The 55,027-nt window shown below is 39.2% G+C and carries 65 protein-coding genes (1 of these 65 cut by a window edge); 22 read left to right on the top strand and 43 right to left on the bottom strand.

All coding sequences use genetic code 11. The features are described 5' to 3' along the window. The 4 genes from ASE74_RS04700 to ASE74_RS04685 all read left to right on the top strand — a co-directional run. Positions 1-1,070: the 3' portion of a hypothetical protein gene (locus ASE74_RS04700; protein ID WP_055904924.1), read on the top strand. The gene continues 760 nt to the left of window position 1, outside the view; only the last 1,070 of its 1,830 coding nucleotides appear in the window; its start codon lies off the left edge, out of view; its stop codon occupies positions 1,068-1,070. A gap of 4 nt (positions 1,071-1,074) precedes the next feature. Continuing rightward, positions 1,075-1,413 carry a hypothetical protein gene (locus ASE74_RS04695; RefSeq protein WP_157255346.1) on the top strand — a complete coding sequence of 113 codons (339 nt, stop codon included), beginning with the start codon at positions 1,075-1,077 and terminating at the stop codon, positions 1,411-1,413. Between the two features lie 56 nt (positions 1,414-1,469). Further along, positions 1,470-1,661, top strand: a complete 192-nt coding sequence (locus tag ASE74_RS04690; protein ID WP_055904918.1) for a hypothetical protein — start codon at positions 1,470-1,472, stop codon at positions 1,659-1,661. A gap of 208 nt (positions 1,662-1,869) precedes the next feature. After that, on the top strand, positions 1,870-2,667 hold the full coding sequence (locus ASE74_RS04685) for a Cthe_2314 family HEPN domain-containing protein (RefSeq protein WP_055904915.1): 798 nt from the start codon (positions 1,870-1,872) through the stop codon (positions 2,665-2,667). 155 nt (positions 2,668-2,822) lie between these two features. On the opposite strand, the gene ASE74_RS04680 is transcribed toward ASE74_RS04685, so the two are convergent. The 3 genes from ASE74_RS04680 to ASE74_RS04670 all read right to left on the bottom strand — a co-directional run bounded on the left by ASE74_RS04680 (position 2,823) and on the right by ASE74_RS04670 (position 5,731). Next, positions 2,823-3,914, bottom strand: coding sequence for a DUF2971 domain-containing protein (locus ASE74_RS04680; RefSeq protein WP_055904912.1), 1,092 nt, complete (start codon positions 3,912-3,914; stop codon positions 2,823-2,825). A 12-nt stretch (positions 3,915-3,926) separates the two neighbouring features. After that, positions 3,927-4,802: a hypothetical protein gene (locus ASE74_RS04675; protein WP_055904909.1), complete on the bottom strand. Its 876-nt coding sequence runs from the start codon at positions 4,800-4,802 to the stop codon at positions 3,927-3,929. A gap of 155 nt (positions 4,803-4,957) precedes the next feature. Next, the gene (locus ASE74_RS04670; protein ID WP_055904906.1) at positions 4,958-5,731 is read right to left on the bottom strand and encodes a hypothetical protein; all 774 of its coding nucleotides are present in this window, start codon (positions 5,729-5,731) and stop codon (positions 4,958-4,960) included. A gap of 191 nt (positions 5,732-5,922) precedes the next feature. Here ASE74_RS04670 and ASE74_RS04665 point away from each other — a divergent pair, with 191 nt between their 5' ends. Then, positions 5,923-6,657: a Cthe_2314 family HEPN domain-containing protein gene (locus tag ASE74_RS04665; RefSeq protein ID WP_055904903.1), complete on the top strand. Its 735-nt coding sequence runs from the start codon at positions 5,923-5,925 to the stop codon at positions 6,655-6,657. A 169-nt stretch (positions 6,658-6,826) separates the two neighbouring features. Here the strand turns inward: ASE74_RS04665 and ASE74_RS04660 are convergent, their stop codons facing one another. The 5 genes from ASE74_RS04660 to ASE74_RS04640 form a co-directional block, all read right to left on the bottom strand. Further along, on the bottom strand, positions 6,827-7,948 hold the full coding sequence (locus ASE74_RS04660) for a DUF4238 domain-containing protein (protein WP_055904901.1): 1,122 nt from the start codon (positions 7,946-7,948) through the stop codon (positions 6,827-6,829). Positions 7,949-8,102: 154 nt separating this feature from the next. Further along, a complete protein-coding gene (locus ASE74_RS04655; protein ID WP_055904898.1) occupies positions 8,103-11,093 on the bottom strand; it encodes a hypothetical protein in 2,991 nt (996 codons plus the stop codon). A 769-nt stretch (positions 11,094-11,862) separates the two neighbouring features. Beyond that, positions 11,863-12,504, bottom strand: a complete 642-nt coding sequence (locus ASE74_RS04650; RefSeq protein ID WP_055904895.1) for a hypothetical protein — start codon at positions 12,502-12,504, stop codon at positions 11,863-11,865. A 433-nt stretch (positions 12,505-12,937) separates the two neighbouring features. Next, a complete protein-coding gene (locus ASE74_RS04645; RefSeq protein WP_055904892.1) occupies positions 12,938-13,411 on the bottom strand; it encodes a DinB family protein in 474 nt (157 codons plus the stop codon). Positions 13,412-13,518: 107 nt separating this feature from the next. Beyond that, positions 13,519-15,057 carry a PAS domain-containing sensor histidine kinase gene (locus tag ASE74_RS04640; protein ID WP_055904890.1) on the bottom strand — a complete coding sequence of 513 codons (1,539 nt, stop codon included), beginning with the start codon at positions 15,055-15,057 and terminating at the stop codon, positions 13,519-13,521. 269 nt (positions 15,058-15,326) lie between these two features. On the opposite strand from ASE74_RS04640, the gene ASE74_RS04635 reads away from it, so the two are divergent. From ASE74_RS04635 to ASE74_RS04610, 6 genes are all read left to right on the top strand, one after another. Further along, a complete protein-coding gene (locus ASE74_RS04635) occupies positions 15,327-15,644 on the top strand; it encodes a hypothetical protein (protein ID WP_055904885.1) in 318 nt (105 codons plus the stop codon). Between the two features lie 132 nt (positions 15,645-15,776). Further along, positions 15,777-15,971: a hypothetical protein gene (locus ASE74_RS04630; RefSeq protein ID WP_055904882.1), complete on the top strand. Its 195-nt coding sequence runs from the start codon at positions 15,777-15,779 to the stop codon at positions 15,969-15,971. 20 nt (positions 15,972-15,991) lie between these two features. Continuing rightward, a complete protein-coding gene (locus ASE74_RS04625; protein WP_055904879.1) occupies positions 15,992-16,183 on the top strand; it encodes a hypothetical protein in 192 nt (63 codons plus the stop codon). Position 16,184: 1 nt separating this feature from the next. Further along, positions 16,185-16,457, top strand: a complete 273-nt coding sequence (locus tag ASE74_RS04620) for a DUF3606 domain-containing protein (protein ID WP_055904876.1) — start codon at positions 16,185-16,187, stop codon at positions 16,455-16,457. Between the two features lie 2 nt (positions 16,458-16,459). Next, on the top strand, positions 16,460-17,233 hold the full coding sequence (locus ASE74_RS04615; protein WP_055904873.1) for a DNA-formamidopyrimidine glycosylase family protein: 774 nt from the start codon (positions 16,460-16,462) through the stop codon (positions 17,231-17,233). A 450-nt stretch (positions 17,234-17,683) separates the two neighbouring features. Next, positions 17,684-18,124, top strand: coding sequence for a response regulator (locus ASE74_RS04610; protein WP_082458647.1), 441 nt, complete (start codon positions 17,684-17,686; stop codon positions 18,122-18,124). A gap of 46 nt (positions 18,125-18,170) precedes the next feature. Here the strand turns inward: ASE74_RS04610 and ASE74_RS04605 are convergent, their stop codons facing one another. The 8 genes from ASE74_RS04605 to ASE74_RS04570 form a co-directional block, all read right to left on the bottom strand. Next, on the bottom strand, positions 18,171-18,680 hold the full coding sequence (locus ASE74_RS04605; protein ID WP_055904866.1) for a response regulator: 510 nt from the start codon (positions 18,678-18,680) through the stop codon (positions 18,171-18,173). Between the two features lie 35 nt (positions 18,681-18,715). Then, on the bottom strand, positions 18,716-19,024 hold the full coding sequence (locus ASE74_RS04600; protein ID WP_055904862.1) for a hypothetical protein: 309 nt from the start codon (positions 19,022-19,024) through the stop codon (positions 18,716-18,718). Positions 19,025-19,106: 82 nt separating this feature from the next. Next, positions 19,107-19,547, bottom strand: a complete 441-nt coding sequence (locus tag ASE74_RS04595) for an Hsp20/alpha crystallin family protein (RefSeq protein ID WP_055904857.1) — start codon at positions 19,545-19,547, stop codon at positions 19,107-19,109. 425 nt (positions 19,548-19,972) lie between these two features. Continuing rightward, positions 19,973-20,335 carry a response regulator transcription factor gene (locus tag ASE74_RS04590; protein WP_055904854.1) on the bottom strand — a complete coding sequence of 121 codons (363 nt, stop codon included), beginning with the start codon at positions 20,333-20,335 and terminating at the stop codon, positions 19,973-19,975. A 103-nt stretch (positions 20,336-20,438) separates the two neighbouring features. After that, positions 20,439-20,765, bottom strand: a complete 327-nt coding sequence (locus ASE74_RS04585; RefSeq protein ID WP_055904851.1) for a hypothetical protein — start codon at positions 20,763-20,765, stop codon at positions 20,439-20,441. Between the two features lie 231 nt (positions 20,766-20,996). Then, a complete protein-coding gene (locus tag ASE74_RS04580; RefSeq protein WP_055904848.1) occupies positions 20,997-21,251 on the bottom strand; it encodes a hypothetical protein in 255 nt (84 codons plus the stop codon). Positions 21,252-21,499: 248 nt separating this feature from the next. Further along, positions 21,500-21,856, bottom strand: coding sequence for a PleD family two-component system response regulator (locus ASE74_RS04575; protein ID WP_055904846.1), 357 nt, complete (start codon positions 21,854-21,856; stop codon positions 21,500-21,502). A gap of 354 nt (positions 21,857-22,210) precedes the next feature. Next, positions 22,211-22,429 carry a hypothetical protein gene (locus ASE74_RS04570; RefSeq protein ID WP_157255345.1) on the bottom strand — a complete coding sequence of 73 codons (219 nt, stop codon included), beginning with the start codon at positions 22,427-22,429 and terminating at the stop codon, positions 22,211-22,213. 267 nt (positions 22,430-22,696) lie between these two features. Between ASE74_RS04570 and ASE74_RS04565 the strand changes: the two genes are divergently transcribed. After that, the gene (locus ASE74_RS04565) at positions 22,697-23,569 is read left to right on the top strand and encodes an AraC family transcriptional regulator (RefSeq protein ID WP_055904840.1); all 873 of its coding nucleotides are present in this window, start codon (positions 22,697-22,699) and stop codon (positions 23,567-23,569) included. Between the two features lie 139 nt (positions 23,570-23,708). Then, positions 23,709-24,650 carry an alpha/beta fold hydrolase gene (locus ASE74_RS04560; RefSeq protein WP_082458646.1) on the top strand — a complete coding sequence of 314 codons (942 nt, stop codon included), beginning with the start codon at positions 23,709-23,711 and terminating at the stop codon, positions 24,648-24,650. 201 nt (positions 24,651-24,851) lie between these two features. Here the strand turns inward: ASE74_RS04560 and ASE74_RS04555 are convergent, their stop codons facing one another. From ASE74_RS04555 to ASE74_RS04545, 3 genes are all read right to left on the bottom strand, one after another. Further along, positions 24,852-25,589 carry an SDR family oxidoreductase gene (locus ASE74_RS04555; RefSeq protein ID WP_055904835.1) on the bottom strand — a complete coding sequence of 246 codons (738 nt, stop codon included), beginning with the start codon at positions 25,587-25,589 and terminating at the stop codon, positions 24,852-24,854. A 66-nt stretch (positions 25,590-25,655) separates the two neighbouring features. Then, on the bottom strand, positions 25,656-26,546 hold the full coding sequence (locus tag ASE74_RS04550) for a helix-turn-helix transcriptional regulator (RefSeq protein WP_055904832.1): 891 nt from the start codon (positions 26,544-26,546) through the stop codon (positions 25,656-25,658). Positions 26,547-26,746: 200 nt separating this feature from the next. Continuing rightward, on the bottom strand, positions 26,747-27,517 hold the full coding sequence (locus ASE74_RS04545; protein ID WP_162235789.1) for a DUF4142 domain-containing protein: 771 nt from the start codon (positions 27,515-27,517) through the stop codon (positions 26,747-26,749). A gap of 353 nt (positions 27,518-27,870) precedes the next feature. Here ASE74_RS04545 and ASE74_RS04540 point away from each other — a divergent pair, with 353 nt between their 5' ends. Further along, positions 27,871-28,200, top strand: coding sequence for a hypothetical protein (locus ASE74_RS04540; protein WP_157255344.1), 330 nt, complete (start codon positions 27,871-27,873; stop codon positions 28,198-28,200). Between the two features lie 510 nt (positions 28,201-28,710). Here the strand turns inward: ASE74_RS04540 and ASE74_RS04535 are convergent. From ASE74_RS04535 to ASE74_RS24885, 9 genes are all read right to left on the bottom strand, one after another. Next, the gene (locus tag ASE74_RS04535; RefSeq protein ID WP_055904822.1) at positions 28,711-29,052 is read right to left on the bottom strand and encodes a hypothetical protein; all 342 of its coding nucleotides are present in this window, start codon (positions 29,050-29,052) and stop codon (positions 28,711-28,713) included. A gap of 10 nt (positions 29,053-29,062) precedes the next feature. Then, entirely contained in the window at positions 29,063-29,530 is a 468-nt protein-coding gene (locus ASE74_RS04530) for a hypothetical protein (protein ID WP_055904819.1), read from the bottom strand. Further along, a complete protein-coding gene (locus ASE74_RS04525) occupies positions 29,527-29,970 on the bottom strand; it encodes a hypothetical protein (protein WP_055904816.1) in 444 nt (147 codons plus the stop codon). Before ASE74_RS04525 ends, ASE74_RS04530 begins: the two co-directional genes overlap by 4 nt. Before the next feature lie 5 nt (positions 29,971-29,975). Next, positions 29,976-30,722 carry a PoNe immunity protein domain-containing protein gene (locus ASE74_RS04520; RefSeq protein ID WP_055904814.1) on the bottom strand — a complete coding sequence of 249 codons (747 nt, stop codon included), beginning with the start codon at positions 30,720-30,722 and terminating at the stop codon, positions 29,976-29,978. A gap of 1 nt (position 30,723) precedes the next feature. Further along, positions 30,724-32,376 (bottom strand): PAAR-like protein, encoded by a 1,653-nt coding sequence (locus ASE74_RS04515; RefSeq protein WP_055904811.1) that lies wholly within the window; start codon positions 32,374-32,376, stop codon positions 30,724-30,726. 2 nt (positions 32,377-32,378) lie between these two features. Continuing rightward, positions 32,379-33,239, bottom strand: coding sequence for a hypothetical protein (locus tag ASE74_RS04510; RefSeq protein ID WP_055904808.1), 861 nt, complete (start codon positions 33,237-33,239; stop codon positions 32,379-32,381). Between the two features lie 2 nt (positions 33,240-33,241). Further along, positions 33,242-35,125 (bottom strand): type VI secretion system Vgr family protein, encoded by a 1,884-nt coding sequence (locus ASE74_RS04505; RefSeq protein ID WP_055904805.1) that lies wholly within the window; start codon positions 35,123-35,125, stop codon positions 33,242-33,244. A gap of 495 nt (positions 35,126-35,620) precedes the next feature. After that, positions 35,621-37,597 carry an ATP-binding protein gene (locus ASE74_RS04500; protein ID WP_055904802.1) on the bottom strand — a complete coding sequence of 659 codons (1,977 nt, stop codon included), beginning with the start codon at positions 37,595-37,597 and terminating at the stop codon, positions 35,621-35,623. A 191-nt stretch (positions 37,598-37,788) separates the two neighbouring features. Beyond that, complete coding sequence (locus ASE74_RS24885) at positions 37,789-38,166, bottom strand: hypothetical protein (RefSeq protein WP_055904800.1); 378 nt, start codon at positions 38,164-38,166, stop codon at positions 37,789-37,791. Between the two features lie 241 nt (positions 38,167-38,407). Between ASE74_RS24885 and ASE74_RS04490 the strand changes: the two genes are divergently transcribed. Together ASE74_RS04490 and ASE74_RS04485 are read left to right on the top strand one after the other, a co-directional pair. After that, positions 38,408-38,767: a PleD family two-component system response regulator gene (locus ASE74_RS04490; protein ID WP_055904797.1), complete on the top strand. Its 360-nt coding sequence runs from the start codon at positions 38,408-38,410 to the stop codon at positions 38,765-38,767. Between the two features lie 775 nt (positions 38,768-39,542). Further along, entirely contained in the window at positions 39,543-39,857 is a 315-nt protein-coding gene (locus ASE74_RS04485; RefSeq protein ID WP_055904794.1) for a hypothetical protein, read from the top strand. A gap of 16 nt (positions 39,858-39,873) precedes the next feature. Here ASE74_RS04485 and ASE74_RS04480 read toward each other — a convergent pair whose 3' ends face one another. Genes ASE74_RS04480 through ASE74_RS25435 form a run of 4 tightly spaced genes read right to left on the bottom strand, consistent with a single transcriptional unit; the run spans position 39,874 to position 41,941 of the window. Next, the gene (locus ASE74_RS04480) at positions 39,874-40,368 is read right to left on the bottom strand and encodes a hypothetical protein (protein WP_055904792.1); all 495 of its coding nucleotides are present in this window, start codon (positions 40,366-40,368) and stop codon (positions 39,874-39,876) included. After that, a complete protein-coding gene (locus ASE74_RS04475; RefSeq protein WP_055904789.1) occupies positions 40,365-40,961 on the bottom strand; it encodes an arylesterase in 597 nt (198 codons plus the stop codon). The genes ASE74_RS04480 and ASE74_RS04475 overlap by 4 nt, the downstream gene beginning before the upstream one ends. Positions 40,962-40,964: 3 nt before the next feature. Continuing rightward, on the bottom strand, positions 40,965-41,681 hold the full coding sequence (locus tag ASE74_RS04470; RefSeq protein ID WP_369800130.1) for an SDR family NAD(P)-dependent oxidoreductase: 717 nt from the start codon (positions 41,679-41,681) through the stop codon (positions 40,965-40,967). An 8-nt stretch (positions 41,682-41,689) separates the two neighbouring features. After that, positions 41,690-41,941 carry an SDR family NAD(P)-dependent oxidoreductase gene (locus ASE74_RS25435; RefSeq protein WP_082458644.1) on the bottom strand — a complete coding sequence of 84 codons (252 nt, stop codon included), beginning with the start codon at positions 41,939-41,941 and terminating at the stop codon, positions 41,690-41,692. 207 nt (positions 41,942-42,148) lie between these two features. Between ASE74_RS25435 and ASE74_RS04465 the strand changes: the two genes are divergently transcribed. Both ASE74_RS04465 and ASE74_RS04460 read left to right on the top strand, forming a co-directional pair. After that, positions 42,149-42,634, top strand: coding sequence for a hypothetical protein (locus ASE74_RS04465; RefSeq protein ID WP_055904787.1), 486 nt, complete (start codon positions 42,149-42,151; stop codon positions 42,632-42,634). Continuing rightward, positions 42,631-43,143, top strand: a complete 513-nt coding sequence (locus tag ASE74_RS04460) for an HAD domain-containing protein (protein ID WP_162235788.1) — start codon at positions 42,631-42,633, stop codon at positions 43,141-43,143. Before ASE74_RS04465 ends, ASE74_RS04460 begins: the two co-directional genes overlap by 4 nt. A 90-nt stretch (positions 43,144-43,233) precedes the next feature. On the opposite strand, the gene ASE74_RS04455 is transcribed toward ASE74_RS04460, so the two are convergent. From ASE74_RS04455 to ASE74_RS04425, 7 genes are all read right to left on the bottom strand, one after another. After that, positions 43,234-45,471, bottom strand: coding sequence for a xanthine dehydrogenase family protein molybdopterin-binding subunit (locus ASE74_RS04455; RefSeq protein WP_055904784.1), 2,238 nt, complete (start codon positions 45,469-45,471; stop codon positions 43,234-43,236). Positions 45,472-45,498: 27 nt separating this feature from the next. Continuing rightward, the gene (locus tag ASE74_RS04450) at positions 45,499-46,518 is read right to left on the bottom strand and encodes a xanthine dehydrogenase family protein subunit M (RefSeq protein WP_055904781.1); all 1,020 of its coding nucleotides are present in this window, start codon (positions 46,516-46,518) and stop codon (positions 45,499-45,501) included. Beyond that, entirely contained in the window at positions 46,511-46,981 is a 471-nt protein-coding gene (locus ASE74_RS04445; RefSeq protein WP_055904779.1) for a (2Fe-2S)-binding protein, read from the bottom strand. The genes ASE74_RS04450 and ASE74_RS04445 overlap by 8 nt, the downstream gene beginning before the upstream one ends. Positions 46,982-47,243: 262 nt before the next feature. Beyond that, complete coding sequence (locus tag ASE74_RS04440; protein ID WP_055904776.1) at positions 47,244-47,756, bottom strand: RNA polymerase sigma factor; 513 nt, start codon at positions 47,754-47,756, stop codon at positions 47,244-47,246. 382 nt (positions 47,757-48,138) lie between these two features. Further along, complete coding sequence (locus tag ASE74_RS04435; protein ID WP_055904773.1) at positions 48,139-48,420, bottom strand: hypothetical protein; 282 nt, start codon at positions 48,418-48,420, stop codon at positions 48,139-48,141. A 63-nt stretch (positions 48,421-48,483) separates the two neighbouring features. Next, entirely contained in the window at positions 48,484-48,912 is a 429-nt protein-coding gene (locus tag ASE74_RS04430) for a hypothetical protein (protein WP_055904770.1), read from the bottom strand. Positions 48,913-48,940: 28 nt separating this feature from the next. Further along, positions 48,941-49,180, bottom strand: a complete 240-nt coding sequence (locus tag ASE74_RS04425; protein ID WP_055904767.1) for a hypothetical protein — start codon at positions 49,178-49,180, stop codon at positions 48,941-48,943. 172 nt (positions 49,181-49,352) lie between these two features. Between ASE74_RS04425 and ASE74_RS04420 the strand changes: the two genes are divergently transcribed. Next, on the top strand, positions 49,353-49,781 hold the full coding sequence (locus ASE74_RS04420) for a LexA family transcriptional regulator (protein ID WP_055904764.1): 429 nt from the start codon (positions 49,353-49,355) through the stop codon (positions 49,779-49,781). Continuing rightward, a complete protein-coding gene (locus tag ASE74_RS04415) occupies positions 49,765-51,009 on the top strand; it encodes a Y-family DNA polymerase (protein ID WP_055904761.1) in 1,245 nt (414 codons plus the stop codon). Before ASE74_RS04420 ends, ASE74_RS04415 begins: the two co-directional genes overlap by 17 nt. A 1,043-nt stretch (positions 51,010-52,052) precedes the next feature. On the opposite strand, the gene ASE74_RS04405 is transcribed toward ASE74_RS04415, so the two are convergent. From ASE74_RS04405 to ASE74_RS25310, 4 genes are read right to left on the bottom strand one after another with little or no spacing between them, the layout of a single operon-like run. Continuing rightward, a complete protein-coding gene (locus ASE74_RS04405) occupies positions 52,053-52,865 on the bottom strand; it encodes an inorganic diphosphatase (protein ID WP_055904755.1) in 813 nt (270 codons plus the stop codon). A gap of 58 nt (positions 52,866-52,923) precedes the next feature. After that, positions 52,924-53,121, bottom strand: a complete 198-nt coding sequence (locus tag ASE74_RS04400; protein WP_055904752.1) for a hypothetical protein — start codon at positions 53,119-53,121, stop codon at positions 52,924-52,926. 23 nt (positions 53,122-53,144) lie between these two features. Further along, complete coding sequence (locus tag ASE74_RS04395; protein WP_200912262.1) at positions 53,145-53,891, bottom strand: type 1 glutamine amidotransferase domain-containing protein; 747 nt, start codon at positions 53,889-53,891, stop codon at positions 53,145-53,147. A gap of 7 nt (positions 53,892-53,898) precedes the next feature. Then, positions 53,899-54,030: a hypothetical protein gene (locus ASE74_RS25310; RefSeq protein ID WP_255352021.1), complete on the bottom strand. Its 132-nt coding sequence runs from the start codon at positions 54,028-54,030 to the stop codon at positions 53,899-53,901. 196 nt (positions 54,031-54,226) lie between these two features. On the opposite strand from ASE74_RS25310, the gene ASE74_RS04390 reads away from it, so the two are divergent. Continuing rightward, positions 54,227-54,409 carry a hypothetical protein gene (locus ASE74_RS04390; protein WP_055904749.1) on the top strand — a complete coding sequence of 61 codons (183 nt, stop codon included), beginning with the start codon at positions 54,227-54,229 and terminating at the stop codon, positions 54,407-54,409. Between the two features lie 72 nt (positions 54,410-54,481). Beyond that, a complete protein-coding gene (locus ASE74_RS04385; RefSeq protein WP_055904746.1) occupies positions 54,482-54,769 on the top strand; it encodes a hypothetical protein in 288 nt (95 codons plus the stop codon). Positions 54,770-55,027: the final 258 nt, after the last annotated feature.

The following is a 55,027-nucleotide window of genomic DNA, read 5'->3' as shown; positions in this document are numbered from 1 at the left end:
GGACTAAATCTGAGGTGAATCTAATGGGGTGTAGGGTGAATTTGTTGAAGTTGGAGCGTGTTGTGATTTCTAAGGAAACTATTTTCACGGCTATTAATTGCTCGTTTGCGGCTATATCGATTGTAGATGCTTTTGTTGCAGGGCAGTTGCTCTTTAAAAATGTTTGTATTGATGGAAAACGTCCATCCTGGAATAGGCAGGTTTTATCGTGGCCAAATAAAAAACAAAAGAAATCTGAAATTGGTCATTATGATGCTTTGAGGTCTGCACGTGAGGCTTTGGTTTCAGGTATTTCTTCTTTATATGATAAGCGTTGTTCGGACCAAAATATATTGTTCGGTATGCTAGGTTGCTTGAGGATGATTGGAAGTTCTATGGGTAAAACGGAGATCATTGGTAGTGATTTGACTCATACAAGGGTGGAATACAAAAATACGAATTTGTTGGATATTTTTGTTGCGGGCACGAAGTTTCCTTCACAAGTTTTTATTGATGGTTGTAATTTGGATTCGGTTGATTATTATCATCAGCGGATCGATTATTTTAGTCAGATGAGGAAAATTTATGAAAAGCAGGGGGATATGGTTAAAGCGCTTGGTTATAGTTCGGAGATGATGGATAATCAGCAAAAATTCTTTGCAACGCAGCTTAAAAGCTTTGGGTTTTTAAAGAGGTATTTTAGTGAACGGAGTTTTTTGAATTATACCTTGTTTTTAAATAATGTATCTAATCGTCATGGTAATAGTTGGATGCGGGCGTTAGTTTTTGTGCTTTTGGGCGGTGGCTTTCTTTTTATTCCTACTGTTTGGAGCATGAGATATGATTTGGCGTTTGGTGAGTTTTTTAATGCCAGGGGTTATAGTTTTCTCGCTGATGTGGATATAATCAAAGGTAATCTTCGGTATTATTCCGTGTTTTTAAATCCTGCTAGGCCTTTTGATTATATCTCCAAGCAACAGGGGTTTGTAATGGGTAATTGTTATTTTTTTTGGGATTTATTTAGCCGGGTTATTATTGGTTTTGGTATTTATCAGTTTATTGTTGCTTTTCGAAGGCCTGGTAAAATTTAAACTTGTGGTTTTATTTGCATGGAGGATAGTGTGCTATTTTGACGTCTATAGTAATAAGGTAAACGCCTATTGTCTTTTTGCGTCTTTCTTTTCTCTGCTGGTTTTTGTTTTTGTTTACGGTTTTTCAGCCAAGGCACAACAGTCAAACCCGACACATATTTCTCCTAAAGTGACAGGCTATTTTAGCGTGCTTCATCCTATTGGAACCTGGAACAATGATGGATTTCACGATAATTTTTCGGGCGTCTATACACTGGTATTTCCTTTTGGAATGAATATTATAAAAAGCGATAAGTTTGGGATCAGCTTTGAAGTTGCCCCCGGCCATCCGTACCGAACATAATATTTCAAAAGTAAGTTCGTTACTTTTTCTCCCAGGAGCGATGTTCCGTTTTAAGCATGGCTTTACGTTTATCGGCAGGGTTGCATTTTGAGACCAATGGAAGATATGGCTTTACTCCAGTATTTAACCAGGAGATCAAAAAGGGAAACGATGTTAGTTTTTACTTAGCCTTGCCTATACCTGTAAGATTTGGCGATGACCAGGCTGCTTCGCTATCAACTGGAGTACAGGTCGGTGTTAGTTTCTAATCTTTAGGAAAGCTATTAAAGAAGCCCCGCAAATTTCATTTTGAGTACAGAATTAAATGGGCATGTTAAAGACAAGCAGATCTAGAATAGTACAGCTTGTTAATAAACGTAGTATTGTGCACTAAATTCAACGTTTTAGGTTATGCAAATGGATAAATTGATCTGATGTTCTATATTGTAGCAAGTTTCAAACCCTAGAATAGGATAAATGGAAGTAACATTCAAATATACAAAAACCAATTTTTTAATGAACCCCTTCTCGCTGAGCCTGCAGCGAGAGGTAATGGAAAGTATCAAAAGACTTGAGCAAACCGAGGACTTTACACAGGGCCAGAATAACCACGACCTGCTCACTGAAAGGGATAAATACACATCGAGGATATTCCGTATCCAATCTGCATTGAGAAATACAAGTGAACAGCTGTTCCATATCAAGATCTTTCTCAACCGTTACCCTTTCAGGAAGCATTATCTTGAGCAGGGGATATCGCAGCTGGAATACATACAGTACCATACTGAGGCATTATACCACAAGGTGCACACCGTTTTGGAAATCATGCGTTTAATGGTCAACGAAGTCTACCAGCTCAATATTCCGCTGAAAGACTGCTCGTGGCTCAAACTGAAGAAAAAACTATCCGTCACTGAAAGACCGATGGAGTGTCTGACCCAATATTTTGATGTGTTCAGAAATCTGATCGACCTCCGCCATCTCAACAGCCACCGTGGCTATTATGAGGACGAGGAAAAAGATAAGATCGATCTCAATTTCGGACTGTTCTTTTATAAGGAAGAGCATAATGGCTACAGGATTGACGAAGATTTGAAAAGGCATATTCCATTGCCTTTGATTAATTATATGCTCAAAGAACATAAAAGCAAAAGGGTTAAACTTGTTGAAGAGATTATTTGGCTGAACGAGAAATACCTTACTGAGTTTCTCTCCTCATTGGCAATAGAATACGAACGCCAACGACTGTCATTAAGTGACAGGCCTAGAAAGTAGGCTAGATCAGCTGTAATCTAGGGGAGATACGCTGCGCGCTGGCAGTTCGAAGCATAGAGCGTCAACCATGCTTATGATTTTCCGTTCGGCCGGACCATAAAATGCTTATTTTGCCATAGAATCAATTGAGAAAGTGAGCGGTTTGGCAAGATAATCTATTTCCATTCAGGAGCCTCCCAGGGTTGGGAAATCAGTTTTTGGCCGTTTGAAAGCTTACATTCCCAGTAGTTTAATTGATGCCCCTTGTTTTCCATTAATTTGTAGATCCGTTTTTTATCCGTCTCAGGGGTGCTTGTGCCGAAATAAATACCAGTCAGTGCTTCAATAGGGTAATGTCTAATGCGCTCTTCAGGCTGTTTTTCCCCAGCAAAATTAACCTCAATAATCCGCCATTCTTTCTCATATTCCCAAGCCGTTTTCTTGGTGGCAAAAATTCGCTGTAAATGATCGGCGAAGCCGTGCCACCGCGATTTTGACAACTGCTGTAGATCAATATCGTCAGGATTGAGAAATACAGGGGCAAAATCAAAGAAGTTGATACACCTCTCTTCGTCCTGGTAGTTGACAGGCCAGATGTTGTCCCCATATGAAATGGTTTCAATCTGTCCTTTTGCGAGATCTTGACCGTATTTATCATCCAGGAATTTTCTTCTGCCCATTTCCTCAAATGAAAATTTCCCGTTTTTCGTGAGTGTAAATTCCAGACAGATACCCCGGTGGCTTCCAGCATAGTGGGACCACATCAAAAAATTAAGGGGGTCGGCCGAAAAGCAACTGGTATAACTGTTGAGCAGAAATTTTTTTATCAATTGACTGATACGCTCAAAGCAGGCATTGACATCAAGGTGAAAATCGAACCGCTGTTCTTTTACCATGTCCATGGTTAAGTCATGCGCCTGGGTTTCGTAAATAAACGCTCCATTTTTGCAGGCCTTGGATAATCTTTCCGCTAATTCTTTTTCAAATGCATCTATCTTGGGCTTGTTCTGGCAGAAGGCAACAACTTTCCTGGTGTTAGTTAGGATAGCCTCACTTCCGCTCGCCGGTAGAACAATAGATTCCCGGAAAAGAAAATGCGTAAGTGCAGAAATGTGTTTTTTATTTACCAGTGAAAATTCCACCTGGGTGCGGAGATCCAGGGGGTCATTCAGCTCGCTGCAGGATGCAAAATAAAGTTCCTGATAGTCTAGTTCCTTATAAAGAAATGGGGATAGTGACCTATATTTATATAATTTTTGCGTTGGCATCAGGGGGTGACATTAGTTATTATTTGATTTTCTTTGGGCATAACCAAGGATTTTTCCGAGATCTTTTCCCTGTACCTCATTTCGTTTTTCGTCGGAGAACTTTTGGGTCTTTTCCCTTTGGCCCGGTGACATACCGCTGAACATTTTCTCGACCATTTTTGCCCGGCCCAGAAAGAAGCCGGCAACATCGGTGTCCGCAATTTTTGCTGAACCCCGGTCATAGTAGCCACCTTCTGGGCGGATACAAGTACTGATAAAGTCTGCCCCGTCGAAACCAAAGAGTTGATAAATAAACAAGAAACGTGGTATCTTTAGGAACAACATACATTTTGTATCTGAATCTGCAATTCCGGCATCAACCATTCTGCCCATATATTGTATCATTTTGTCAGGGACTTCGACAGGATCTTCCGCCACAACTGTTACGATATCCACTCCGGATAAGAGGTGTAGCCTATTATCTTCCCTATTCCAACCTTGACTTAGTAATCCTAACCTCCATTCCTTTTCAAGGGCACACAATGCCGGATAGAAGGCCTGGTCTTTTTCTTCCGCTAAGATCGTATATTTTAGCACACGCCAGAATATGGAAACCACACAGCCATAAAAACGGTGATCGTATTCCAGCACTGCAACATCGCGGTTTACAACAGGCAGAAAGATATTTTTGGCAAAATAGTTCTCATCCTCACAGAACAGATCTTCGCAATCTGCACAAAGAAAGTAGTCCTTAAAACCATCTTGGATCCTTTTGTTGAAGTTATCGCTTGTGCGCATATAACCGGTTCCGGTCTCCTTGATCCACCTGAAAATAAATTTGGGTATCAGATGGCTCAATTCCAGCACCGTTTCCTTTTTACATAGCTGACATGTTCCTGTTTTGCCCATTGATTAATGTATTGGTTAGTGCACTGTATATAATAGTTATTTTGCTGTTGCCTGCGGCCCGGGCTCTTGCTGCGATCTGCTGCGCAGGATCTTCACGACGATTCCTAACAGGGCCGCTTTATGGCAGATGTCAGTTTACTGGTTAATAGAATGGTTTAGCCGATGCCGAGTAATGGCTTGATGCTGTCGTAGATCGGTGCGGATATAAGGCTGGTAAAAAGGTTAACGCCCACATTCTTCATCAATCCGCCAAGATTGGTTAGTTGCGGTTGGATATCTCTTTCCCTTTGCAGCTGCGTGGCAGCATAGGTGAGTTCCATGTCGAAATCTTTGCGGATCTGCTCATCCATGTTTTTGATGTCAAGCTTGATCAGTTCAAGCGCCTGTAATAATTCCTCTTTTTTAGGCGCATCGTGCTGGGTCTGATTGGAATGAACCGAATCCTGCTGTAATTGCGTTGGAGCGTTGATGTTCCCCACCGTGATGTTGTTGTTGGTAATATTTTGTGGCATAGTTTGATGTGTTTCTTTGGGTTTGGTACCGTCCAACCATTCCTCAAAAAGATCAAGGTAAGAGTCGGATGGATTTCTTTTTTGTAGCAGGTCTTTTACCTCAAAGCGCATGTGTCTGATGAAAAGTTCACCGGCAGTCCCGGTTTTTTGGCGATAATGATCAAAGTGGTGATTCAGTAGCTTTTCGATATTGTAGGAAGGCCTGGTGTAAATGATTCTGGTAACAAATTCCCTGTCATAGTTCTCTGCTGTGACCGGAGTATAATACCGTGTACTGCTATAACTATCGCTTTCACCCCAACCTCCCCGGGTTCTTTTTCCAGTAATCATTGATACCTGCTCGGTGCCAAGGTTTTTTAGTTGTAGAGAGCCATCAGGAATTTCAGTGTTCTCACTAATATCATAAAAAGGGTTCATAAAATAAATTTAGATTCCCAAAGATAGCAAAGGAGGTTTTGATACTCAAAAAAGGTTTTGCACCATTAGTGCAAACATGATGCAGTAAATCAAAACCAAGAAAGTCTGTTTGTTTTAAATATACGGGGGATATTTTATAATGCGGTTTTTAATGGAATGATACTATATTTAAACACTAAAACGCGATCATAGTGCCAAAAAAGACCATCATTATAAAAGCGTCTGATTACCGGTATCCAAGTAGGGATGAGCTGAGGGAGGTCTACAAAACTAACCCTGACCTTCATGCTTTCGGTTACATGTCGGCCTATCCGATGATCGCTCTGATATCGATGAAAAAGGGTATCAAGGAGGTTCACCGGGATGACCATCTACAATATTGGGACCGTGTGTTGCTGAACAGGAACGGCATGCTTTCCCGTACTTACTACAATGCCATGGTACATTATATGCGCGGCTTTCCGGATGATGAAAGTGCCTTCGAACATGAACATTATATTAACAGGATACAGTTTGATCAATATGCTGAAATATTTTATTATCATTTTTCAACGGTAAAAGATACCCTTGGGCAGCTTTTAAATGTGTATTATTCGATGGGGTTCGACGTGGCAAAAATGTTTTTTAAAAACGTTTTGGCCAAAATTCCTGATCAGGCCGTTTCGAAAGCCATAATGGATTTCAATGTGCTGACGGAGATAACTACAGAATACCGCAACAGCTTTACTCACCGTACACCAATTAATTACCCTGACTCGCGTAGCACGATTGACCATACCGGTGACAGCCTGATTTATGGCTCTGCAAACCATAATTTTGTGAAATCATCTGTTATCAGGGATAACATGGAATCTACCTTTATTGCCCTTGCGGGATTGCTCGACACATTGAAAATGTTATTGCCTCAAAAGATCGGGGGGATTTAGGCTCTATTCTATTCGGTTGGGCCATTTTGCTTCTGCGCCACTCAGCTGGATAAACCGGAGTAGGCTGACCCCGTCTCACCGGAAATAGATTTGATATAAATCTATGACTGTCTGCACATTGTTAAATTAGCGAGAAGCGGTCAACTGGCATAGTTTGTCCACCGATGGGCTAAATGGTCAGAAATCCTTTTTTGGCAAGTTCAAGGATTATATCCTTAAACAATGGATCCTCATCCATTACCTTTGCTTTCCTCATTTCACGGACCTTATCGGCAACCTGTTGGTTAAAGATAGAACCTCCGTTCTCCGCAATAATTTTTTGTAGTTCCAGAGCTTGCTCCAGGTCTTTGAAATTATCCATAAATGCCCTAACATCCTCTGGTTTTCCTAAATTGATTTCGTCTTGGCTGGTGAAATGGGTTTTCAGATCTCCTGGGTAAGCAATCAAGCGCCTGTCACTATTCTCCGCTGTTTTATGGTTTACACCAGCAGCGAAGTACTTATCCCTCTTGCTTCTATGGATCCGGTGATAGCCAGTGTCCGAAGTTGCATTTGGATGTATGACCAGATAATGTCTCCGGTCAAGTGGCACTTCTAGCATGTTTTCTGGGTGAAATGGATTTTCTGTGTTTAATTTTCTGGTCAATCCGAAGATAGAAACAGGATTGTCTGAGGTGATAATAGGAATATCTTCCGGTACTTCTATTACGTCCAATCCGCAGGCCATTTTGTACTCGACAAATTCCTGCCACTGCCCAAAATGCTTGATGAGCCAATCTTCCTTAAGCTCTCTGCGAAGTTTTTCAAGTTCCTTTTCAATATCCCCCGATAAAAATGAACCTTTCTTTCCACGAAATGAATAGGTGATCGTTGAATCTTCAGGAGATGGGTGGGCATAAAATCTCGCGAACATTGCTTCCAGATCACGGATTGTGGACTGCAATGCCTCTGGTCTCCTAAACTTTAAGCTCAGCACTGTGTTGAGAATTTCCCTTTTCACATCGGGTGTTATATGCATTACCTCTGAATTCACCAGTCTGTCATATACTTTTGGGTAAATTGAGTCAACTTCTTTGGCATAGAATTTTTCCAGTGCATATGGATCACCTTCCTTGGTAGTGTCAAATGTATATATGTTTTTTTCGGCACAGATTGCCTGGGTCGGCAACTCCTTGATTTCTTCATCTTCTCCACGCATTATTGTATCCACAATAAAGACTTTCTTTTTGGAAATTCCGAAATTCTTAAGGTAAGATCTGGGGATATAGTGCTGGTAAACTGGATTATTCATATATTAAAATTAAAGGCGACAAAAAGGTGAGGCAGATATCTGTTTTATATCGCCGCTTATTAGTCAGTGATCATTTATATCAAATCTCCCGTTTTGCAAAATATTGTCAGTAAATATGTCGTAGACATAGTATTGTTAATCGGGCATAAGCAGTTTATGAGTTGATCATGCTGATTACCCTTAAAGCATCCCTATTGGTTATCTTGTAATTAACCATTGCGCCAACAGAGATATGGACATGGGACCTAATTGCCTGGATTTTTTTCGCTTTTTCTTCCTCTGATAACGGCTGCCCCGAAGATCTCTGATTAAGGATTTCCTCTGCTTCTTCTTCCCCAATCGCACGCACGTCTACCTCCAAAATTTTCTCAAACCTGTCTTCTTTAAATAGGTATTCCATTTCAAAAGCAGAATCGAGATCCACTAGAATAACCTGACCATCCAACTGATCGGGTTGAAAACGGAAAGTAGGGACTTTATCATAAAAGCCGAAGTGGTTGGGTGAAAGCTTGTCCGCGTTTGTATTTTCAATGGACTCGAATTTTTCGTGGCTCCATATGGATAATCCTGGCCTGGCCAGGTTTGTAGGAATAAATATTGCGTCCACCTTATATCCTTCTTCTATCATCTCAAACAGCTGTTTGTCCACCGCTTCAGTAAGATTTTGTGAAAAATATCGATCGGGCTGCGAGTCATCAATTTGCTGGAATAACCTGGTATCTAGATTCCGTCCCGCCTGCGAACCGATATCGCTTAACCAGGTCACGTCGGTTGATGTATTGTCAAGAAATAACTTTTTATAATTTGCCAGTCCTTCCCTTCTTCCAGCGAAATTTAAACCCGTTTCCGATTCTTGACCCTTTATTTTGCCACGCGATGATAACAGATGAAAGATATGGGCACGCTCTTTCCATGTTTTTTCGACGGCTGTTTTAAATAAAGCCACCTTCGCAGCATCTAGGTTTGTGAGCGATAATTGCACAAGTTCGCTTTGTAAAACAGTGGCCTGTAGTTTGCCAAAAAAAGAAATAACGAGGTCAGCCTTATACTTCAACTCTATCACGTCGGCTGTTTTTAGTACTTCCTTCCAGTCTTCGAATTCGGCAACTAGTTTATCTTTGATCTTTGTTAAACTGTCAATCAAAATTGGGATGTAGTCACTTTCTGTTGCTACGATCCTTAAGGTAGACATTGGTAGGTTATTGCTGATGATCTGCTCTATCAAAAATCCTTGGGTTAGCCATTCCAATGGATTGAAAAGTTCCTTGTTTTTATCATCGTATTGCCAGGTAAGCCATCCCATGTAACCAAATGCAACTTCTTTTTTGCGGAAGAAAAAAATATCGTAAACAGTATCTTCCGGTTCGTTCCAGTCCATTTTATGCTCGTCGAGGAATTTTATGACTTCTTCTTTTGAAATTTGCTTTTCATCCAAAAGGAATAAGATCCATGAGCGTAAACCTGTAACCACATGCCTTCTGTAATTTTCCAACATGCGTGATTGCTGATAAGCTTCTGCTAATAGCGTTATATCTTTTTCATCTCGTGTAACTTCGATTTTATCAAGTTGGGTGTTGAGATTTTGCTTGATTTTTGCGTCCCCTAAAGAACCGTGTCTGTTCGCTACTTTTTCAAGGGCATTCGTGATCGCTGTATAATCTTTCTGTCTTAGCATTTGGTGAAGGAGGTCTGAATATGATCTGTAGATACCCGCCCCGAGAGTATTGACTTCCATTAAATCATCCTTTTTATTTTCTTGCAGTTTAGAAACTGAATAAAGAAATAACTGGTATATAGCAAGAATGTTCTTCAGTTTTCCAGTAATTTCCTCAAAAGATGGATCTGTAGGTGCTTTGGGCATAAGAACATACTCGTAAGTGAAGAAGTCTAACATGAAAGTAAGGACGCTAATGTCTCTACCCTCAAAAGCCATATAGGCATTCAGTTCGAAAAAATCATGGAAATTTGCAATGCAATCAATGTGTTTTTTTCCAAATGCCTTGTATAAGCCCCGATATAAAAGGACTCTCAGATTTTGGGTTGGATCATCGTTCCCTTGAAGCCCATATTTTACCCTAAGCCTGTAAAGCATTGAAAAACTTTCAAGAATCCTGTTGAGTTCCTTGTTCTTTCCATCCGCTGCACAGGATATTAGTTTTTCGTCAAAGTGTTCCCTATGTTCAAGCATGGATTTTTGAACCGGTGGGCGCCTCCCGAAATAAAGCATCCTGCGCATTTCCTTGTTTAGATCCTCAGGGTTAGTCTCCTGATCCAATCTAAGGAAATGGGTTTCCGGATCCATTTGTATATTTAGTTGGAGATCTTTGTAATAGACCTTTACTCCTTTGCCCCGGTATAGACTTTTCCCTAACCTATATAGGTCGATATCCTTTAGATAAGGCCTGTTATCAACAGGCGCTTGATCTAGAAACTGCATGTCGGTATTTAGAATATCCCAATTCTCTGCTGATGAATCATCATAGAGAAGACCTCCATGCATTTTGGCTACACCCCGATAAAGTTTTAAACTTTCTTTCCTGATAAGGCTTTCATAGATCAGCAAACTGATATTTCTTTCCAGTTCGTCATGCATAAACCGGTCGATTTTTGCTGGGTCAGTGTACCGGATTACCTGATTGAACATATAACCGATCAAAAAAATAACCAATATAAATATGTAGCCAATGGCTACTGTGAATCTGGGAAACAGGTAGTCTGGAGATAGAGGTTCGACGATGGTTGCAGTGAGCACCGAACAACCTAAAAAACTGAGTATAAAAAAGATGATCACATGCATTTTTGAAGTGTCAAAGACCACTTCATAGGCATAAGGCTCCTTTGTGGCAATGTTGCTCATTAAAAATGCGATCACAGACAGACTTAAACTGGTTACCGTAGCCAGATTGGAAATACGTTGGTTGATCATGGTAGTAGCTTCCTCAACTGAAGAAGGATAAAACGCTGCTAATATAATCATCAGCAAGGTTGTATATAGTGGGATTAGCCACCAGTCCTTTCTGTTCAGGAAGGTGTTGAACCACTGTTTTTTCTGCTCTTTCCTGTATTGACGGTAAATCTCAGGATTGTTTTTTTTGATTTCTTCGGTTGTTTTGAAACGCAACCATTGATAGAAGTTTCTAGTCATTGCTTAAAGCCCGGTTCGGGGAGCATTATCGTAAATATTGTGCTAATTGTATTGCTTGGCGGTTAACTAATAAGGGTTTTGGCAACCGCGGTATGTCGTTTACTGGATTTGATCCTGGACTGCTTTGCCGGTTGCAAAGAAGCGGTGCATATTAAGCTAGCGTTAAGGTGCTTAATAGGTAAATAAGTGTTTTGGAGCATTGATTTAGATAGCGTTATTTTTTTTGCAAGATAAATAAATATCTGCGATTGAAGAAAGGCTTTACCTGACTGAAATGTCTTAGGGATTTTAAATGATTGTTTCTTACGCTATAATTCTGCCCTGATCATAAAATCATTTCTTGTTAAATGCCACTTATTGAAAAATTCAATGGAACTATCCTTGTTTTCCCATTTTTTAGATCCGGTGGTGATCAATTTTGTCCTGTCTCCAGGCAATAGTGCAGGGCAGAAAATAAGTCAAGCTTATGTTACGGCAATTTAATTTACATGGGAACAGTTTTTTTATTGTTATGGCGTTGGATGTCGGCTAGGAATGAGGTTGTAGCGGGTGATGCAGTTTCAAGTGGTGGGTTCTATCGGGATCTCACGGGCAGGATCAAGAAAATCTCCTATATACTAGCAGCTAACGAAGGCAGTAAGCTGGATTTTTTAGAATGGTCACGCAGCTGAAGTCAGAAATAGCACCTTTTGTATCAAGTCCATGTAATTAAAAACTGAATAATTCATATCAGGGATACTGCACCTTTTGCTATAAGTGATGAGGAACGCTACAAACCTAATTCAGTAGGATCAATACCCAGTGACTCTGCGTAAGTCTTATAATCATTTAGCATATTGGCTTTTTCATTGGCCAAAGAAGCTACAATCTTTTTAATATCACTTAGTGGTTCCCCAATCACATCGAATGTAGTTGCCAACTGAAACACAGCTATATAAATCTCACTTACTATTCGTTGGACGACCTCGATAAGCTCCTTTGCATGTTTGAAAGTTAACGTGTTTTTTACACTTGTTCTATCCCGGTCGGTATGTCCATATAACTTATCTCTTTGGAGTATTAGGTTATCAATATTTGGCTTTTCCATCTTAAGGTTCAGTTCCCAAAGTTCAATACTTCTCTCATCAATTTCCTTTATTTCATACTCCATTCCCTTTTTAAATTTTTGGATGAAAGCATAAAGATTGAAATGTTCAGATTTTCGGTCTGCAAAAAGTTTCGATAACTCAATGACATAGATGCGCCAGTGTATTTCACGGCTGAATTTAAGAAATTGACTATTTTCTATAATATCGTTTTCCACATCGTCTGCTTCTAAATAGAGATAGCTCAATATCTTAAAAGATGATTGAGCAAGGAACATAATATCCTGGATTTCTCTTGTATGGTTTTTAAGTTTCTCTTTCATCATTTCTATTCTTATCGTACTGAAGTGTTAAGGTTATTTAGGTTTAAATAAGTCAGAATTAGATCAAAAGATGAAAACCTGAATAATTGTTTTTTGAAATGTCAAATTATTGGTTCAAAGTTTCCCGGTCATGGTATTTTTAACTTAAAATACCATGACTAGAATTTGTACTATTTTATAAATCCCTTAGCTTTCAAATCATCAACAATTGGCTCTATAAGCATTAGAAAGGCTTTTAAATATTGAAAATACTCCCGCTGATCGGTACTAATCCCTCTCTAAATCACTTAGAGGGGGATTTTTGTTTTTTATTCATTTTTTATCGAATGGAACAGAATATTATGATGTATAAAATTCTGTTCATGGATTATTTCTTAGCAAAAACTAATCTTGAAACTTTGGATCAAGTTAACAATTTGCGTGTTCGTTGATATAATTAATCCTTAGCTAATAGCTTCAAATATGTAAAAATTACGCCACTGTGCTCTGCTTCGTGATAGATGGCCGCTTGTAGTGCTTGAAGATGATTTTTTACTTGAAATCCTATAGGTAACTCAAAAGGCTGGTAATTGACAAATTTTCTGGATTTAAGATCTGATTCAAGAAGGTCGACTGTTTCAATAAGTAGCTGTTTAACCTGATTAACATCAGGGTTAATTTTCCAGGAATTGGGAGATGATCCAATCTTGAAGGATTCCATAAATTCTTTAGTAATATGCATTGGTAATCCGCTACGCATATACATGTGTCTCTGTTGTGATGTAATACAATGACCTATTTGCCATATTATATTGTTATTAAATCCCTCTGGAATTTTAAATAATATTTCATGATTACTTTTATCTATTAATTGGCGTAGCCTAATTCTACTCGCTCTTAAAATTTCACATGCAAAATCTTCGTTAATCATTTAAATTGGTATAAGTATTTAACAAGGGAAGAAATCGCAATCATCTCTAAAATAATCTTTTTTAACTCTTAAAGTTCAAAATTGATCTCAATCTTGCGAAGATATTATTATTTATTAGATGGTTTTTCTTCTAGCCATTTCAAACCTTCTTCTGCCTGTGTAAAAAATAAAATTTCAGCATGTTTTTCATCATTTTCCACACTCTTTTTTGCAGATAACTGGCTGAATGCGCTTTCAGACAATATCCATGCAAAATATTTAAGTCCTGCCAGTTCCATTAAAGGCAACCAGGTAGTGGCCGCCCAATCTGATGCTTCAGACCAGGTTCCTGGAACCAACCGGTTGTCATTAAAAACCTTACTCCGCTTGTTTTCCTTTAAATAATCTATCATCAGGCTCCCACCACGTTTAACAGTAATAATATCCTGGTATCCCGTCCATTCTACAAACATAATATCGCTTCCTATAGGGCAGTTTATAATCAGGTGTTTATCTTTGTAATAGCTTTTGGTGCGTATATCAGGCGCTATCGAAATGCTTTTAATTAACGGTAATTTGAAAGAAAATACCGACCCTTCTCCAAACGAACTCTCTATCCAAAAACCTCCACCATGCCGTTTTATAATGTCAGCTGAAATGTAAAGTCCAAGGCCAAGGCCATCAAAACGTGTCGAAGAATTATCGGCCCTGTAGTAGCGCTCAAATAACTGCTGTAGGTGGTTGGATTTTATTCCAATACCATAATCTTTTACCGAAACAATAATATTTTCATCAATAACTTTAACGCTGATTTCAACCTTATTGGCATCTGGAGAGTATTTTACAGCATTTGAAATAAAATTATGAATAACCTGCTCCAGCCTAAACTGATCTCCTGTAAAGCTGATATTATCTTCCGCTGTGAGTAATAATTTATGCGATGGATAGATTTGCTGCATTTCTGCAACAACATTCATTAGCATTGCAGAAAAATCGAAAATTTTTGAATCAAAAATCATTTTTCCAGCATTGATTTTGCTTACATCCAGTAAATCGGCAATCAGCTTTTCCAGGCGGTTAAGTTGTCCGGCCGAACGCTCAAGATAGGTTTTGATTTTTCCCTCCTCAACCATTCTTAAAAGCAGTTGATGAAAGCCTTTACTGGTTGTAAGTGGTGTTTTAAGTTCGTGGCTGGCTATAGAAATAAACTCATCTTTTCTGGCTTCACTGGTTTTTATGATATGGATATTTGTATTGGTTCCTATCCAGATAGCTGATTTGTTTCCTTGACTAACCAACCTGGCAATTGCAAGGTGCCAGTAATAATTACCATCCGAGAAAAGCAAACGAAGCTCAGCGGTATATTCCTGGCCACTTTCTAATGATGCTTTCCATCGGTCAATACTTGCCGCCAAATCATCTTTATGTACAAATGCGGTCCAGCCATAGGCCAAAACCGTTTCCCTGGTTTGACCAAAATCCATACAAGCAGTATCATTTACATAATTTATCTCTCCGGCAGTATTTGCTGTCCAAACCTGTTGAGGAATTTCATTAAGCAATAAGGTAGATGAAGGCTGATCTGAAATAAGCGCATTATCCTGATTGTGGGCATTAGGGCTTGCCTTCGAGCCATCCTGATGTGAGTTGCTACTTTGCGGATTCATGTACAAATCTATAAAATGATAGCTTAAGGTTGCCAAATAATATCCCTGCAATTAAACATAAATTGCCTACTGGTGCTAAAGACCAAACCAGTTCGACGAATAAAAGTTTTAATCGGAATAGATAGCTTATTTTCAGAGATTTAGGATCTTGGCTTCCATAATTGTGCTAATTGGTGTTAATCTGTGTAGTTCTAATAATAAAATTGTTCGCCTTTTAATCCTTGAAATTAAGTTGCTGCACGTTTTTCAAAACCAGCATTATTGTATAAATGTTATTAAAGAAAGCGACAGTGCCTATGGAACAGATGAATATTAGCCCTAAAAAAGAAATTATTTTAGATTTCGAAGACTGGCCAATTACCCCTGCTGCCCAAAAGCTTAAGCCTTGCGTGTTTTTGGATGGAAGTTATTATAGCTGTCTTTTAGGGCCAGACAGAGAAAAGGGTATTTTGGGAAAAGGAACTTCTCCTTTTGATGCCGTATTGGATTGGGAAAACCAACTTTATAATCGATTGGCTACCGTAGGTAAGGATGATGAGGTTGCGATTTACGCGAGCAATGTATTAAATTTTAATGAGAGGGAATGATGTAACCTGATTTGCTACCGCTGTTTCAGTGTTAAGATTTTATTTCACTTTTGATTCTATTGTCGCTTTTAACGTTTCTAAAACATTGTTCTTCCAGACCTTGTTTTATAGTTACCAATTAAGTAATGCGATATGCCATGGTTTAACGGAGATTATCCGCCCTCATACAAAAACCAGCCTGAACCATTAAGGGAAAAAGCTGTAGAAATTGCCAATGCACTTTTAGCTGAAGGCCTTGAGGAGGGTATTGCAATTGCAACGGGACTCAAACGTGCCCGAGAGCATTTTAAAAGGGAACAGCAGATTAAAAAAAATAACAAAAATTGATTACGTAAAATAGAGAAAATATGAGAACGGTACACACAATTTTTATCGCTGCTGCTTTTGTAGCATCAGTATTAACAGCTTGTACAAGCCCTTCTGAAAGAGCAAAAGGCCCATATCAGAAAGATTATGAAGATACTGCAAAGAAAAGTCCTGCAGATTCGGCAGCTGCCCAGCCAAGGGTAGATCCACAGGATACAGTTAGGAAATATTAATATGAGGACAAATAAAAATAATCCGCTGGGTAGTGCTGAATATAAAATTAATGCAGATCAGCCGGAGGAAAACTTTCTGCATGAGATAGAATCTGATGGAGATACGCTTGAGCCTGAAACTTTTGGAACTGATGTTGGAACGATCGATGTGAGCGACCCAAAATCACTCGAATATTGGTCGGAGCAGTTTCAAATTAGTAAAGATGAGCTGAAAGCAACGGTTTTACTTCGTGGAAATTCTATAGCTGAAATTAAAAGATTTTTATCGGTATAATTATGGCTGAGTTACCAGATTTAACTGTATTTGCCCAAACCCTAACTAAAAGATTTAAAGGTAAGGTGCTTGAAACGCTTGAAGTAAGCGTTGCCAAAAAACTTAATGTAACACCAAAAGAACTTAAAAAAAGCCTTGAAGGCAGGGAGTTGCTTAAGGTAGAACGCTCGGGGAAAACGCTTCAGCTGTTTTTCTCCGGGTCGCAAGTTTTGGGGTTGCACCTGATGTTACGTGGAGCGTTGGAGTTGATTGATCAGGATGAGCCGCCAAGATTCCAGGTTTTGGGTTTTCATTTTGAAGGAGGAGATGCATTTGCCCTCGTTGATCTCCAAAAGCAGGCTACACCAACATTAAATCCTGAACCGGTAACCGTTCCGGATGCATTGGATATCGAGCAGGATTATTTTTTGAATTTGCTCGCCAAAAAGAAAACCCTAATTAAAACATTACTAATGGATCAGCATGTTATCCGTGGAATCGGTAATTCTTATGGAGATGAAATCCTTTATCATGCCGGCATTTCTCCTTTATCCATCGCTAAAATGATCCCGGAAAAACAGGGTGAAAAATTATTTCAAAGTATTGGTTTAGTGCTCAACAAAGCCATTAAGCAGATTGCTGAAGAAAACGGGGACGAACTTAGAGGCGAATTGCGTGATTTTATGCAGGTGCACAGTGCCAAGCTAAAGGAAACAGAAAAGGGAGAAGAAATTTTTTCAGAGAAAATAGGTGGGAGGATGAGTTATTTTGTAAAAGGGCAGGAAATCTTTAAATAATGCCACTATTGGGAGAAGCTCAAATGTAATTCATCCACATTTACGTTCCACTGCATCGGTTTTTTGCAAGGGTTTATTTTCAGGTTCTTCATCAACATTTTGATTTGTTAATTTTTCCGGCAGGATTTCTTCAACAATTTCGTTTATTCGGGTGTTGATTCTGATATTAGCTGCATAACTTTGATCTGTAAACTTAAGTTGTTTTAAGATGATTTTTCACCGAACAAAAATTATCAGCCATTTAATAAAGGTTCAATTAAAATCCACAAATTTGAAATGCTTTAACTTTTAGAAGAATTATAATTTAGAAAAATTCCATTTAAGGTAAGATGTATCGCTATCTTATATTTATTCTTCGGTTTTATCTGTATTAAACGCCTTTATTTGCAAAATACCGCGTTAACGTAAATTGATTATTCCGATTTTAAGATACGACATCTACGTTGACGGATGGAACATCGGTCTAATTGTATATCTTTGCGATCTAATTGTGAATACGCTATGGGCAAAGTGCTTATACAGGAAACCGAACAATCTATAATGGACGTACTCATTCTCGCGTTAGAGATGGGAGGATTTTCCGTAATGGGATCGTTAGGGCTTGAGCCTGACTTTATGGAAAAGATAGCCGATTACCGCCCACATGTTGTGGTGTTGGATTATCGGCTCGACGGAAAAAAAGCCGCGGAGATATGTGCGCTTATCAAGGAAAAATATCCATGCCTACCCGTGCTTGCCTTAAGTTGCAATTCAAATATCCATTTAGATTATGATAAACATGGTTTTGATGATTATATCCGCAAACCATTTGATATTGAGGAGCTTTACACTATTTTACGTAAGTATATTGCAAAATCGGAAGCCTGTGAAGAGGAAATTTCTGATTTATAATTCCAAAAATAATCATCAATCTGTTTAACATTAGCTCAAAAACTGATTAAATATTTTTAGCCTTAAAGCCCTGCACAGCATTTTTTATTGCCGTTTTGATTTTTGGAAGTAAGCCACTATCGCTTCGTTTTTCTGAAAGCAGATCGCTAACAAGCTGGGTGATTTGCTGAATTGAAAAAGGTTTTTCCAATATCGCATCGCAACCATAGTCGGTTAATGAAAATAGAATTTGAGTATAAGCTGAAGTAATAATGATGGGAACGTATTCAAATCCATCTAAAGCGCGGATGGCACCGCAAAGTTCTCCTCCGTTCCATTCAGGCAGCATATAATCCAAAATTACAAGGTCAGGGCGGTAGTTTGCAATAAGTCCTATTGCTTTCTCAGGATCAGGGGAGCCCTGGCATTGATAGCCGTGCAACTCGAAAATTTCCTGTAAAGTTTCAAGTAGCATCAAATCATCTTCAACAATAAATATTTTTTTTGCTTCCATTATACCTGGTTTTTGCTTTGTTGGAGATTTATAATTTTCAAAACCATCTAAACTTGTAAACATGCTGTTTATACTACTAATTTAATCATTTATTTTTCCTACTGCAATGGTTTAATTGTCTTTTCTTCGAGCTGTGCAATGCGAAAAATTTCTCTCGAAATAATACCTACATTTTCCTTTAGCTGGTCCATGTTGCAAAATATTGTATCCAGCGGGATAGGAAGATCTGCCATGGTTTGGGCAAGCACAACCTGAATTATACAGCCACCCGTGTGCTCTTTTGCTCCTTTAAGAAGGTTAAACGTTTCAATGGCGGTTTTTCGGTCGTTTCCCAATGCAAATTTTCCATACGTAATTTCAGTGCCCTTTAAATGAAGTGCCAATGTAATTTCTAATGTTGATTCCATTTGTTCAGGTTTTAGGTTTGCAATGTTCAATAGACTTAACTTTAATTAAAAATGCCGCTTTAAGCGGCATTTTTAAAGTTAATTAGCTAATCGAAATTTGTCGGGAAACTGCTTTTGCTTCCTCTTTTTTTGGCAGAGTAAGCTTAAGTAAGCCATCATTGTAGGTGGCCTGGATGTTATCTACATCCGCACTTTCAGGAAGCGTAAATGCCCTGGTAAAAGCAGAATAGCTAAATTCCCGTCTGTTATAGGTTTTCTCAGATACGTTGTTCTCCATGCGTTGTTCTGTCGAGATGGTCAGCATGTCACGCTCAAGCGAAATCTTAAAATCCTCTTTTTTCAGTCCAGGAGCTGCAAGTTCGATATGATACTCCTCATTAGACTCTGAAATGTTTACAGCAGGAATGTTGTTGGTGCGGCGGTCTGAAAAAAATGTGTCGCCTAATACGGATTCGAAAATGTCATTAAAGCCTGGCAATAATGTACTGTTTTTCTTTTCTGGATTGAATTTAACCAATGTCATAGTGAATTCTCCTTTTAATAATTTAATAATAAACGGACTATAAATTAATTAATTTTCTCTAAAACCTTAAGCGGTTCTGGGATTCTTAGATCAAGCTGCGTGCCAATGGTACTTTAATCGATGTTTTGGTGCTTTGAATTCATTAAAACTGAAAAAAAAGCATTTTTTCTGAAAAATTTTCAGTTTAGCGCTGAAAAATTTTCAGCTGGCATTTAAATATTCCTTTACCAAGGTTATCGCACATAAATATAACATAAGCCACAGTGCAGCTGTAATAAAGTGATAAAAATTAGGATATATTAGGTGGAACGATACGCTTATTCGCAAAAGGTAAGATGGATGTGAATTTTGGATTCAAAAATAGCGTAATGGTAAATCATTTATGTGTATTCAATTAATACATTGAATACACCTCGATAAATTTCTTAATTGTGGGCAATGCTGTAGCCTACCTGGTTTATCAAATAATTTATATCAAAAGGTTTGGCAATAAAACCCTGCGCACTGCAAGAGTTTTCTACTTCGGTTTGGCTAGAATGGGCACTCATCATCAAAACAGGAACTTTTTTCGTATTAAAACCTTTCTTGAGTGCTTCACAAACATTTATTCCATTCCCGTCAGGCAGCCTGATGTCTAAAAGAAACAAATCTGCATGTTCATGCTTATCTTGCATAAATTCATTAATTGTGGAGAAACTCATTACTTCATATTCTTCATCAATAAGAATCATCTCAATAATACTCCTGATATCCGGGTCATCTTCGAGAACATATATTTTCTTTGCCATAATCTAACCTAATGTTATACCTACTATAAGTGTTTAATCCATTAAATTGTTTTAATTATCGAAAAAGTAGAATTTCAATTTCAATGTTGTACTATAAGGTATGCTAATAATTTTTATTTAACCGATAAGCAGTGTCATCATTTTTAGCACGTAACTGGTATTCATTCAAGAAATTTTTAACGTCTTCAGGCGGATCGATATTTGCAATTATCCTTTTAATATCAATATCACTGCTTACCGCTTTACGCAGGTTAGTGTCCCAATCATCCAACGCTTCTTCAACCGAATTTCCACAGCCGAAAATACCATGCTGAGGGTCTGTACCATAAAGTACGCAAACTGAACCGCCGTTTCGAAAAACAGAGGGGTTAAGTTTTTTGGCAATACCCTTAAGCGGTATTTTAATCAGGTTTTCTTCAGGAATATTCATTTTGATGGTTTTTTAATAAAAATAAGGAAATTGCTGTTGATGCTTTTTTGTGTCAATTTTATTGTTATAATCTGTGATCGTTAGGAATATCTTACCCGTTTTTATTTAGCAATATTGATAAAACATTGAGCTTTGTATTTTGGTTTTTTATTTTTGTTATAAATGGCTATAAATCAGCTATAATGTTTGCAAATTGAATTTATTAAGGGTGTTTAAACAAACAGATGTTGTTTATGGTGTCGCCGGGCCTTTATGTTCCCAATGGTCTTTAATTAATTCGTTGTTTCTTCCAAATTTTAATCTTCTGGCATAGCGATCGCCCCTGATTTTTCCGTTAGCATCCTTTTTACCAAGAAAGATCATAATTGCCCGTCCATCTGTGTCAGTTTTGAGGGCAAGATCATAACGGCCAAATTTCATTTCCAAGAAGGTATCTGGTTGATATGTTTTATTGATAATGTTTAGGAGTGAAGTGTTAAGTTTCATATAATGCTGTAAATGAATTATTTAAGTTTTGCTTCCTGGTTGATTCAACTTAAGTTTGGTTGATGAAAAACCCGGTTGTTTACTGTTAATTTTCTTTAAAATCGAGTAAGGGCTGCAGATTCAATAGAACAGCAACCCTTATCGAAAAAACCAAGCTTATAAAAAACAATATCAAATTCTGGAAAGTTTGTTAAATATTTATTTAAGGTTGTGCTTCATCAGGTCATCCGCTTTGCCATTGATTTTTATTAACTAATTAATCGACATACTTTTTGATGTAAGTTTTTGTAGTCGAAAGGTTTAAAAATAATATCGTCTGCAAGGCTCGGTACTTTTAGTGCCTGAGATTCTAACATAGCAGTAATCAATAAAATCCGGATATGGCCTGTGCCGGTATTTTTCTTAATTATATTGCAGAGTTCTCTGCCGTCGCCTTTATCCAATAAAATATCCATTACCAGTAAATCGGGTTGAAAGTCGGTTATGGTTTTCTCGAGCTGGTCGGAGTGGCAGATACTGGTAACAATAAAAGCTTGGTCTTCGAGGGCCAGTTGTATCACTTCTGCATTGCTCTGGTCGTCATCAAGTACAAGTATTTTTGCCATATGTTTTTTTGCGTCAATCGATAGATAGTTGTTTCACATTATCCAAATAACGATTTTGCCCACAACTTATTCCGAAGCGAATATTTATGCCACTATAGACTGATTAGCCTTTAGTAAAATATCGGTTTTTAGTTTATTGGTTTACCGCATTTGGTTTCTGATCTCTGGAAAATTACAAAACATCTTTTTAATGTTTTCTTCATCCTAAGCAAAACCAGTAGTTGTATTGAAGATTTGGTAGTTAACCCCAACTGTGAGGTTAATTACTTGTTTAAAAAGGGTATATATGCGAAAATGAGCACAAATAATTTTGCGAAATAGCTGAAATGAATTTGAACCAGAGTTGAACTATTTTTAAAGACGATACCTCAGGGCGATACTTTTCCCTATTGCTTTAAGCAGGTTGTGGTTGTTGCCAACGGTTAGTTCAGGGCAGTCCCATTCCTTATTTACGCTTCGAACCAGGGTGAGTTCTTCTCCCTGTACACTGATTTTAAATTCTACAGTATCTTTATTGATGTTTTTAGTGAGCACACTGTAGGTGTAATCTCTGTTTTCAAAGGTGATTCGCATTGGTAAACTCATTAATGCAAAGATAATGTATAAAAAGCGTTGCCAGGAAATCTTTTATTCCACACCTTCAGGTAAATTGGTTAATAACTTGCTGTATGTTTTGGTGATAAGCTTGGTAAAATCAAAATGCTTTTAAAAAATTAGATTCTGTATTGCTTGCTATGGGAATTTTTATTTAAGCAATTCTGCAGTTTTTTCCTTAATAAACGCTTCTTTATCTTCTTTTACTTGATTAAGAAAAAAGTTTGAATTTATTAACTTTGTTGCATGAAGTCAGTAATGGAATGCAGTGTTGCCGGTTTTAAAAAAAATGAATTGCAAACCAGGGGGTATAAAGTTCATCGGATTGCCGGTGAGGCATATCCTCCTTTAGTATACGGGCGACGGGATTATTATAAAGTTGTGTTGGGTAAAGGTGACATGAAAATTTGTTATGGGGACCAAACCATTCGTGTAAACGGCACTTTTCTTTTTTTTGGAAACCCTCATATTCCGTATTCTGTTGAACACCTCTCGCCCGGCCAGAGTGGTTATGCCTGTCTTTTTACCGAAAGTTTTATTGATGGAAGGGAACGTGCAGACAGTTTGCTTAATGCTGCTATATTCCGCTTTGAAGGGATGCCAGTGGTACCTGTTAATGAAGAGCAGGCGGCGTTTATCTCCGGGCTTTATGAACGGATGCTCCTTGTTTATGGTAGTGATTACAGCCATAGAGATGAAATGTTCAAAAATTGTATCGACCTTGTTATCCATGAAGCATTGCGAATTATACCCCAGGAAAAGCTTCAGGAAAAAAATGCTGCTACAAGGATGACTCACCTGTTTATGGAGCTTCTTGAAAAACAATTCCCAATTGAAAATATAGAAAATCCGTTGCGGATGCGTACTGCACAACACTTTGCCGAAAGCCTTGCAGTACATGTAAATTATTTAAACCGATCTGTAAAGGAAGTTACAGGTAAACCCATTTCTGTTCATATTGCAGAGCGTATTGCAGCTGAAGCAAAGGCACTTTTACAGCATACCAACTGGAGTATTGCTGAAATTGCGTATGGGCTTGGTTTTGAATACCCTACCTATTTTAACAATTATTTTAAAAGGGTTACCGGCAGCATACCAAATTCCTTTAGAAAGGGATAAATAAAAAGTATGAATATCATACTTTTTGGTTTGATTCTCTTTAGCTTTACGACGCTAATAACCAGAATTTTGAAGTAATAAAATGAGATTTTATTCAGCAAGGTTTGCCGAAGCATTTCTTTTATAATTTATTGCAAAAATGATGGAAAAATTAAAATTTAAAGCACCTTTCGGTGTACCCGTACCAGTTATATCAGTTAGTCCGGTAAACATGGCTACTTTTAATAATCGTGGTAACGAACTGCAGGTACGTATTTCTGCTCCCTCTACTGGAAATAATTTGCCGATTATTGTATTTGCGCATGGTTATGGCCAGTCATTAGATAGCTATGCACCGCTTGTAAACTTTTGGGCAGCACATGGTTTTGTTGTTGTGCAGTGTACTTTTCTCGATTCAAGACGGTATGCGATCCCGGCTGATGATCCGCGCACACCTTTGTTATGGAAATTTCGGGTTGAGGATGTAAAACACATGCTTGATGAGCTTGATGTAATTGAAGGGTACATTACTGGACTTAAAGGCCGTACAGATCGAAACCGGATTGCTGCTGTAGGCCATTCTTTTGGCGCACAAACCACAGGTATGCTATTGGGGGCAAGGATTATTCAACCCGATGGAAAACCAGGTGAAGATTTGTCTGATGACCGGATTAAAGCTGGTGTGCTATTAACGCCAGCAGGAAAAGGAGGAGCCGATTTAAGTGCTTTCGCAGCCGAGCATTTTCCTTTTATGAATCCAAGTTACACGGAGATGACCACCCCTTCGCTGGTTATGGCAGGGAATAAGGATATATCGGCACTAACGGTTCGCGGTTGGGAATGGTTTACCGATGCCTATTATTTAAGCCCGGGTGCGAACGCCTTGCTTACTCTTTTCGGTGCAGAGCATGGCCTTGGCGGAATTTCGGGTTATGAAGCCGCAGAAACAACTGATGAAAATCCTGATCGGGTGGAAACAGTTGCATATTTGAGCTGGGCTTATCTTACCTCAGCTTTGTATCCAGAAAACAATTCCTGGTCAGAAGCTTCCAAGTGGTTGATTGAAAGTGCTAATGCAATAGGAAAAATAGACGTTAAGTAATTGAAAATCAAATTACCTATTGTTAAAGCGCATTCTGTTTATAGCTTTTCAATAAACCAGGTTTTTAATGGGCAGAATGATTCGAGTAGTCTTAATCCCACGAATAAGGGCTGCCAGTTGATTAGAACTGCAGCCCGTATTTTCAGAAAAAGTTATTTAAAGAAAACAATTGCTCCCAGCATAGGCTGGAATCGATTAAATTTACCAAGGACTAATTCCTGTTTCTGGCGAATTGTCATCACTATAAAACTGGCCTGTTGGTCCGTCTGTATCCAATGTAGCTGCTTTAACAACTCTCGAGGCGGCATCTTCAACAGTTCCGGGGCCACTGTGGTGATTAAAATCTGTAGCGGTATATCCCGGATCAACTGCATTTACCTTGAACGGTGTATCACGAAGTTCATAAGCCAATGCAATGGTATAACCATTAAGTGCTGCCTTTGATGCCAGATAAGCAACTGGTTTAACCGGATAATATTTCCATGATGGATCGGAATGCAAAGTGAGTGATCCCAAACCTGAAGTTACATTTACAATTCTTGGTGCTTCTGAATTTTTAAGGATCGGGGTAAAAGCTTGTGTTACTTCAATCACGCCAAATACATTGGTGTCGAAAACATCGCGGTAAGTTTCAACAGCTGTTTCCAATACATTTTGAGGAAAACCACCTGCAATACCCGCATTATTGATCAATACATCAAGCACAGAAATTTTACTTTCTAAAAGCGCTTTCGCTGCTTTTATGGAGGCGGGGTTGTTCACATCTATTAAAATGGGTTCCACATTATTCAGTCCTTCCAACTCCAATTGCTTAACCGCTTGCTGGCCTTTTTCTAAATCGCGGCAGCCCAGATATACATAATAGCCTTCTTTTATTAATTGTTTGGCGGTTTCAAAACCTATACTTTTGTTTGCACCTGTTATTAATGCTGTTTTCATATTTATTTATTTAACACTGCAAATCTAATCGACCTGGCATTGTAATTTGTTATACATACAGCGGTATTAATGGTACATTTTACGGATTCTTGCCCGGTACTCTGCAGGGGTTAATGCTGTTTCGCGTTTAAAGAAACGGTTAAAGTATGAGGCATCAGAAAAGCCAAGATCAAATGCAATTTCTTTTAAGGAATCATTGGTATGGAAAAGCAGTCGTCTTGCCTCAAGCACTACGCGCTCGTGAATATGTTTGATGGCTGGTTTTCCGCTTTGCATTTTAACCACCTCACTTAAATGTCCTGCCGAAATATTTAACTGGCTGGCGTACGCTCCAACCTCTTTTAACTCGCGAAAAGACTCGTTTACTTTTGACTGGTAGCTGCGCAGCAGGGTTTTTTCAGGTGAATTTTCTTGTGGTTTGTATTGTTCGGTATACAGGCGACTTAAATAGGTGAGTAAAAGGTTAAGGCATGCCGATAGCATCCGCTGTTGCCAATCATTCGGATTGATATATTCTTTATTTATTTTTTCAAGCAAATCTTCAATAAAAAGCAGATCATTATCCGTCAGAAGCAGCTCATGGCCACCTTGCGGGCATTCTATAATTGGAAGTCTGTTTATAGAAACATCTCCCTGCATATTTAGAAATTCTTTAGTAAAGGCTATGCCTGTTGCCCAAAGCGCATCGGTACTTTCTTTAACAATAATCCGGTTAGGAATATAAAAGTATATTGTATTGCTTTTAAGTGTAAAAGGAGTCATATCGATCCATTGCCGGGTTTCTCCCTTCCTCATTAAAACGATCAGATAATGATTTTTTCGGTGAGGCAATAATAAATCTTCTTCATCCGGCAGGTTACCTTCAAAATTATATACCCTGAAGTTTTTGTTCGCTGTTAACCGATCCGGAACCAGGGAATAAATAGGAAGTTGTTGGGTATGTTCAGCAATGTTCATCAGTTAAAACTATGATTAATTTGTTCCTTATGCAACACTCTGAATTTTAAAGTTCCTTAATTTTTTGTTTTAAAAAGATCGTAAGTGCTTTGTAAACACAGGTTTAACCTATTTAATACCGTAAATAATTACACTATGGAAACATATAAAGCAAATTGCTGCTGAGCATATTAATGTATTGAACTGATTTTTTAATTAATTTAATGACCGACGTTAGAAGGAATCCGGATTTCTTTTATTGTTTTTAAATGGCGGCGTAGGATGGATAGATTTTTGGAAGCAAAGGATTTAATTTGAGGATCTGTTGATTTTTCGGCCGCTTCAAAAAGCGCAACAGCATTTTCATGGTCGCTGATCATCATTTGAACATAAACGCCATCGAAGGCCAGTCCGTCATAATTACTAAGCTCGTGTAATGCGTCACTAATATTTTGTTGATTTAGTATTTTCCTTGCGTCTATGTTGATTTCTTCTGACGTACCTCCATTTGTATTTGATGTTGACCCAGAAATCATACTACCGCTGGCATTTCCATTCGCACTGTTATTGGCTCCCTCACCGGTTTTCGGAATAGCTTTACCCTGTGAATTTTGATCAGAAAGTACTGCTGATGTTGAACTACTTGTTTTAGTTCCTGTTTTTCGATCTGCACTTTTACCGCTTAATGTTTTTCCATTTTTACTATCGGAAGTTTTTGGCAGTTCAATATTTTTCGATTTAGCTAAATTGTTCAGCTGAATGTTCACTTCATTGTGTTCTGAAAGTTCCATTTCGCTAAAGGCTTTTAATTTTTCGTCGTTCGCTACTCTTTTAGCCATATTGGCAGCACCAACAACCTTAAAGTTATTCAGTGCGGCCTGTTCAACGAATTGTTTGTCTTTGGCATTTGCCTTCGTTTTTACTGGTGCCTGCGCCACCGCCAATAGTGGAAGGCTGATCGATATAATGGCAGAAGCGAGAAATAATTTCATAATTTTCATTGTAGTGAATTTATTATTGTCTTTAATAAAAACCTTTTTATTTCATGAAAGTTTATGCTAATTCGATGTTTCGGATATCGCTGCCTTACCTGAATTATCTGTAATAAGGATCCCGATGTTATCCATAAGCGAATTTAAAAGCGCGGATTTAAATTCAAAGGATAGCTTTATTAATAAAGAGAAATGATGTTAATGTTATCGTTTCATTACCAGTGGGTTGTGTTTGATTGGTGTTCATAGCAAATTTCTCCTTATGGAGTGGAGATTTAGATGAACAAAATGAATAAGAACCGCCTGTTTTACTGCTACGTTCATATACGCAATACAGTAAAACCAAACAATTAATGAAACATCTCTTACTCTCGATCGCATCGGTATTTCTATTTATTTTGCAAATTTCAGCGCAGCCCGCCTGCCGGAGAAACAGCACTGGGATTGCTTACACAACACTCTTGCCTGATGGTACATACAATTTTTATGGTACCAGTTTCGATGCCAGTGCAATGTGTCTTCCGCCCACTACAATTGGAACACCATGCATTATTCGGGGCATATTCACATATCAGGGTACATACGGCAACTATAGTGTAATCAATTGTAATTTTGATAAGGGGATTGAATATTTCCTTCTTCCTGTTTTATTGGCCATCGGCTTAATTGCGCTGAGGAGATAAGTTATTAATTATTAGTGCCTTACAAAATGGAGAGGAGGGAATTTATTCTATAGAAATTGTTAAGTTTTCTAAACTCATGGCTTGGTCAAACCTAAATATTGTTCAGCTTGTTGACGCATTAACTGAGGCGTTTTTTGGTCCATGAAAACATCAATAATAATCATTGGAAAGAGTTCTGAATTATAAGGATCAAAATCGGTAACCATGGGTAAACCATTATGGCTCTCTTTATAATAATCTTCATCATCGGCAATGCTCCATTTGCCATTTTAAAGTATTTTCATAACCGCCCCTGCCATTTTTGCCTTTAAACCAATCGGCTTTACTACGCGCATTTTTTCCTTTTTTCTTACAATAAGCTTAATGCTTTAATGGATATCATTTTATTTATTGCGAAAATATTTATAGTAAAGCTATCCCAATTATCTGATATGATATTGGAATTTGAGATTTGAATAATTTCATTTATGAGGTTATTTGCTATGTTCATAAGGCCCAGGTAATTAATTCTTATTCCTTGCTTAAACGCTCTATTTCATCGTTTAACTCCTGATCCCAAATAAATTCCATAGCGAATTTACCTGTTGAGAATAGTGTAAATACGGAACGGTTCCATTTGTTGTTACCACCTTCTGTAGTTATTTCGTGAAGTTTACTTAACCAATCACTAATACTGTCATCAATATTTTCAACTTCAATATTTTTTCTAGTATCATTTTTAAAATAATCACCAGTATAGCCTACAACTCCCTCCCCAACAAATTCAAATTCCAGGCAAGCTTTTTCCCATTCGTTATTAATCACATTTAAGATTTCTTTGGCAATAGCTGTATAGATTTCGTCGACTGTCATGCTCTATCTATCAACCGTTTTCTGTAGGAAATTCATCTAAATCTAGCTCTTCTGGGTCAATATGATTTTTCACAACTTTGAGAAAATGATTTTTACGTGGTCTTATAACAAAGATTAATACAGAATCAAAAGGAGAAAGTTGCAAATCTTTTGGTTGCGTATGACCGACTATAACAGGTTTTCCGTAATAAAGAGAATTATTTTCAATATCCAAGCTACATATCCAATTTCCTCCATAGTTTTTCCTTACAACTTCCCCAAAATAGGCGGCAGCATCATTAACATCATCGTTATCCTTATCAATTTTGTTTTTTGTCAAGTAATTTTCTAAATCATTCAAGCTATTGGTCGAATAATCTAGATTGTAACCCTGTTCTTCTGCTTTATCTATAAAACTCTCTAGATAATCGTCAATGTTGAAAATAAAATTTTCAAATTTTTCCTCTAATTCTTCTATGGTCAAGTTTTTTAAACTCATGGCTTGGTCATACCTAAATATTGTTCAACTTGTTGGCGCATTAACTGAGGCGTTTTTCGATCCATGAAAACATCAATAATAATCATTGGAAAGAGCTCTGAATTATAAGGATCAAAATCGGTAACCATGGGTAAACCATCATGGCTCTCTTTGTAATAATCTTCATCATCGGCAATGCTCCATTTGCCCTTTAGTACGCGCCTGTAGGTTTCACCAAGGTAAATCCAGCTATCTTCGTATAGGCCACTATGTTCGGGCAGGTTAAAATCTGGACTAATTTTCATTAAGATCAGCTCCAAATAGTCGAGGCTGTCAAGACTAAAATCGAATTTCACCCCTAGGAATGCTGCCATTTCCATTAAAGGAGAAAGTGTTGTATCTAGTTTGCTTATTTTTTCTTTTAGATAAGCCAAACGTTCTTTTTTATTAAAATCAGACATATAATTTATAACTTTTGTTGCCTTGCATAGTCAACCATATCTTTTGGGTAAAAAGGCATATCTTGGTAGCTGCTATCATCAATATTATATAGTAGGGTAACCATGGCGGCCTCCCAGCACCAATAGCCTGGAAAGACATCTTTACCGACGCTAAGGTGTACATCATGCCAACCACATTTGCGCATGCTTTTGTACCAGCCTTTTAAAAATTTGTGCATGTGTTTTGCCTGCTCTTCTTTTGTGGCATTAATAGCATCAAAAAGTGATTGGTAGGCTTTGGGGTGTTGTAGTTTGTTGCTCTGTTCTCGATGTGGTTGTAAATGTAATGCCAACTTATCTATAAGGGAATCTTTGGCCTTTTTATTATTCACACTATATAGATTTAAAAGTTTAAGTGTAATGGATTTATCAATATTAAATATAACTCCAAACGATAGCAGTTGTAAAAGATTTAGATAATCTTCCAAATCATCTAAATAAAATCTATCGTGTTCAGGGTGTTCTATATTTTTTATTAACCAGTTTAGAGCCTGTTCTGCATTATCTTTTAGATCTATAATTGGATAGCCAGCGGAGTATTTAGCTGTTAATAACTTGCGGCTGTTTAGATAGAGACTGTAATAAACATTACTTAATTTATATTCTTCTGGATGCTCGTTTACATCTTGAATTGTTTCATCGATATTTTTAGCAAAGTAACTTATAACTTCTGAAAAATGTTCCTGAGTAAACAATAATTCTCTTTTTTCCATTTTATTCCTTTGTGATTATTTTTGTAACAACTTTACCTTGATCATCTACCTTTAACAATTGTTTTTCCAACTGTCCTTTATTTATTAATTTTCCAATTGCTGCTTGATCTTTACCACTTACTGCATCACCTAAATTTGTATTAATCCACTTATCACTCAACTGATCTTTACCCAGTTTACCAGAGCCATATTTGGTTTCACTAATAATATATCTTGGCGGCGGGCCTGGATCATGCCACACCCCATCTATACCTTTCCCTTTTGCTTTACTTAAAGGATCTATAAGTTCGCCGTTATGATTAAGCTTTTTATATCCTTTGCTTGCCATAAACTGGTCGGCCTGGTATTCGCCCATTTTTCCTTTTAGGGTATTTTCATAGCCGCCCCGTCCATTTTTGCCTTTAAACCAATCGGCTTTACTACGCGCATTTTTCCCTTTTTTCTTAGAATAAGCTTGGTAAGCTTCCTCAATTCGATCTTCATTAAATACCTCTCTCCATTTTTTTTCCCAAGCGGCCTTAAGTATATCATCAGCACTTGCTGATACCACCTCACCAAGGGTTCTTGCAGTTTTTGCTTTTTCTGCCGCATTAGCTACTTCGGCAGCTTTTGCAGCAGCATTTGCTTCTTCGGCTACCTTGGCCAATCTCGCAACTTCAGCCGTTTTGGATAATACGTTAGCTGCTTCACCAGTTTTAGCCAGTACATTTGCCGCTTCTGCACCGCTTACCACTGCTTTTGCTTCACCAACACCTGTAAACATCAGTGCGGCTTCAAAGCCACCGCGTCCGGTATATCTGCCCCAATCGCGGGGATTTTGCTTAACCGCCCAATTTTTAGCATCTTTCAGGGCTTCTCCAGTGTTGTTAAGGGCTGTGCCCGCTGCTTTTTGAACGTTACCCGGTGTGGTTACCCAATTATAGGCATTTACGTGTGCCTGCCCAAAATCTTTTACTACTTTTTCTACGTTCCCATCGGTGGTAACCCAATCAGCCGTACTGCTTACCGTGTTTTTAGTGGCTACCGCTGCATCTTTTATTTTACCTGCGGTTTCTGTTGGGTGGGTTATTGCGTGCAGGGCTGCCCCACGTGCTTTATCGCTCATTTCGCCGAGGAACAAAACTCCTTCACCAATGCCTTTTACACCACCATAAATCCCTTCGTTAACACCGAGTTTAAAATTTTCGTATTTGCCGTAGATTCCGCCAATCTTGTTGTTGGCTTTTTCCTGCGCATCAAAGCCTTTCTGAAACCAATCATCCACTTTTGCACCAAGGCTTTTAACCTGTCGGCTTTTCATTGCCGATACATTGGCGTCAATAGCAGCCAGGGCTGCCGCTACACTGAAATGAATGCCGATTTTACCACCGATACCGCATGGCAGTTTTGAATCTTCGAGCAGCTTGCGGTAGGGGCCAATGGTAATGCCTTCCTGCACCCCTTGCCACAGGATGGGGACAGGCTGACATGGGGTTTTAGTAATGGAGCAAATGCCAAGGCAGGGGATGTTTACCATCGGTATTTTATCACCCTCGGTGGCCGACTGCTTACCGTACAGGCTTACATTTTTATGGTTGGTTACCTTTAACTTTCCATACCCAAGCCCTTTGTTGCATACCAGATAGGCCCCGTTTGGAACGTATTTTTTTGCCATAGCTAATTGTTTAATGGTGTAAGGATGCAACTGCTCCGGTACATTAGCACGCCTTCAATCGCATATTGCGTTAGCTGTGACGACTGTACGGGCAAACTGTTTTTATCATATTCATAACTTTCCAGGTGAAAGCCATCAACACGGCCATCAAGGTTATAAATGTCAAGCAGATGGCTGAACATTTCGGTCACGCTGTTTTGATCAAAATTTTCCCTGTCTATTTCCCCATCTATTTTTATGGTGCAACTATCCAGTTCCCCGTTGTAATCTGCCAGCGTAACTGTTGTTTTAAAGGGCAATGAAGTATTACCAAATGCATTGCGTATTTCACGGTAACCCCCAACAGAATAATTGTTGCTTTTACTGAAACGCTGTCTCAATAATCCCGGCAATAGCGCATGGTACAGGTATGATGACCGCACCGCCTTTTTCAACCCATCATCAGTATAGAGCGTTAAAACTGCACCGTTAATCAGTTCTTTGTTTTTTGCATCATTTGCATATTTTTTTGCAAGCCCGGGCCTTATTTTTAGCCATTCTTCCTTAATCTGGGCAAGGTTGGTTACCTGTTGTATGTTGCCCTGAATATCCGTTTCAATTTTGAGTTCCTTTCTCAGTTGGGCCATGCTCAGGTCAACTTCGTCTGTTCCATTATTTTTAAGCTGCCATTGTTTTAATATCCGGATGGAAAACAGATTGTTTGTATCCGACTTTTTTTCTACCGAAAGCTGCACTTCTGTTTTTATTTCATTATGATATCCGTAACCATCAACTGTATAACTGATCTGCTGTTCTATCTGGTAAGTTGCCGATGTGCCTGCTTTTAATCCAAAATTTATTGGATAGGTTTCTTTGTGCAGCATGGCTAATTCTTATTGATTTCGATCTTGCCACCATTTAAAGAAGCAGTTGCTGCTGCGCCTATCGTCAGGTTCTTCTGCCCATCAATCGTGAAATCATTTTCAGATGCGGCCAGGTTCATGGCCTTGGCCTGCGCATCGATCAGGTCTTTTCCTTCAGCGGTAATGGTTTCTGCTTTTATATCAATGGTTTTTGTTGCGGCAGCCGTTTGTTCAGGTGTAGCACCTTCAGCAGGGGCAAGATTGCCCATGGTTATTTTTGGCGACTGGATATCGATGCTTTCAGAAAAATCGACGCTTAAGGATTTTCCAGTAATGGATACGTGACCCTCCTTATCCATGGTAATTGTACTTAAGCCTGTATGGATTACAATTTTATTCCCTGCCTGCGCTGTTAACAAAGCCTGTCCGTTTTTGATATTGATAAAGTTTGCTGCACTGGTTCCCATGTTAAGGGCATGGTTCAGGTCGTCAAATGTTAGGGCACTGCCTTTTCTTGAGGTGAGGCCCTTGGTGTTGCTGTTCTTAAAACCGCTGCTATCACCGCTTTTGCCATGGTAAACACTGCCCATCACAACAGGGCGGGCCACATTGCCTTCTTCAAAGGCAATAACAACCTGATCGCCTTTTTCGGGTATCACATGGAAGCCCCGGTTTTTGCCTGTATCGCCGCTTCCAGCATTCGGACTAACTACCCTTAACCATTCACTGGGATCGTTGGTGAGGCATTCCCATTTAAATTTTACTTTGATCCGGCCCTGACCCTGAGGGTCGTCATTGTCCAGCACATCGGCAAGTTGCATATCCGGTGCAGGCTTTTCGTAATTCTTCACCAGGATGCGTTCGGTTGTCGCTGTCAGTCCTTCAAAAGTATTGTGGTATTTTCCTGCTACATCAATGTGGTGATTGATTCCGGTAATGAGAAATTTGCCCAGGCTTTCTGAAACAAAAGCAAGCTCCTGTTTAATGCTCATCGTAATTTCGGCAATGCTGCCAATACTCAGTTCTGCGTTATCGCCTTTGGCACTGATTTTCAACAGTTCAGAAATATTGGCCTTTTCTTCGTTTTCCACATGGCTTTTGATGTCGTTGCTGTTATCAACCCTGATCATGGAAGGTTGATTGAACGTTTTGCTGTACATGGAGTTGGAGGCTTCAATGGCATGTGCCAGATCGGGGCTTCCAGCTGCTGTGCCACTACTTTCGTTCTCCAGCATTTCATCCTGCCTGGGGTTGTAAGCAAAACGTTTGTGTTTTATCGGTGCAACTTCCATTGAATATTGCAAACGCTGCACATCGCGCCCGTAAAACAATGCTACTTCTTTCTGATAATCGGGTTTGCCGAAATTAAGCTGTGTGCCATCATAATAAAACCACTCGTGGTACTCTCCGGAGAGCCGGTTCAAAAACTCGAAATCACTTTCCTTATATTGGATCAGGTAGTCTATCGGCGTTTTACGGCTGGCATTGCTCACAATCTTTAAGTCATTGGCCGGGGTATCTTTTGTGGCCAGCTTTACAATCTCATTCAGGTCTTTGGCGAGGTAAGAGCCGAGGTCGGGCCCGCGATCGATCAAAATGGTTGGACTGTAACCGCTCACAATGAGTACACCGTGATAGCCATGATCCTGTGCCAGTTCCACTTTTGTAACCAGGCCAGCAAATTCCTGCATTTTATCCGCTTGGTGGCCAAAAGAAGCCGTAAGCGTTTTGCCCACAAAATTTCTGCTATCGTCTAGCCGTATCAGGCCGGGTATTGCCAGCTGATCATGTTTGAACCTAAGTTCAAAATAATGGTGACCGTTAAACTGTTGTTTAAGCACGAAGGCATCAAAGTGATTAATGGCTTTATCTTCTATATTGATTTCCGCAATAAGTTTGTTCTCCATAAGAGTTTTTTTTAAAAAGCCTGTAAACAAGTATTCCCGCTTTCGCTTTTGATTACGGTGAGCATTAATTATTTGTTTTAAGCATCCGCATCAAACAGATAAGGCAAAAATCAAACCCTGTATAGGTTAAAGTGTTAATAATGAGGTATGAAAAAGTTAAGCTGATGCCGGATGTGATGAAAAAATCCATTCCTATGATGAATAATTGCTGTTTTTAGTGCATGAAGCGACTAAAAGCAATTATTGAGAGAAATATTTATTTTTTGTTCAGCTTAATATTTAAATGATACACGCGGATAATGCGATCGGGTGCATTTATAAAAGGCGTGTAATTTTCCCCGTATTGTTTCTGAATTTCCCCGAATGGGGTGGGGAATGAAAAACAGCACAGTAATTGGCTGAGAGGAAAGATTAAGAAATCAAGCTTTTGTATTGCGCAATATATAACGCAACACAATAAACTGGAGTCAATTTTAAAAGTGAAATAAGTGGTTTTTAATTTCCTATCGGAAGTTCCACTACAAAGGTTGTTCCCTTGCCATTACCGCTTTCTACACTGATTTGCCCCTGGTGCAGTTCGATAATTTCCCGGCAGAGGTAGAGGCCGATTCCAAAACCCGCAATAGATCCGATTTGTGGGTTTTGAACCCTATGGTACCGCTCAAATATCTTTTCGTGGTCTTCTGTTGCAATCTCTATACCTTCATCACTTACCAAAAATTGTATTTTGTCAGGTACTGATTTTCTGGAGGCAATGGTGATCTTGCTTCCCATTGGAGAATATTTAACCGCATTTCCGATCAGGTTCTGAATAACCTGTGAAATTTTTTCCCGGTCTGCAATCAGCGTTAGTGCTTCCGCAGGTTCAAATTCGATAATATGGGTATGGATTGTGGAAAGCATTTCCTCTTCCAATTCGGCAAATAGTTTTTTAAGGTCAATTGCTGATTTTTCGATCAGCATTCTTCCAGAATCCAGCCGGGAGATATTCAGGAAGCCATTGATCATGGAATTCATGTTGCGCACCTGCCTTACCGACCTTTCAAGTATGCTTTGCTGTGCTGTGTTCTCTGCAAGCGATGCCTGGCGTTGGAGTACCTGTAAATAGGCATTTAAAGATGTTAATGGCGTTTTAAGTTCATGGCTAACCATGGCCATAAAGTCATCTTTACGCTGCTCATCCTTTTTTTGTTCGGTAATATCCCTTAAAGTTCCATTCAGGCTTGCAGCTTTACCGTCTGAATTATAAAATACTCTTCCTCTGGCCTGTACCATTCTATCGTTAGTCTCCTGAGGAATTTTTATCCGGTATTCAATAAAATAGTGTCCATCTGATCCATCTCTTAACGATTCGCTGATGGCTGCGGTTACTTTCTCCCTATCATCATCGTGAATGGAATTTAACGCCAATGATAAATCAAGGTTTTCATCTGCCGTAAGTCCGAACCACGATTTTAGCAATGGGTTGCCAGAAAAGAGGTTGCTTGCCGGTTCATAATAAAATGTTGCCAGTTCTCCTGCATCGAGGGCAAGGGCAAGCATCTGTTGGTCTTTCTCGCTTCTGCGGCGATCTAGCACCTGTTGGGTAATTTCTTCAAGGATCACCAATACGCCTGTTACAGTACCCATGGTAATTATGGGCTGATAAATAGAGTTTACAATGGCTTCCCTTAATCCACCGTTATGACGGAGTTTTACCAAAAATTCTTTATTAATCTTCGGCTGGCCGGTTAAAAAAACATTATTCAACCATGCGTTTACTGGCTGTCCTTTAAGTTCTGGTCTGGCTGTATGGTGTGGTTCGCCAATTACTTCTTCTCCTTTGCGGCCCCATATGTTCAGGATTGCGGGATTGGCTATTTCAATAATATGATCTGGGCCCTGTAATACCGCAATGCCTACTGGTGCCTGTTCAATAATGGTTCTTACGTGTTCGCGGCTTTCTTCTAAAAGCTTAAGCGAACTGTTCAGGTTTTCATTTGTAGAAGTCAGCTCCTCCATTGTGGTCGCCATTTCTTCAATTAGGGCCTGTTCTTTTTCTTCTTTTTGCTGAATACGTTCGAGGTAAGCTCTTCTTGCGGTCACATCTTTTGCAGTATTTAAGATGCAGTAAGTTTTTTTATCGCTACCTATTAATGCTTTGTATTCATAATCGAAATAACCGATTGTCGGCATTCCATTTTTGATGAGTTGTGCAGGGGCATCTGTTACGGAGTAGGTAACGCCCGAATGCCATACTTGTTGAAGAAGGGGCAAAAACGGCTGACCTTCAAGCTCTGGTATGGCCGCTAATAGTGTTTTGCCTATTGCCGAAATATCTTTCCCCCATAGGGCCAGCATTCCATCGTTTGCAAAACGGATCACCATATCTTCGCCACTATAAATTGCAGTAGGCTCTGGAGATGACTGGAGTGCCTGGAATATCAGTTCGTCGTTAAAATTGTTGTCGTGCGGTCTTTCTTCGGTATTCATCAATAGTCAAAGATATGCAAATTGGAATAAATTTAATATGAAGCCATAATCAATATGGCGTCACTTAATATCCAAAAAACATAAAATAAAACGGTAAATAAAAGCGGGATGGCCCTTAATTTTGGTTAGCATTTTTTTTAATCTTTCATCAAGGGTCGATGTTTTTAGCCAAGAAATTCATTCTGTGTGTATTAAAGCTTATGCTTGGGGTTGCGAAATTCTATCTTATGTAATTTCATTATCCTCTCCAGTTCGCGGGCTTTAACCTGCTCAGGGTTAGTAACTGTATCATTGCATACTTTATTCGTCTTGTTTTGTTGTTTAAAATCTTCCCATCCTGTATAGCCGGTAAATATCGCCAGGCTATCGAGCACAAATGGCGATGCATCAGCTGTATCTTTAAGCACTCCAAAAAAGCGCTTTATCGTAGTCTCCGACAGGTAATTCCTGTCTTTAGCGAATATTTTTATTGATATTTCCTTGCAATCTGTTATGCAAAGGGTTTCAATTTTGCAGGCTGAAAGTACCTGTATCCTTAGCGCTGAATAAAAAAAGTCATATTGTCTCATATCTTATGCCTGTTTCCTTCTCCAATTAGTTTTCTTATTATCCTATAGTAATATGTTTAATTTACAGCTTTGTATGCAATTGTGTAAATAATGTTTGTGACAATCTTGTTATACTTCTTGTGCTCATGTTATAATCAATGTTTAAACGTAGTAATTTAACATGTTATAGCTATGAGTTGTGGTATTTATTGGTGCAAAGTATTTAGATTTGTATACCTGCTTATGCAGATTTGATTAAATTATGAATAATAAAATTTTACTGATTGACGATGATGAATTGATGCTTGAGGCACTTGATTGTTTTTTAATGATGGAGCACTTCAATACACATAAGGTTGCCAAAGCGGAGCAGATTATACAATCGGTTAATGATTTTAAGCCTGATTTAATTGTGATGGATATCCGTTTGGATACTGCTGATGGAAGAACTGTTTGCGATGAATTAAAATCTGAAACATCTACTTCTCATATTCCCATTATATTACTTACCGGACTCACTTTCGATGAGATTGCTTATATAGATTGTTCGGCAGATGCTATTATTGGAAAGCCTTTCCTCAACAGTTCTTTACTGCATACAATTAACCAATTACTGAAATAAACCCTTCATTATTTTCTTTTAACGCAACTTTTATTTTAAATGTGGGCTTTTTTGATTGTCGATAATCAAATTATACGCTATAATAAATCGATTTTATATAAAATAATATTTAAAATTCAAAACTTTTAAGTGAAATAGATGTTTTAGGAATACTATTTACGTCTATCTATCGTTTAAAAGTATGAAATTTTCGCCTCAATGTATCATGCCCAAAATTTTGGTGTGTGTTATCCTCTTCGTTTTTCTGTCCATATCCAAATCTTTCGCTACAGATAATTTCCCTTAAGGTTGCATAGTTTTTTACAATGGGGCAGAACGCGTTTTTACTGATTACCAAGGGATTGATCCTGTAGGAGGAGCAAGAATTTATTCTTTATCAACCAGCTATAAACAAGGTACGGGCAGTTGTGAAGCAAGCGTTAGCCCTTCAACGCCATACCCTGGTGGCTGCAGTGTGCAAGGAGTTACTACTGGATCAAATGTTACCATCGCTGAACTATATAATTGTCCGATTGATAAAGGTGCAACAATTTCTATTATTCTTCTCGCCATTGGCGGAGTAGCTGCGATAAGGAAAACCAGCGGTACTAAAAAGAAGTAATTAACCTGGCTTAACCCTAAGTTTTTTACAATCCATTTGCCGTTATGGCCTTTAAATATGCTTGTACAATCATTGTACGAGGGTAACTTTTGTGCATAAATAAAATGATTCTCGTTTTCAAGAGGTTACCTTTTGCCTACTTGCAAATCACAATGAAGATGGTAATTTTGCCTGATGAAGGTGAGTGTAGTTGCTATTTTAGAGACAGCGTTTAGTAGGGAGCCAGCATTGGCAAAGATAATGGACAACAGGTTGCTGAGGGCAGCGAAAGAACTTCAGGATTATCACCTTATCGGCCTTTTATCAAAAAGATCAAACTTACACTCGCTTACCATTCAATTGAGTTACAACCAGAAATATAAAATCCGTTATCAAATTATGAGTGATGTACCACCAGATGTAGACATGCTTGTTAAAGAACGCTGCGGCAGGTTGGGATATATTCTTTATAAAAGCATTGCAACGGAACAAGAAAAGGCATTGTGGTAAGTTTAATTATTACACATCATTTAGATTGATTAACTTTTTTTAAAGGTTTATTTTTAACAGGGGCTTTTCGTGCCTTGGTTTGCTTTGCGGTTGTTTTTTTAATGGCCTTCGTTTTTATCCGCTTTTCGAGTGCGTTTAGCCTGCGTTGCCACTTTTGTATTATTTCGTCCTCGTAATTGGGCAGCTCATTAGGACCAAGCATACCAAGCATTTTTGCAAGCGGACGAGAATCTTCGGCAATTTTTTTATGCTCACTGATCCATTCGCGCTTTTCCTGTTCAATATGATTTTCGTGCGATTTAATTGAATCTTTTAGCAGCGAAAGTTCAGCCTGTATATTTTTTTCTTTTCTGTATAAAATCAGCAATCTTGATGTGGCACCGGTATGCAAGGGGTTTTTCTTCAATACCGATTGATAAGCCTTAATGGCCTGCACAAATTCATTTGCAGTTTCAAGGTTTCTGGCACTTGCAAATTTTTCTGCCTCCATAATCTTGCTTTTTTTGCTCATCTCAATTGGTTGCTTTGCGGACTATTTCTATCGGCCCGTGCCTGAATTATTGTATGAATTTCCGGCCAGATGTTTTCTGCTGCAATCCGGTATCCAGAGGCTAAAGGATGAACACCATCTGGCATATTTAGGCTCCGGTTTCCGGCTACATTTTTTAAAAATGATGGTACTATTGCCACACCGTTTTCTTTCGCCAGCTTTTCATAAATGCCTTGGTAGCCGCTGCCGTGCCCATATGCCCATTGTGGCAATGCAATGCCCAGTATAAGTATGGATGCTAATGGCTGTGCAACCCGTACACGAGATAGTATTGTCTGTAGGTTGTTATAAATCAGGGTAGGAGATAGGCCCCTTAAAAAATCATTGGCACCCAGTTCAATAACAAAAATGGCAATGTTTCCTGTAAGGTACGGTGCTATCCGAGATAAGGCAGCAGCTGTAGTGTCGCCGCTCAGCCCCGCATTCACCACTTCGAAACTGAATCTTTGTTGTTTTAACTTCTGATCAATTAATGCAGGCAGGGCTTCGCTTTTAGGATCTTTTAGGCCGTAGCCAGCGATTAGGCTGTTGCCAAAAAAAACAATTTTCTCCATTTACTATGCGTTCTTTTTTATCAGTAAAGCCGATAACAGTACTGCTGCGCCAAGGGCAATGTATTTTCGGTGGGCTTTTGGCTTTCCTGGGATTCCCCATCCACCATAAACCGAGTTTCCAAAATTTACGGGGTTAAAAACATTGCCACTTGTTATTTCTGTTTTTTTTGCGTGTTTTAAATAGGTGCGGATTACGCTTCCGGCAATTGCTGTGGTTAGGCCAGGTAAAATCGTGCGTGAAAAACGCATTAATGTAGAAAAACTTCCAACCATTTTTTCGGCCATTGGGTTTATCGAAAGTTTTACCATCTCATTTGCCAGTCTGCTAGGATCATACACGATTGGGCCGGGCTTAAGCACTTTTCCGGTATAGTTGGCTGCATGTTGCATGCCTGGAGTATCTAAAAAGCCTGGGAAAGCATCGCATACATGTATATTGGGTAGGTGGCGCAGCTCTGCTTTTAGTGCTGCCGAGAATCCGCGAAGGCCGAACTTTGCTGCCGAATAACCTGCGCCAAAAGGCACAGGAAGAAAACCACCTATCGATATATTGTTAATCAAAATTCCATGCCCCTGGGTTTTAAAATATGGAAGCACAGCATGTGCCCCGTGCATATAGCCCAGGAGATTTGTTTTTACCACTTGTTCGCTAACCTCCATCGGGGTAACATCAAACTCACCAATGGCGAGTACGCCTGCATTGTTAACCCAAACATCAATTGTACCGTTTATATCAGCTGCTGCTGCGGCAAGTTAATCACCGATCGGTAATCCGAAGTATCACAAACCAAACATTTAACTTCAGTTTTATAAATTGCACATTCGTTTACCAGTTCCTCAAGAGCTTTAAGGTTTCTTGAGGCGATTACGATCCGGTCGCCATTTTTAGCAAATGCCAGTGCAATTGCACTTCCTGCACCGCTAGATGCACCTGTAATAACCACCGTTCTCCTGCTTGTTTCTGTAATTTGCTGTTTCATATTATTTAAACCAGCTTAAATCAGGGAATGTTTTCTTTTTGTCTAATGTTTAAACTATTAGATTGGTTGCGTTTTTTAAATCCCTGAATTGAATAGACTTCATATTTGTAATTAGATAAGTACTGATTTCAAAAGTTTACCCGAATTCCGTTATCGTTTTACTGAATTATGAAGCTTTTTCATCAATAGTATAAGGTTGTAAGCAACATGCCATGTAAGAAAAGTTTTTCATATTCACAAATAAAAGCGGTATCTTACATTAAAGATAATAAGTGTTATGCTATCTTTGTAGAAGATATATATAAATTGATCGCTCCTGACCATTTTGAACTTACCCTTGAACGCCTAAGACAATTTTTAGTAGATGAACAACATCCATATGGCACTGCCCAAACTAAGCTTTGCTTTGCGAAGATTAGGCGAATTTATAAAAGGTGCTTTATTTATGAGCTTGGGGTTGTTAAAGTTTGCGAATATAAACAAATGGTTGTCGAAGGGAACCATCGATTCATTGCATATAAACTAGCTGGTATAGATTTTGAGATAAGGCCTCATACAAGTAGTCATTGCGATATGTTAAAAAAATATAATGAAGTATATATTTCCGAAGATGATTGGGATGCGAATCATGAAGATACTGCAAAATATTGTGATGATAACTATGTAGATAAAAATTGGATTAAGAAAGAATGAAATTTGTTTTAGATATTGATGGAGTAATGGTTCATGCCAATCCACACAGACGTGTGGAACTGGAAGATGATGGCTTTTATAAATTTAATAATAAGGCAGTTGAAATATTTAATTTAATGTTTAGAACAAGTAAAGATGAATTAATATTGTCAACCTCACATCGGTATAGGTATTCTGTTAATCAATGGAAAACTATTCTCAAGGATAGAGGAATTTCGAGTAGGAAAATAACAATTTTGGATGTCAGTTTTTCTTCTAATTTGAAAGTTACCAGACGTAAAGAAATTGAAACTTGGATATCAGATAATGATATTAACTATAATGATATTGTGATACTAGATGATGATAAATCTTTAAACGAGCTTCCTGTAGGATTAAAACAGCGGCTTTGCTTAACTAATTCTTATACAGGACTTAATAATGTTGAAGATTTAAAACAAGTTGTTAATAGAGAATTAAAAAGCTATACAAAAATGGAATACAAATATTACAGGCAAACCAAAGGTTAATCTTTAGTTGCCTGTAATATTATAATCAATCAAATTGATTGTTTTATCATCAACATTTTATTCGAGGTGTATAGTTTTGATAAACTAACGTTACATCAGTTCATCAAAATGAATCGGTAAACTATTGATGCGTTTTCCGGTTGCGTGGAAAATTGCATTAGAAATGGCTGCGGGCATGCCTACCAATCCAATTTCTCCAACCCCCTTAATACCAAGTTCATTAATAAGCTCATCTTCCTCTTCGGCAAAAATTACATCCATATCTTTAATGTCTGCATGCACAGGAATATGGTATTCACCCAGGTTTGTATTGATGTATTTACCTAGTTTTTTATCCATAATGGTTTCTTCGTGCAGGGCCTTGCTAATTCCCCATACCATGGAGCCATAGATCTGGCTTTTTGCTGTTTTCGGGTTGATGATTTTACCTGCTGCTACTGCGGTAACGGCCCTGGTAACGGTTACGTTTCCCAGTTCAATATCTACTTCTACCTCTACAAACGATGCGCTATGTGTCGCCTTACTGTAATTCCTGAGTTTCAGCATATGCGGCTTACCCATATTTGTGGTTTTTATGTTACGGCCTTTATTAAAAGCAACAATTTCTTTAAAGGAGATTGATATTTCCGGATCAGCTTTAAGGTAAATTCTGCCACCTTCGAATATGATATCTTTATCATCACTTTTGGCAAAAGGAAAATTGTCCATCTTCCGGGCTACCTTAAGTATTTTCTTTTTCAGTTCTTTGGTGGCCACAACAATTCCCACGCCTGTTGAGGCAGTCATTGCAGAGCCGCCCTGAAACATAGAAAAAGGTTTCTGACTGTCGCCATAACGGAAATCCACATCTTCAATGGATAAACCAAGTTCATCAGCTGCAATTTGGGTCATTACCGTAAAAGTTCCGGTGCCGATATCGGTTACTGCATTATTGAGAATCAGTTTACCATCTGCATTAATTATGGCTTCTACCCGTGATGGGAACTGCAAAGCATCCCAAATCCCTGTGGCCATGCCATAGCCTACCAGTTTATTACCACGCGTCATGCTTCTTGGTTCAGGTGTCCGGTTTTTCCATCCAAAGCGTTCTGCGGCTTGCAGGTAACACGCTCTTAGTGCTTTACTGGTATAAGGTTTTTTTGCAGAAGGATCGGTATCTGAATAATTAAGCAGCCTGAGTTCGAGCGGATCAATTTTAAGTTTATAAGCCAGCTCATCCATGGTACATTCAATGGCATGTAAAGCTGTGCTGCCGCCGGGTGCCCGCATATCTAAAGGGGTACAAACATCCAGTGGAACAACCTTTTGCTCAAACAGCGTATTGGGCGCAGGGTAAAGCTTGTGGCTCCATGAAGCTACCGATTCAAAATAATCTTCATAACTGGAGGTTTCGCTCAAGGCGGTATGGGCCATTGCGGTAAGCCTGCCATTAACATCAGTTGCAAACTTAAGATTTTGTTTAGTAGGCGGTCTGTGGCTAAAAAAGAACATCTGCTTACGGTCTAACACCAGGCGCACATTGCGTTTTAAGTGGATAGCGGCCATTGCACATAAAAGCAACTGGTATTGGGGGCGTAAACCCGAACCGAACGCGCCACCAACAAAAGGCGCAAGTACCCTTACATTTTTATATTTTAAACCGAATACATTGGCTACAAAAAGCTGGTTATTAATAGTGCCCTGCGTTTTATCGTAAATGGTGAGTTTGCCCTCTCCATTGTACACCGTTGTGGTGGCAAACATTTCCATTGGGTTGTGGTGCTCAGTGCCATGTTGGTATTCACTTTCTACCTTTACTGCGGCATCTTGATAGGCTTGTTCAAAATCGCCAGTAGGTGGGGGCGGTGGTGGTTTAAGTGCAGTGGCCAGCCCAAATTTAGGCGGTCGTGCCTGCTCTGTATGATCGGTAAGGAAGGTTTCGAAAGGTTTCTCTTCAAAATCAAATTCTACCAGTGTAGCTGCATAACGTGCGGTTTCAAAATCTTCTGCCACCACCAGTGCAATCGGTTGACCGTTATATAAAATTTCATCATTATAAAAAGGTTTAAACACTGTTCCGGGCGGGGCATCCATATCGGCATACTGGAGATCGAACCAAGCCAGTTTTGGCCGGTTTATATGCGATAATACTGTTATTACGCCAGGTAATGCGGTTGCTTTATCAATGTTGATGCTTTTAATTTTACCTTTGGTTACAGGGCTGTTTACCACATAAGCATGCAGCAGATTTTCTACCTCATATTCTGCGGCATATTTGGCAGCACCGGTTACTTTTAGTTTACCTTCGAGCCGACTTATCGGCTTACCAACGATTTTATCTTTATCCATTGTTTTTTCGATAGTTGATTGTATTGTTTAAGCCGAAGGCTGTGCGCCGGGTTGCTGGCTTGATGGATCAAGTGCCATCATACAGTTCCTTACAATTGCCTTTTTGGCAAGAGCAATTTTAAAATCATTATCGCCATATCCTTTGGCACCTTGTACAATCAGCTCTGCTGCAGCCGAAAAGTTTTCGCGGTTGGCCTCTTTATTGATTAAAAAATCTTCGGCTTCGGCAACCCGCCAGGGTTTGTGTGCAACACCGCCCAGGGCAATACGGGCTTCAGTGATCAATTTTCCATCAAGCTTTAGTGCAGTTGCTACAGATACCAGCGCAAAGGCATAAGAATGCCTGTCGCGCAGTTTTAAGTATGAATAGTGATCTTTAAAACCATTTTCAGGAAGATCTATCGAGGTGATGAGTTCGCCGGTTTTTAAATTATTGTCTAGCTCAGGAGCATCGCCGGGCAAACGGTGGAAATCAGCAAAATCGATACTTCGTTCGCCATCCAAACCGATTACATTTACCCTGGCGTTTAATGCTGAAAGTGCTATGCACATATCTGAAGGGAATACTGCAATGCAGCTGTCGCTCGTTCCCAATATTGCATGTATGCGGTTATAGCCTGTTTTTGCAGGGCAGCCTGATCCGGGGATGCGTTTATTGCATGGTACCTGATCATCATAAAAATAATAACAACGGGTGCGCTGCAATAAATTGCCTCCGTTACTGGCCATATTCCTGATTTGTGCGGAAGCCCCTGCTAAAATAGCTTTAGACAGTAAGGGGTACCTTTCTTCAACTAATGGATGGTAGGCAGTATCTGCATTTCTCACTGCTGCGCCAAGCCTTACACCTCCATCAGGGTTTTCGGTTATGGTATTGTTTATGCCGATGTGGTTAATATCAATAAGTGCAGCGGGATGGGTGAGGTTATATTTCCATAAATCAACAAGGTTGGTGCCTCCGGCAAGGTATTGAGCATTTATATCCTTATCGCGCAGGTTAATGGCCTGGTCGGCATCAGCGGCCTGTAAGTATTCGAAATTATTCATAATGGCCTCCGTCTTTTACCTGCATAATTGCATCGATAATTCCTTTATTGGCACCACAACGGCATAGGTTGCCGCTCATCAGTTCGCTAACTTCATCGCGGGTTGTTGCGCGGTTTTCTTTGAGCATGCCTACTGCGCTGCAAATCTGGCCGGGGGTACAGTAACCGCATTGAAAAGCATCGTGATCAATAAATGCCTGCTGTAGGGGATGGAGATTATCATCATCACCCAAACCTTCTATTGTGGTAATTTCTGATCCGTTTTTTGCCACAGCCAGGCTTAAGCAGCTTAATATCCTTTTGTCATCACAAATAATGGTACATGCGCCGCATTGGCCATGGTCGCATCCTTTTTTTGTGCCGGTAAGTAGTAAGCGGTCGCGAAGTGCATCGAGTAATGAAACCCAAGGGCTTAAGTCCAGTTCATGGCGGATCCCATTTACTGTGAGTATAGTTTTGGCCATTTAATTATGTTTTGAAGTTGGTATGCCTATTGGTAAAACTAATATGCAGTTTAAAAAGTTTTAGATCGTGAAGATTAATGCAGCTTATGGGCTCAACTTTGAGATGGGAGGGGGCTAGAACGGAGGTAATCAGTTCTTTAAAGAATTGGTTATGCGAAGCAAAACCGGGATATGGGCAAAAAAATATATTAATAACAGATATTCATACCTACCTGGCTTCTAAACCGACATTTAAGGTATGAATATCTATTTTACGCTTAATTTATACAGCGGTTCTATACTGTTTCAGGCGTTTTTTCAACTCCATCCTGGCCTGATGAATATGTGTTTTAACGGTGCCTAGCGGAATTTCGAGTTCATCTGCTATTTCATGGTATTTATAACCTTCTACATACCTTACAAAAGGCAAGCGGTAAGCTTCGGGTAAATTGTTTAATGCATTTTGAATGTCCTGCATGGCAAATCTATTCTCTGCTACGTTTGTGGTAGCACTTTTGTAAAGATGCATGCTGCTGATTTCTTCTTCAGTGGTTATTACTGAATTTTTTCTTGCCTTTTTGCGGTAATCATTAATGTAAGTGTTGCGCATAATTACAAATAGCCAACCCTTAAAGTTTGATCCTTTTTCAAAGCTTTCCTTAAAACGAAGTGCTTTGATCAAAGTATCCTGTACCAGGTCGTCGGCATCATCAAGGTCTCGTGTAAATTTCATCGCATGTGCGCGGAGATGGTCAGCGTAGCTACTAACCATACTGCTGAATGTGGCTGTTTTCATAGACAAATGTTTTTAGGTACTTAATCAACCATAAAAATTTTTATGTGGTTTGTATCTTTTCTAATACAATTTGTCTGCGGCCAAATGTATGGCACCCTAAGCTGTTAAACCAACATTATATCGGCTATTTTATTTGTTTTTCTTTAAGCACTATTATTAAAACAAAATTCAATAACTGAAAAGGTAGATTTATTACAGGGTAAATCATCCCATACAATTGAAACGCTGGAAACAGGTTTCAATGATATCAAAACAGAAATTGATAAAAATAGCTGTTGTTACCCGGTAGGATAGCGATTATCCTTACTTAGTTAAGAAAGAAAACAAACCAGACTAAAAATAAATTTATAAAGCTCCGTTAACGGAGCTTTTTTTATGCTTTTTAATGGTATTCAAACATCAGTTTATTGTTTTCGGTATAGAGGTAGGTGGTGCGGTTGCCAAGATAGTTATGAATTGGATACCTGCTATCCATTTTATTTAATGAATCAACAAGGTTTTTGGTCACCATTTGTAGTCTTCGTTTAAAAGCAGTTCTTTTTGCTTCCAAATCTTTTATCTCTACCTCGTTAATGGATGCATCGATATCATGGCCGATGTTGTGGATTTTATTTAAAAGGTCCAAATATTGATTGAATTGTTCCTGAATCGTGTAATTGCTCATATTAGCGATAAACGGAAAAGGGTTAAAAATAGTTTCATGCCCCTGCAAAAAGGTAATTTTTTGTTATTTAAGTGTTTTCAGGATCGCTCCTGTTACTATGGCTCCTGTTAAGTAATAGGCAATGGTTAATGCACTTACCTTTACATTTTTTGCGGTTGGTTCAGGCTGCAGGCCCATTGGCTTAGGTAATTTAACTGCCCCAACTCCTGCGGCAAGGCCCAATATAATGGCTTTTGGCCATATCAGGCTGTAACTACCGCCAATTAAACTATAATAAATTGCGTTTCCTGCCACATCACCGGCAAGCGTACTTAGGTATAATTCTTTATCATCATCAATAGAAGTACCTAAATAACCTAAAGATTTTTGCAATGCTTCTTCGCCCAACAGGTCGATACGCGGCATATCTTTACCCTTTTTAAGTGATTCGTGAAGGATATTCAGCACCACCGCACCTCCAAGGCCGGCCAGTAGGTTCGTTATCTTTCCCATGTTCAGGTGTTTAAAATTTGTATTATTGTTAACTATGGCCCACTTCAGCAATATAGGCTGGATCTACTTGTGGCTCAGCATCTGCCGGAGTATTTTCGATGTAAGATTGTTCAACCACGTTAAGGTATTCGCGCAATTTTGCGAAACGCATTTTTATTTCTGCTTTTTTATCTTCATCATGCTCAGGCGCACCGTCCATTGCAGCAAGTGTATCTACCGCATAATCCATAAACTGTTTGGCGGTTTCAGATAAAAGTAATTTTTCCATTTTCGAGTATTTAGTCTGGCCTTTCTGACCATCTTAAATACAAATGCCACACAGTAATGGTTTTGAATATATGGTGGTTTATTATTCCGAGAGGTTGTGAATTTAGTTTATGATGGATTATAAATGCTAAAAATTTTAGTATAATTTTGTTCTTAATAAGAGTTAATTGGTTATGATCAGGACGTTTGAAAAAAGAGCAGAGCAGAAGATTTCGGGGTTTCAATCGCCAGCTGCAGATTATTTGGAGGGTAGGCTCGATATTATCGAAAAAATAGTGATCGATCCTCATGCTACCTTTTATTTTCAGATGCAGGGCAATACCATGGCCGGTTATGGAATATGTGATGGAGATATTTTAGTGATCGACCGATCTTTAAAACCCATTGAAGGTGCATTTGTGATTGCCTTTGTAGCAGGTTTTTTTAACTGCCGGCTGTTGTTGAAAGATAAGCAGGGTTTTTTTCTTAAAAACGATTCGGATATTGTAAGGGAAACGGAAATGGAGGTGTTGCAGATTTGGGGTGTGGTGAGTTCGGTATGCAGAAATGTATTGCCAAAGGCTTTAAGAACGGGGAGGTACAAGGATGTTTGCACTTTGTGATTGCAATAATTTTTATGCCTCGGCCGAGCGGCTTTTCCGCCCGGAGCTTAATGGCAAGCCCGTTGTTGTACTGAGTAATAATGACGGTTGCGTAATTGCCAGGAGTGAGGAAGCTAAAGCCTGTGGCATTAAAATGGGTGATCCTGAATTTTTGGTGAGAGACCTGATTAAAAAGTTTTCTATCCATGTTTTCTCCAGCAATTATGTTCTTTATGGCGACATGAGCGAACGGGTGATGCACAACCTGGCCAGGTGGTTTCCACGGCTTGATGTGTATAGCATTGATGAGGCTTTTGGTTGGCTTGGCGGAATTGGCAACCTTGATACTTATGTGCCTATGGTCCGTAATTCGGTAGTTCAGAATACCGGTATACCTGTTTCTATTGGCGTAGCACCAACTAAAACGCTGGCAAAGCTGGCCAACAAACTCTCTAAAAAGTGTGGTGGGGTAATGGTGTTGGATACTGATGAGAAAATAAGTGCTGCGGTAAAAGATTTTCCTGTAAGTGATTTATGGGGAGTGGGCCGTCAGTATTATAAGAAATTTCAGGAACTCGGCATTACTACCGCAGGCGAACTCAGGGAAATGCCCGAAATGTGGTTTAAGCAGCATTTAACCGTTATGGGCCAGCGGATGTGGAATGAGTTGTGGGGTAGGCCGGCCATCCCTCTGGATGCGGTAAGGGAAAATACCAAAGGGATTACCGTTAGCCGATCTTTTAGAAATTACATTGAACAGCCCGATATTTTAGCTGAGGCTGTTACCTTATATGCCAGCAGACTGGCCGAGAAATTACGCAAGGAACAGCTGCGCTGCCTTTATTTACAGGTTTTTTTATACACCAATAAAAACAGGGAAGACCATCCACAACATTTTCCCAGTTATACGCATAAACTGTTGCTGGCGAGTAACAATACCACCGATTTGGTAAGCATTGCTGTTAAGGTAGCACAACGGCTTTTTAAGGATGGTGTAAAGTATAGAAAAGCTGGTGTAATTGCCACCGGACTGGTGCCGGAGAGCGAGTTACAACTGAATGTTTTTGCGGCGCATGACAGTGGCAAGAAGGATAAGGTTTCTGCCGTACTCGATAAACTTAACCTCGCTTATGGCAGGGGAACGCTTAGAATGGCGACTGAAGGGTTTGAGAAAAAGTGGCGGTTAAAGCACGAATATCTTTCCAAAGGTTATACCACCCGATGGCCTGATATTATTAAAGTGATTTAAAATAGGCTCACCATTTTGTAGGGGATTTTTAATTAGCAAGCGCAGAGCGATAAAATCGCTTTACTCGTACATCGGTTCTTGCCATAAAGATTGCTTCGTCGGCTGAAAAAGCCTTCTCGCAATGACGATAGCTTAAATATCGGTTCTTGCCATAAAGATTGCTTCGTCGGCTGAAAAAGCCTTCTCGCAATGACGATAACTTAAATAGTCCTCGTTTGTAACGAGGATTTTTGAGGTACGCATTTGCAATGCAAAAATAATTCCTTTAAGCGCGATAAAATCGCTTTACTCGTACATCGGTTCTTGCCATAAAGATTGCTTCGTCGGCTGAAAAAGCTTTCTCAGCAATGACGATAGCTTAAATAGTCCTCGTTTGTAACGTGGGTTTTTGAGTGCGCATTTGCAATGCGAAAATAACTCCTTTAAGCGCGATAAAATCGCTTTTCTCGTACATCGGTTCTTGCCATAAAGATTGCTTCGTCGGCTGAAAAAGCCTTCTCGCAATGACGATAGCTAAATAGTCCTCGTTTGTAACGAGGATTTTTGAGGTACGCATTTGAAATGCGAAAATAACTCCTTTAAGAGCGATAAAATCGCTTTACTCTTACATCGGTTCTTGCCATAAAGATTGCTTCGTCGGCTGAAAAAGCCTTCTCGCAATGACGATAGCTTAAATAGTCCTCGTTTGTAACGAGGATTTTTGAGGTACGCATTTGCAATGCGAAAATAATTCCTTTAAGAGCGATACAATCGCTTTTCTCGTACATCCTCGTTACAAACGAGGACGATGTGGCTTAGCCTCGGCTTCGGGCCTTTTGCACCCTTAACCACCCTTCAGAGGGTCGGCACCGAGCCTTTTAGCCTCGGTTTCGAGCCTTTTGCACCCTCAACCACCCCTCAGAGGGTCGGCACCGGGCCTTTTAGCCTCGGTTTCGGGCCTTTTGCACCCTCAACCACCCCTCAGTGGGTCGGCACCGGGCTTATCTTGACATCACTAGAAGTTAAAACCATTTTACCGATGATGTTGAATAGGAATGTCAGGGTTAGCTATCTTTTAAGGTGCTTACTTTATAATGCCTGATGATGATTTCTTTTTGATGAAGTGTTTTTTCCAGGTTCGATTTTATTTCTTTCCAGTAGGGGGCATTAAAATGAGCCGTCATTACTTCAACTACAATTAGCTTATCGTATTCGGTTTGGTTACCATCCTGCCAGATGCCTTTTATGGGTTGGCGGGTGTAAAGGCTTAGTCCTCCAAATTTTTCTGTCAAACTTTTTTGAAGCTTTTGCAGCGTACGGTTAAAAATGCTGCTCTCAGTTATGGGTATAAATAACTGAACGAGCGTATCCTGTCTGTTATTTTTCTTTTCCCCTTCGCTAATGAGTTTCCAGGTAGCAGCAGGGCTTGTTAAACCTTTAATTTTAAATGATTTACCCGCCAATTCGTTGTAGTTGATGAAAAATTGGCCAATTTGTGTAATCAACTCCTGTTCCAAATCATGGATGGTTTCAATTTTGGCCATGTTTTGATCTATAATTGGAACCGCTATAATCCGGTCGTTTTCCATTTTGCGGCCATCTTTTTCGCGTTGGTCAGCTTTAATTGCGCCAACAATTCTGCAATCTAGCGCGCAGCCCGTAAAAGTGCCTAAAGTAGAAATAACCAGCACATCCAAAGGGTCGCCATCTTCTCCTAATGTGCCTGGGATAAAACCAAAATCAAAAGGAAACACCATTCCGGCAGGCATTACTTTATTGAGTACGTAAATGTTCTGTTCAGGTTCGTAATCAAATTTTTGCTTGCTGCCTTTTGGTGTTTCAATAATTACCCTTACCTGCTGCTCTTCAGTTTTCATATGTCCTGGAGCGGTCTATTTTATCCGACCTAAAATTAATTATCTGTTTTGATAGTCTTTAGCTGCCCTCATTTTCCGCTGTATGTGTATCAGCCAGATTTTCTGAATCCAGTGTCCGGCTTTTACTCACAGGCCCGTCAGAGGGTAATGATTCATCAGGTTTTTCACCTACTTCGCGCTTATCGTCCTCGTTTTCGGGGAAACCCATATTTTCCTTATTTTCTTTCTCGCCAGCATTGCCATTCGTGTTTTCCATTGCTATTGATTTTATAGGTGTAATTAATTTTCGGTACTACTTTCTGGCAGCACTGTTTCTGGTGCTTGTGCGGATTGATTTTGCGGTACTTCGGCAAGCTTTTCTATAAGTGCCTTAGCAACAGGCCCTGCAGATAATGGATTCTGCCCGGTAATCAACAAGCCATCAATTTCTACATGAGAAAGGAAGGGCACCAAACTATTTTTAATTTCTGCCCCTAATGTTTCCAGTTTTGTTTGCAACAGATAAGGAACATGATTGCCACGGCCAACCAGCGTTTCTTCGGTATTGCTAAAAGCCGAAATTCTTTTTCCTTTTAAAAAATCAGGGCGAATGTTTTCGGCACCAAGCAATGCAGCCGGGCCATGGCATACTGCTGCTACCGGTTTGCCAGCATCTAAAAAGTCATGAATCAGGATTCCGCTATTGTTATCAACAGCCAGATCCCAAAGGGGGCCATGCCCACCAGGATAAAACAAGGCGTCATAATCTTCTACCCTGATCTGATTTAAGGTGCTGGTGTGTGAAAATGCATTTTTTGCGTTTTCATCATCCTGGTATCTGCGGTTGGATCCGGTTATGTTTTCTGTAAGTTCACTCATTGGGTCTACCGGTGGCCGGCCACCTTTAGGGCTAAACAGATCTACCTGGTAGCCTGCATCGATAAATTCGTAATATGGATCGGTAAATTCGCCAAGCCAAACTCCGGTTTTATCATCAGTATTTTGCATGTCGCGATGAGAGGTCATCACCATTAATATCTTTTTCATAAGTTGCTTATTTTATGTCTTCAGGATCAAGTTCATTACCTTCTTCATCAACGCGCTGGTGTTCATCCCAATTCGAATCTTTTGTATTATCAGTTTGCTGATCTACATTTTCTTCTTCCTGTTCTTTTGGATCTTTCATGTTTTTAAGATTTTTAATACAAAGAGATAACAAGTTTAAGCAAGCAATGGTTCGCCAAAGCTGAAAAGAAATACTTAACCGCATAAAAAGATCTGGTTGTTGGCAATACACATCTGTTTTATGTGCTATTATTTAATATTGGTTTAAATGTTTAAACCTTATCGCCTTTTTACGTGTTTTATTAAGAAAAACGATTATGAACGATAACATTGAACCAAGAGACACAGATGCTGAAGACAGCAATGGTCAGTCGCAAATAAGTCCGAATGAGGAAAAGGAAGTTGATGATAACGAAGTACAACGTGGCCTAACAGGTGAAACAGACGATGAGGAAGATGTTGGCGGAGACCTTGCAGGCAATGCCGGCGGAAATACTTAACTGATTAATGGCTGTTCCATTATCGGAAGGTTTAACACTATTTAATATTTACAATTTTAAAGGATCACCATAATGGGAACTGAAGAAGAAAATAACAACCTGGGCGATAAGAATGCTGAAAACAGCGCAGAACGTACCAATATGCCCGATAACCAGGTGCCAAGGTTTAGAAGTAATGAAAATCATGAAAAGAACCGAGTTAAAAGTGAGGCCGGATTTTTAAGCAGGGAAGTAGGCGAAGGAGATTTTGGCTCGGAAGAAGCAAGGGCCGATTGGGAAAAAGGAAACAGCGGAACTGCAGGTAACATGCCCAATTCGGTGAGTAAAGAAGATGGTGATGAAGAAGAAAGTTTGCCTTAGTTTATGCAATAAATCTTATTTGATAAGTACTACTGAATTACTTGAATTGGGATAGGCCATTGCTAAATAAATCATGTAAAGGCATTACATTCTGGAGTGATTTACAAATAGTTGAACTGTTTAAAATAGGTTAACCGATGGTTAACCTATTTCTTTTTTCGTGCGCCGGGCATGGCAATCGACTATAGGGTTCAAGTCCCGAACACGCTTAGCAGTAGGAAGTGTTAGCTCGAGACAAGGGTGTCGTGGGTGACTGCG

This window comes from Pedobacter sp. Leaf216 (genome assembly GCF_001421515.1).
In the GTDB taxonomy this organism is placed as follows: Bacteria; Bacteroidota; Bacteroidia; order Sphingobacteriales; family Sphingobacteriaceae; genus Pedobacter.
Note: the sequence above shows the minus strand (reverse complement) of the source record. Positions and strands in the feature narration are given on the sequence as shown.

Excerpts from the sequence above, each read along its gene's own strand:
- ASE74_RS04395 (WP_200912262.1), bottom strand. The coding sequence starts at position 53,891 with ATGAAAAAGATATTAATGGTGATGACCTCTCATCGCGACATGCAAAAT.
- ASE74_RS04585 (WP_055904851.1), bottom strand. The coding sequence starts at position 20,765 with ATGAATATTCCTGAAGAAAACCTGATTAAAATACCGCTTAAGGGTATT.
- ASE74_RS04405 (WP_055904755.1), bottom strand. The coding sequence starts at position 52,865 with ATGAAAACTGAAGAGCAGCAGGTAAGGGTAATTATTGAAACACCAAAA.
- ASE74_RS25310 (WP_255352021.1), bottom strand. The coding sequence starts at position 54,030 with ATGAAAGATCCAAAAGAACAGGAAGAAGAAAATGTAGATCAGCAAACT.
- ASE74_RS04430 (WP_055904770.1), bottom strand. The coding sequence starts at position 48,912 with ATGGGAAAGATAACGAACCTACTGGCCGGCCTTGGAGGTGCGGTGGTG.
- ASE74_RS04560 (WP_082458646.1), top strand. The coding sequence starts at position 23,709 with ATGATGGAAAAATTAAAATTTAAAGCACCTTTCGGTGTACCCGTACCA.
- ASE74_RS04510 (WP_055904808.1), bottom strand. The coding sequence starts at position 33,239 with ATGCTGCACAAAGAAACCTATCCAATAAATTTTGGATTAAAAGCAGGC.
- ASE74_RS04420 (WP_055904764.1), top strand. The coding sequence starts at position 49,353 with ATGATCAGGACGTTTGAAAAAAGAGCAGAGCAGAAGATTTCGGGGTTT.
- ASE74_RS04485 (WP_055904794.1), top strand. The coding sequence starts at position 39,543 with ATGAAGGTGAGTGTAGTTGCTATTTTAGAGACAGCGTTTAGTAGGGAG.
- ASE74_RS04630 (WP_055904882.1), top strand. The coding sequence starts at position 15,777 with ATGCCATGGTTTAACGGAGATTATCCGCCCTCATACAAAAACCAGCCT.
- ASE74_RS04625 (WP_055904879.1), top strand. The coding sequence starts at position 15,992 with ATGAGAACGGTACACACAATTTTTATCGCTGCTGCTTTTGTAGCATCA.
- ASE74_RS04655 (WP_055904898.1), bottom strand. The coding sequence starts at position 11,093 with ATGACTAGAAACTTCTATCAATGGTTGCGTTTCAAAACAACCGAAGAA.
- ASE74_RS04450 (WP_055904781.1), bottom strand. The coding sequence starts at position 46,518 with ATGAATAATTTCGAATACTTACAGGCCGCTGATGCCGACCAGGCCATT.
- ASE74_RS04600 (WP_055904862.1), bottom strand. The coding sequence starts at position 19,024 with ATGGAATCAACATTAGAAATTACATTGGCACTTCATTTAAAGGGCACT.
- ASE74_RS04615 (WP_055904873.1), top strand. The coding sequence starts at position 16,460 with ATGGCTGAGTTACCAGATTTAACTGTATTTGCCCAAACCCTAACTAAA.
- ASE74_RS04670 (WP_055904906.1), bottom strand. The coding sequence starts at position 5,731 with ATGAACCCTTTTTATGATATTAGTGAGAACACTGAAATTCCTGATGGC.
- ASE74_RS04650 (WP_055904895.1), bottom strand. The coding sequence starts at position 12,504 with ATGATGAAAGAGAAACTTAAAAACCATACAAGAGAAATCCAGGATATT.
- ASE74_RS04415 (WP_055904761.1), top strand. The coding sequence starts at position 49,765 with ATGTTTGCACTTTGTGATTGCAATAATTTTTATGCCTCGGCCGAGCGG.
- ASE74_RS04545 (WP_162235789.1), bottom strand. The coding sequence starts at position 27,517 with ATGAAATTATTTCTCGCTTCTGCCATTATATCGATCAGCCTTCCACTA.
- ASE74_RS04490 (WP_055904797.1), top strand. The coding sequence starts at position 38,408 with ATGAATAATAAAATTTTACTGATTGACGATGATGAATTGATGCTTGAG.
- ASE74_RS04535 (WP_055904822.1), bottom strand. The coding sequence starts at position 29,052 with ATGACAGTCGACGAAATCTATACAGCTATTGCCAAAGAAATCTTAAAT.
- ASE74_RS04645 (WP_055904892.1), bottom strand. The coding sequence starts at position 13,411 with ATGATTAACGAAGATTTTGCATGTGAAATTTTAAGAGCGAGTAGAATT.
- ASE74_RS04595 (WP_055904857.1), bottom strand. The coding sequence starts at position 19,547 with ATGACATTGGTTAAATTCAATCCAGAAAAGAAAAACAGTACATTATTG.
- ASE74_RS04500 (WP_055904802.1), bottom strand. The coding sequence starts at position 37,597 with ATGAATACCGAAGAAAGACCGCACGACAACAATTTTAACGACGAACTG.
- ASE74_RS04680 (WP_055904912.1), bottom strand. The coding sequence starts at position 3,914 with ATGCCAACGCAAAAATTATATAAATATAGGTCACTATCCCCATTTCTT.
- ASE74_RS04685 (WP_055904915.1), top strand. The coding sequence starts at position 1,870 with ATGGAAGTAACATTCAAATATACAAAAACCAATTTTTTAATGAACCCC.
- ASE74_RS04505 (WP_055904805.1), bottom strand. The coding sequence starts at position 35,125 with ATGGAGAACAAACTTATTGCGGAAATCAATATAGAAGATAAAGCCATT.
- ASE74_RS04635 (WP_055904885.1), top strand. The coding sequence starts at position 15,327 with ATGTTATTAAAGAAAGCGACAGTGCCTATGGAACAGATGAATATTAGC.
- ASE74_RS04435 (WP_055904773.1), bottom strand. The coding sequence starts at position 48,420 with ATGAGCAATTACACGATTCAGGAACAATTCAATCAATATTTGGACCTT.
- ASE74_RS04675 (WP_055904909.1), bottom strand. The coding sequence starts at position 4,802 with ATGGGCAAAACAGGAACATGTCAGCTATGTAAAAAGGAAACGGTGCTG.
- ASE74_RS04400 (WP_055904752.1), bottom strand. The coding sequence starts at position 53,121 with ATGGAAAACACGAATGGCAATGCTGGCGAGAAAGAAAATAAGGAAAAT.
- ASE74_RS04605 (WP_055904866.1), bottom strand. The coding sequence starts at position 18,680 with ATGTTTACAAGTTTAGATGGTTTTGAAAATTATAAATCTCCAACAAAG.
- ASE74_RS04570 (WP_157255345.1), bottom strand. The coding sequence starts at position 22,429 with ATGCGAATCACCTTTGAAAACAGAGATTACACCTACAGTGTGCTCACT.
- ASE74_RS04445 (WP_055904779.1), bottom strand. The coding sequence starts at position 46,981 with ATGGCCAAAACTATACTCACAGTAAATGGGATCCGCCATGAACTGGAC.
- ASE74_RS04525 (WP_055904816.1), bottom strand. The coding sequence starts at position 29,970 with ATGTCTGATTTTAATAAAAAAGAACGTTTGGCTTATCTAAAAGAAAAA.
- ASE74_RS04640 (WP_055904890.1), bottom strand. The coding sequence starts at position 15,057 with ATGAATCCGCAAAGTAGCAACTCACATCAGGATGGCTCGAAGGCAAGC.
- ASE74_RS24885 (WP_055904800.1), bottom strand. The coding sequence starts at position 38,166 with ATGAGACAATATGACTTTTTTTATTCAGCGCTAAGGATACAGGTACTT.
- ASE74_RS04425 (WP_055904767.1), bottom strand. The coding sequence starts at position 49,180 with ATGGAAAAATTACTTTTATCTGAAACCGCCAAACAGTTTATGGATTAT.
- ASE74_RS04620 (WP_055904876.1), top strand. The coding sequence starts at position 16,185 with ATGAGGACAAATAAAAATAATCCGCTGGGTAGTGCTGAATATAAAATT.
- ASE74_RS04460 (WP_162235788.1), top strand. The coding sequence starts at position 42,631 with ATGAAATTTGTTTTAGATATTGATGGAGTAATGGTTCATGCCAATCCA.
- ASE74_RS04575 (WP_055904846.1), bottom strand. The coding sequence starts at position 21,856 with ATGGCAAAAATACTTGTACTTGATGACGACCAGAGCAATGCAGAAGTG.
- ASE74_RS04480 (WP_055904792.1), bottom strand. The coding sequence starts at position 40,368 with ATGAGCAAAAAAAGCAAGATTATGGAGGCAGAAAAATTTGCAAGTGCC.
- ASE74_RS04465 (WP_055904787.1), top strand. The coding sequence starts at position 42,149 with ATGCCATGTAAGAAAAGTTTTTCATATTCACAAATAAAAGCGGTATCT.
- ASE74_RS04385 (WP_055904746.1), top strand. The coding sequence starts at position 54,482 with ATGGGAACTGAAGAAGAAAATAACAACCTGGGCGATAAGAATGCTGAA.
- ASE74_RS04530 (WP_055904819.1), bottom strand. The coding sequence starts at position 29,530 with ATGAGTTTAAAAAACTTGACCATAGAAGAATTAGAGGAAAAATTTGAA.
- ASE74_RS04690 (WP_055904918.1), top strand. The coding sequence starts at position 1,470 with ATGGCTTTACGTTTATCGGCAGGGTTGCATTTTGAGACCAATGGAAGA.
- ASE74_RS04610 (WP_082458647.1), top strand. The coding sequence starts at position 17,684 with ATGGAACATCGGTCTAATTGTATATCTTTGCGATCTAATTGTGAATAC.
- ASE74_RS04580 (WP_055904848.1), bottom strand. The coding sequence starts at position 21,251 with ATGAAACTTAACACTTCACTCCTAAACATTATCAATAAAACATATCAA.
- ASE74_RS04555 (WP_055904835.1), bottom strand. The coding sequence starts at position 25,589 with ATGAAAACAGCATTAATAACAGGTGCAAACAAAAGTATAGGTTTTGAA.
- ASE74_RS04540 (WP_157255344.1), top strand. The coding sequence starts at position 27,871 with ATGAAACATCTCTTACTCTCGATCGCATCGGTATTTCTATTTATTTTG.
- ASE74_RS04550 (WP_055904832.1), bottom strand. The coding sequence starts at position 26,546 with ATGAACATTGCTGAACATACCCAACAACTTCCTATTTATTCCCTGGTT.
- ASE74_RS04515 (WP_055904811.1), bottom strand. The coding sequence starts at position 32,376 with ATGGCAAAAAAATACGTTCCAAACGGGGCCTATCTGGTATGCAACAAA.
- ASE74_RS04520 (WP_055904814.1), bottom strand. The coding sequence starts at position 30,722 with ATGGAAAAAAGAGAATTATTGTTTACTCAGGAACATTTTTCAGAAGTT.
- ASE74_RS04590 (WP_055904854.1), bottom strand. The coding sequence starts at position 20,335 with ATGGCAAAGAAAATATATGTTCTCGAAGATGACCCGGATATCAGGAGT.
- ASE74_RS04660 (WP_055904901.1), bottom strand. The coding sequence starts at position 7,948 with ATGAATAATCCAGTTTACCAGCACTATATCCCCAGATCTTACCTTAAG.
- ASE74_RS04455 (WP_055904784.1), bottom strand. The coding sequence starts at position 45,471 with ATGGATAAAGATAAAATCGTTGGTAAGCCGATAAGTCGGCTCGAAGGT.
- ASE74_RS04440 (WP_055904776.1), bottom strand. The coding sequence starts at position 47,756 with ATGAAAACAGCCACATTCAGCAGTATGGTTAGTAGCTACGCTGACCAT.
- ASE74_RS04565 (WP_055904840.1), top strand. The coding sequence starts at position 22,697 with ATGAAGTCAGTAATGGAATGCAGTGTTGCCGGTTTTAAAAAAAATGAA.
- ASE74_RS25435 (WP_082458644.1), bottom strand. The coding sequence starts at position 41,941 with ATGAAACAGCAAATTACAGAAACAAGCAGGAGAACGGTGGTTATTACA.
- ASE74_RS04390 (WP_055904749.1), top strand. The coding sequence starts at position 54,227 with ATGAACGATAACATTGAACCAAGAGACACAGATGCTGAAGACAGCAAT.
- ASE74_RS04475 (WP_055904789.1), bottom strand. The coding sequence starts at position 40,961 with ATGGAGAAAATTGTTTTTTTTGGCAACAGCCTAATCGCTGGCTACGGC.